55 protein-coding genes and 1 other RNA gene (1 of these 56 running past the window's edge) are annotated in these 57,671 nt (G+C 45.8%); 32 read left to right on the forward strand and 24 right to left on the reverse strand.

Going from position 1 to position 57,671, the window contains the following annotated elements; translation table 11 throughout:
* Positions 1-168 precede the first annotated feature (168 nt).
* Complete coding sequence (locus AACQ42_RS01800) at positions 169-753, reverse strand: outer membrane beta-barrel protein (protein ID WP_176429701.1); 585 nt, start codon at positions 751-753, stop codon at positions 169-171.
* 134 nt (positions 754-887) lie between these two features.
* Between AACQ42_RS01800 and cydH the strand changes: the two genes are divergently transcribed.
* Complete coding sequence (gene cydH / locus AACQ42_RS01805; protein ID WP_094123948.1) at positions 888-977, forward strand: cytochrome bd-I oxidase subunit CydH; 90 nt, start codon at positions 888-890, stop codon at positions 975-977.
* Between the two features lie 18 nt (positions 978-995).
* Positions 996-2,195, forward strand: coding sequence for a patatin-like phospholipase family protein (locus AACQ42_RS01810; RefSeq protein WP_094165976.1), 1,200 nt, complete (start codon positions 996-998; stop codon positions 2,193-2,195).
* An 18-nt stretch (positions 2,196-2,213) separates the two neighbouring features.
* On the opposite strand, the gene pyk is transcribed toward AACQ42_RS01810, so the two are convergent.
* The gene (gene pyk, locus AACQ42_RS01815; protein WP_017045267.1) at positions 2,214-3,662 is read right to left on the reverse strand and encodes a pyruvate kinase; all 1,449 of its coding nucleotides are present in this window, start codon (positions 3,660-3,662) and stop codon (positions 2,214-2,216) included.
* Between the two features lie 279 nt (positions 3,663-3,941).
* On the opposite strand from pyk, the gene mlc reads away from it, so the two are divergent.
* Entirely contained in the window at positions 3,942-5,159 is a 1,218-nt protein-coding gene (mlc, locus tag AACQ42_RS01820; RefSeq protein ID WP_013856420.1) for a sugar metabolism global transcriptional regulator Mlc, read from the forward strand.
* A 90-nt stretch (positions 5,160-5,249) separates the two neighbouring features.
* Complete coding sequence (locus AACQ42_RS01825; RefSeq protein WP_013856421.1) at positions 5,250-6,194, forward strand: chemotaxis protein CheV; 945 nt, start codon at positions 5,250-5,252, stop codon at positions 6,192-6,194.
* A gap of 130 nt (positions 6,195-6,324) precedes the next feature.
* Here the strand turns inward: AACQ42_RS01825 and AACQ42_RS01830 are convergent, their stop codons facing one another.
* A complete protein-coding gene (locus AACQ42_RS01830) occupies positions 6,325-7,068 on the reverse strand; it encodes a YciK family oxidoreductase (protein ID WP_094165977.1) in 744 nt (247 codons plus the stop codon).
* A 90-nt stretch (positions 7,069-7,158) separates the two neighbouring features.
* Between AACQ42_RS01830 and sohB the strand changes: the two genes are divergently transcribed.
* Positions 7,159-8,220, forward strand: coding sequence for a protease SohB (gene sohB, locus AACQ42_RS01835; RefSeq protein WP_026028392.1), 1,062 nt, complete (start codon positions 7,159-7,161; stop codon positions 8,218-8,220).
* 64 nt (positions 8,221-8,284) lie between these two features.
* On the opposite strand, the gene rrtA is transcribed toward sohB, so the two are convergent.
* Positions 8,285-8,878, reverse strand: a complete 594-nt coding sequence (gene rrtA / locus AACQ42_RS01840; RefSeq protein WP_094151276.1) for a rhombosortase — start codon at positions 8,876-8,878, stop codon at positions 8,285-8,287.
* 3 nt (positions 8,879-8,881) lie between these two features.
* On the opposite strand from rrtA, the gene AACQ42_RS01845 reads away from it, so the two are divergent.
* Complete coding sequence (locus AACQ42_RS01845) at positions 8,882-9,490, forward strand: tRNA-uridine aminocarboxypropyltransferase (RefSeq protein WP_064625702.1); 609 nt, start codon at positions 8,882-8,884, stop codon at positions 9,488-9,490.
* Positions 9,491-9,539: 49 nt separating this feature from the next.
* Here AACQ42_RS01845 and AACQ42_RS01850 read toward each other — a convergent pair whose 3' ends face one another.
* The 3 genes from AACQ42_RS01850 to AACQ42_RS01860 form a co-directional block, all read right to left on the reverse strand.
* Positions 9,540-10,865: an anti-phage deoxyguanosine triphosphatase gene (locus AACQ42_RS01850; protein ID WP_029388086.1), complete on the reverse strand. Its 1,326-nt coding sequence runs from the start codon at positions 10,863-10,865 to the stop codon at positions 9,540-9,542.
* A 58-nt stretch (positions 10,866-10,923) separates the two neighbouring features.
* Positions 10,924-11,508 (reverse strand): 5'-deoxynucleotidase, encoded by a 585-nt coding sequence (gene yfbR / locus AACQ42_RS01855; protein WP_026028390.1) that lies wholly within the window; start codon positions 11,506-11,508, stop codon positions 10,924-10,926.
* Between the two features lie 121 nt (positions 11,509-11,629).
* Positions 11,630-12,844: a pyridoxal phosphate-dependent aminotransferase gene (locus AACQ42_RS01860; protein ID WP_013856428.1), complete on the reverse strand. Its 1,215-nt coding sequence runs from the start codon at positions 12,842-12,844 to the stop codon at positions 11,630-11,632.
* A gap of 217 nt (positions 12,845-13,061) precedes the next feature.
* Here AACQ42_RS01860 and AACQ42_RS01865 point away from each other — a divergent pair, with 217 nt between their 5' ends.
* The 6 genes from AACQ42_RS01865 to menE all read left to right on the forward strand — a co-directional run bounded on the left by AACQ42_RS01865 (position 13,062) and on the right by menE (position 20,363).
* Positions 13,062-14,369, forward strand: coding sequence for an isochorismate synthase (locus AACQ42_RS01865; RefSeq protein WP_094165978.1), 1,308 nt, complete (start codon positions 13,062-13,064; stop codon positions 14,367-14,369).
* The gene (gene menD / locus AACQ42_RS01870) at positions 14,366-16,081 is read left to right on the forward strand and encodes a 2-succinyl-5-enolpyruvyl-6-hydroxy-3-cyclohexene-1-carboxylic-acid synthase (protein WP_094165979.1); all 1,716 of its coding nucleotides are present in this window, start codon (positions 14,366-14,368) and stop codon (positions 16,079-16,081) included. The genes AACQ42_RS01865 and menD overlap by 4 nt, the downstream gene beginning before the upstream one ends.
* Positions 16,071-16,859: a 2-succinyl-6-hydroxy-2,4-cyclohexadiene-1-carboxylate synthase gene (gene menH / locus AACQ42_RS01875; protein WP_094165980.1), complete on the forward strand. Its 789-nt coding sequence runs from the start codon at positions 16,071-16,073 to the stop codon at positions 16,857-16,859. Before menD ends, menH begins: the two co-directional genes overlap by 11 nt.
* 45 nt (positions 16,860-16,904) lie before the next feature.
* On the forward strand, positions 16,905-17,771 hold the full coding sequence (gene menB / locus AACQ42_RS01880; RefSeq protein ID WP_026027256.1) for a 1,4-dihydroxy-2-naphthoyl-CoA synthase: 867 nt from the start codon (positions 16,905-16,907) through the stop codon (positions 17,769-17,771).
* Positions 17,772-17,865: 94 nt separating this feature from the next.
* Complete coding sequence (gene menC / locus AACQ42_RS01885; protein WP_094151948.1) at positions 17,866-18,864, forward strand: o-succinylbenzoate synthase; 999 nt, start codon at positions 17,866-17,868, stop codon at positions 18,862-18,864.
* The gene (gene menE / locus AACQ42_RS01890) at positions 18,855-20,363 is read left to right on the forward strand and encodes an o-succinylbenzoate--CoA ligase (RefSeq protein WP_094165981.1); all 1,509 of its coding nucleotides are present in this window, start codon (positions 18,855-18,857) and stop codon (positions 20,361-20,363) included. Before menC ends, menE begins: the two co-directional genes overlap by 10 nt.
* Here menE and AACQ42_RS01895 read toward each other — a convergent pair.
* The 4 genes from AACQ42_RS01895 to AACQ42_RS01910 form a co-directional block, all read right to left on the reverse strand.
* The gene (locus tag AACQ42_RS01895) at positions 20,310-21,020 is read right to left on the reverse strand and encodes an SDR family NAD(P)-dependent oxidoreductase (RefSeq protein ID WP_094128939.1); all 711 of its coding nucleotides are present in this window, start codon (positions 21,018-21,020) and stop codon (positions 20,310-20,312) included. The two genes, menE and AACQ42_RS01895, sit on opposite strands and share 54 nt — an antisense overlap.
* 5 nt (positions 21,021-21,025) lie before the next feature.
* Positions 21,026-21,424 (reverse strand): thiol-disulfide oxidoreductase DCC family protein, encoded by a 399-nt coding sequence (locus tag AACQ42_RS01900; RefSeq protein ID WP_013856435.1) that lies wholly within the window; start codon positions 21,422-21,424, stop codon positions 21,026-21,028.
* Positions 21,425-21,522: 98 nt separating this feature from the next.
* Positions 21,523-23,394 carry an MFS transporter gene (locus tag AACQ42_RS01905; RefSeq protein WP_094165982.1) on the reverse strand — a complete coding sequence of 624 codons (1,872 nt, stop codon included), beginning with the start codon at positions 23,392-23,394 and terminating at the stop codon, positions 21,523-21,525.
* 12 nt (positions 23,395-23,406) lie between these two features.
* Entirely contained in the window at positions 23,407-24,000 is a 594-nt protein-coding gene (locus tag AACQ42_RS01910; RefSeq protein WP_094165983.1) for a TetR/AcrR family transcriptional regulator, read from the reverse strand.
* Positions 24,001-24,178: 178 nt separating this feature from the next.
* Here AACQ42_RS01910 and AACQ42_RS01915 point away from each other — a divergent pair, with 178 nt between their 5' ends.
* Entirely contained in the window at positions 24,179-25,048 is an 870-nt protein-coding gene (locus AACQ42_RS01915; RefSeq protein ID WP_094165984.1) for a Tim44 domain-containing protein, read from the forward strand.
* Between the two features lie 57 nt (positions 25,049-25,105).
* Here the strand turns inward: AACQ42_RS01915 and AACQ42_RS01920 are convergent, their stop codons facing one another.
* Entirely contained in the window at positions 25,106-26,173 is a 1,068-nt protein-coding gene (locus tag AACQ42_RS01920; protein ID WP_094165985.1) for a PLP-dependent cysteine synthase family protein, read from the reverse strand.
* Between the two features lie 119 nt (positions 26,174-26,292).
* On the opposite strand from AACQ42_RS01920, the gene AACQ42_RS01925 reads away from it, so the two are divergent.
* Positions 26,293-26,754, forward strand: coding sequence for an Lrp/AsnC family transcriptional regulator (locus AACQ42_RS01925; protein ID WP_010319994.1), 462 nt, complete (start codon positions 26,293-26,295; stop codon positions 26,752-26,754).
* 19 nt (positions 26,755-26,773) lie between these two features.
* On the opposite strand, the gene tesB is transcribed toward AACQ42_RS01925, so the two are convergent.
* Entirely contained in the window at positions 26,774-27,634 is an 861-nt protein-coding gene (gene tesB, locus AACQ42_RS01930; protein WP_013856442.1) for an acyl-CoA thioesterase II, read from the reverse strand.
* Positions 27,635-27,780: 146 nt separating this feature from the next.
* On the opposite strand from tesB, the gene AACQ42_RS01935 reads away from it, so the two are divergent.
* A complete protein-coding gene (locus tag AACQ42_RS01935) occupies positions 27,781-28,212 on the forward strand; it encodes a YbaY family lipoprotein (protein WP_094165986.1) in 432 nt (143 codons plus the stop codon).
* Positions 28,213-28,323: 111 nt separating this feature from the next.
* Here AACQ42_RS01935 and AACQ42_RS01940 read toward each other — a convergent pair whose 3' ends face one another.
* The gene (locus tag AACQ42_RS01940) at positions 28,324-28,626 is read right to left on the reverse strand and encodes an MGMT family protein (protein ID WP_013856444.1); all 303 of its coding nucleotides are present in this window, start codon (positions 28,624-28,626) and stop codon (positions 28,324-28,326) included.
* 69 nt (positions 28,627-28,695) lie between these two features.
* On the opposite strand from AACQ42_RS01940, the gene AACQ42_RS01945 reads away from it, so the two are divergent.
* From AACQ42_RS01945 to AACQ42_RS01960, 4 genes are all read left to right on the forward strand, one after another.
* Positions 28,696-29,439: a hypothetical protein gene (locus AACQ42_RS01945; protein ID WP_094165987.1), complete on the forward strand. Its 744-nt coding sequence runs from the start codon at positions 28,696-28,698 to the stop codon at positions 29,437-29,439.
* 83 nt (positions 29,440-29,522) lie between these two features.
* A complete protein-coding gene (locus AACQ42_RS01950) occupies positions 29,523-31,589 on the forward strand; it encodes a GGDEF domain-containing protein (RefSeq protein ID WP_094165988.1) in 2,067 nt (688 codons plus the stop codon).
* A 173-nt stretch (positions 31,590-31,762) separates the two neighbouring features.
* An RNA gene (gene ffs, locus AACQ42_RS01955) (signal recognition particle sRNA small type) lies at positions 31,763-31,859 on the forward strand.
* A 177-nt stretch (positions 31,860-32,036) separates the two neighbouring features.
* Positions 32,037-32,936, forward strand: a complete 900-nt coding sequence (locus AACQ42_RS01960) for a LysR family transcriptional regulator (RefSeq protein WP_094165989.1) — start codon at positions 32,037-32,039, stop codon at positions 32,934-32,936.
* Between the two features lie 127 nt (positions 32,937-33,063).
* Here AACQ42_RS01960 and AACQ42_RS01965 read toward each other — a convergent pair whose 3' ends face one another.
* Positions 33,064-33,549, reverse strand: a complete 486-nt coding sequence (locus AACQ42_RS01965; protein WP_094165990.1) for a VOC family protein — start codon at positions 33,547-33,549, stop codon at positions 33,064-33,066.
* Positions 33,550-33,926: 377 nt separating this feature from the next.
* On the opposite strand from AACQ42_RS01965, the gene AACQ42_RS01970 reads away from it, so the two are divergent.
* From AACQ42_RS01970 to AACQ42_RS02000, 7 genes are read left to right on the forward strand one after another with little or no spacing between them, the layout of a single operon-like run.
* The gene (locus AACQ42_RS01970) at positions 33,927-34,535 is read left to right on the forward strand and encodes a thermostable hemolysin (protein WP_094165991.1); all 609 of its coding nucleotides are present in this window, start codon (positions 33,927-33,929) and stop codon (positions 34,533-34,535) included.
* 10 nt (positions 34,536-34,545) lie between these two features.
* Complete coding sequence (locus tag AACQ42_RS01975; RefSeq protein ID WP_094165992.1) at positions 34,546-36,045, forward strand: AMP-binding protein; 1,500 nt, start codon at positions 34,546-34,548, stop codon at positions 36,043-36,045.
* 1 nt (position 36,046) lies between these two features.
* Complete coding sequence (locus AACQ42_RS01980; protein WP_013856451.1) at positions 36,047-36,781, forward strand: TenA family transcriptional regulator; 735 nt, start codon at positions 36,047-36,049, stop codon at positions 36,779-36,781.
* On the forward strand, positions 36,771-37,568 hold the full coding sequence (locus AACQ42_RS01985; RefSeq protein ID WP_094123787.1) for an SDR family oxidoreductase: 798 nt from the start codon (positions 36,771-36,773) through the stop codon (positions 37,566-37,568). The genes AACQ42_RS01980 and AACQ42_RS01985 overlap by 11 nt, the downstream gene beginning before the upstream one ends.
* 27 nt (positions 37,569-37,595) lie before the next feature.
* Positions 37,596-38,225 (forward strand): tetratricopeptide repeat protein, encoded by a 630-nt coding sequence (locus AACQ42_RS01990; RefSeq protein WP_170907008.1) that lies wholly within the window; start codon positions 37,596-37,598, stop codon positions 38,223-38,225.
* Between the two features lie 3 nt (positions 38,226-38,228).
* Positions 38,229-38,885, forward strand: a complete 657-nt coding sequence (locus AACQ42_RS01995) for a response regulator (protein WP_013856454.1) — start codon at positions 38,229-38,231, stop codon at positions 38,883-38,885.
* Positions 38,875-40,287, forward strand: coding sequence for a sensor histidine kinase (locus AACQ42_RS02000; protein WP_094165994.1), 1,413 nt, complete (start codon positions 38,875-38,877; stop codon positions 40,285-40,287). The genes AACQ42_RS01995 and AACQ42_RS02000 overlap by 11 nt, the downstream gene beginning before the upstream one ends.
* Before the next feature lie 29 nt (positions 40,288-40,316).
* On the opposite strand, the gene AACQ42_RS02005 is transcribed toward AACQ42_RS02000, so the two are convergent.
* Positions 40,317-41,954, reverse strand: a complete 1,638-nt coding sequence (locus tag AACQ42_RS02005) for a phosphoethanolamine transferase (protein ID WP_094165995.1) — start codon at positions 41,952-41,954, stop codon at positions 40,317-40,319.
* Positions 41,955-42,112: 158 nt separating this feature from the next.
* Entirely contained in the window at positions 42,113-42,556 is a 444-nt protein-coding gene (locus AACQ42_RS02010) for an Lrp/AsnC family transcriptional regulator (RefSeq protein ID WP_019280913.1), read from the reverse strand.
* 105 nt (positions 42,557-42,661) lie between these two features.
* Here AACQ42_RS02010 and AACQ42_RS02015 point away from each other — a divergent pair, with 105 nt between their 5' ends.
* Positions 42,662-43,246, forward strand: coding sequence for a LysE family translocator (locus AACQ42_RS02015; protein ID WP_013856459.1), 585 nt, complete (start codon positions 42,662-42,664; stop codon positions 43,244-43,246).
* Positions 43,247-43,352: 106 nt separating this feature from the next.
* On the opposite strand, the gene AACQ42_RS02020 is transcribed toward AACQ42_RS02015, so the two are convergent.
* From AACQ42_RS02020 to AACQ42_RS02030, 3 genes are all read right to left on the reverse strand, one after another.
* Positions 43,353-45,011 carry a putative transporter gene (locus AACQ42_RS02020; protein WP_026027818.1) on the reverse strand — a complete coding sequence of 553 codons (1,659 nt, stop codon included), beginning with the start codon at positions 45,009-45,011 and terminating at the stop codon, positions 43,353-43,355.
* Positions 45,012-45,297: 286 nt separating this feature from the next.
* The gene (locus tag AACQ42_RS02025; protein WP_013856461.1) at positions 45,298-45,999 is read right to left on the reverse strand and encodes a response regulator transcription factor; all 702 of its coding nucleotides are present in this window, start codon (positions 45,997-45,999) and stop codon (positions 45,298-45,300) included.
* A complete protein-coding gene (locus AACQ42_RS02030; protein ID WP_094165996.1) occupies positions 45,996-47,591 on the reverse strand; it encodes a sensor histidine kinase in 1,596 nt (531 codons plus the stop codon). The genes AACQ42_RS02025 and AACQ42_RS02030 overlap by 4 nt, the downstream gene beginning before the upstream one ends.
* A 176-nt stretch (positions 47,592-47,767) precedes the next feature.
* Here AACQ42_RS02030 and AACQ42_RS02035 point away from each other — a divergent pair, with 176 nt between their 5' ends.
* Complete coding sequence (locus AACQ42_RS02035) at positions 47,768-48,334, forward strand: phosphoribosyl-AMP cyclohydrolase (RefSeq protein ID WP_094147482.1); 567 nt, start codon at positions 47,768-47,770, stop codon at positions 48,332-48,334.
* Positions 48,335-48,403: 69 nt separating this feature from the next.
* On the opposite strand, the gene AACQ42_RS02040 is transcribed toward AACQ42_RS02035, so the two are convergent.
* The gene (locus AACQ42_RS02040; protein ID WP_010319103.1) at positions 48,404-48,892 is read right to left on the reverse strand and encodes a hypothetical protein; all 489 of its coding nucleotides are present in this window, start codon (positions 48,890-48,892) and stop codon (positions 48,404-48,406) included.
* Between the two features lie 321 nt (positions 48,893-49,213).
* On the opposite strand from AACQ42_RS02040, the gene AACQ42_RS02045 reads away from it, so the two are divergent.
* On the forward strand, positions 49,214-50,221 hold the full coding sequence (locus AACQ42_RS02045; protein ID WP_064625630.1) for a substrate-binding domain-containing protein: 1,008 nt from the start codon (positions 49,214-49,216) through the stop codon (positions 50,219-50,221).
* 70 nt (positions 50,222-50,291) lie between these two features.
* On the opposite strand, the gene edd is transcribed toward AACQ42_RS02045, so the two are convergent.
* Together edd and AACQ42_RS02055 are read right to left on the reverse strand one after the other, a co-directional pair.
* On the reverse strand, positions 50,292-52,103 hold the full coding sequence (gene edd / locus AACQ42_RS02050) for a phosphogluconate dehydratase (RefSeq protein WP_094165997.1): 1,812 nt from the start codon (positions 52,101-52,103) through the stop codon (positions 50,292-50,294).
* A complete protein-coding gene (locus tag AACQ42_RS02055; RefSeq protein ID WP_013856467.1) occupies positions 52,100-52,633 on the reverse strand; it encodes a gluconokinase in 534 nt (177 codons plus the stop codon). Before AACQ42_RS02055 ends, edd begins: the two co-directional genes overlap by 4 nt.
* 160 nt (positions 52,634-52,793) lie before the next feature.
* On the opposite strand from AACQ42_RS02055, the gene AACQ42_RS02060 reads away from it, so the two are divergent.
* The 3 genes from AACQ42_RS02060 (at position 52,794) to AACQ42_RS02070 (ending at position 55,828) form a co-directional block, all read left to right on the forward strand.
* On the forward strand, positions 52,794-54,170 hold the full coding sequence (locus AACQ42_RS02060; protein WP_094165998.1) for a GntP family permease: 1,377 nt from the start codon (positions 52,794-52,796) through the stop codon (positions 54,168-54,170).
* A gap of 26 nt (positions 54,171-54,196) precedes the next feature.
* Positions 54,197-54,805 carry a bifunctional 4-hydroxy-2-oxoglutarate aldolase/2-dehydro-3-deoxy-phosphogluconate aldolase gene (locus AACQ42_RS02065; protein ID WP_017047051.1) on the forward strand — a complete coding sequence of 203 codons (609 nt, stop codon included), beginning with the start codon at positions 54,197-54,199 and terminating at the stop codon, positions 54,803-54,805.
* Positions 54,806-54,964: 159 nt separating this feature from the next.
* Positions 54,965-55,828: a DMT family transporter gene (locus AACQ42_RS02070; RefSeq protein WP_017045125.1), complete on the forward strand. Its 864-nt coding sequence runs from the start codon at positions 54,965-54,967 to the stop codon at positions 55,826-55,828.
* 320 nt (positions 55,829-56,148) lie between these two features.
* Here AACQ42_RS02070 and AACQ42_RS02075 read toward each other — a convergent pair whose 3' ends face one another.
* Positions 56,149-57,671, reverse strand: partial view of a DHA2 family efflux MFS transporter permease subunit gene (locus AACQ42_RS02075; RefSeq protein WP_094165999.1) — the 3' portion only. 10 nt of this gene lie beyond the right edge of the window; the window shows 1,523 of its 1,533 coding nt (coding positions 11-1,533); its start codon lies off the right edge, out of view; the stop codon is at positions 56,149-56,151.

Below are 57,671 nucleotides of genomic sequence, written 5' to 3' on the forward strand. Positions count from 1 at the left end.
TTGTTAATTAATTGGTATTTAGGTGGAATGAACGTCATTTTTTAATAAGAATGGAATTTATAACTTCGTTGTCTAAAAAATATAAATGATAAAACTATTTTTTGTCGAAGAGTGTATGACTGAAAAACATACACTCACTAGTGAATCACACCACAATTTTATCTTGGTTTAAAAACGAACTGTTAGGCCGATATTAGCCGAAAATTGATTGATCCAATCAGATTTAAAACGAATCGCGCACGTTTCTGAAGAGGGCAGTGTGCAGGTTGCTGAAGTTTCGTTGTCAACAGAGGTACCTAACCAACGCACTTGGCTATTCAGCGCAATGTTATCGGTAAAGGCATACTCAAAACCCCCAAACAAGCTTGAAGAAAAACCATATTTATCTTTAGCCCAGTCAACATCCGTATAAGAACCACCGATACCTAGGCCTATATAAGCGGTCAATTGTTGGCTTGTCGGATAATAAATGCTGCTTTGAAAGTGGAGATAATGGATGTTGGCATCCGCGTTAATGGTTTCAACAGCGGTGTTTTGAGTGGCATAAAACAGACCAATTCGGCCTTTTTCGTAATCAGTTTCTATAGCGAGGCCATAACCAGAGGAAGCTTTTAAATCGTATTCATTGCTGGTTTGATCCTCGACTTCCCCCCCAATGATATACCCAAAAAAGGGAGAAATGATGACTTGCGCTTGTGCATAGGGAGCAGATAAAGCTCCGATGATAAGAATGATTTTATTATATTGATGCATAATTATTAACCTAAGCCACTTTTTAACGATTAGGTTATTGTGATGGTAACTCCATAATTGTGCACGAAAAACCAACGATTCTTGAAGATACTTCACACTGATGTTATTACTTTGTTATCTGATAGGAGGTGGCTATGGAACTTGATCTAAAATACGCATTAGTGATTACTGCAACGGTCTTTACTATTCTCGTCGGTTTTGGTTTGATCGCTATCAGCCATTAATCAACGAGGGTTCTGCTGATGAACACTAGTGGAACTATCTCTGATAAAGAGACGAGAGCGGATTTAGATCGGCTCTCGAAGTACATTGGAGGAAAAAATGCATTGGTTGCCCAAGGTGGTGGCCAAAGAGGTATTTTTACCGCAGGTGTGTTAGATGCGTTGCTTCTTTCCAATTTTGACCCCTTTGATGAATTCTATGGCACCTCTGCAGGTGCATTGAATTTGTGCGCTTACCTATGCCGTCAGCATGGGTTAGGCAAGGCTTTTATTTTAGAACTCACCACGGATGCTAATTTTTTTAATCTATTTAGCTACGTTCGGCGTAAGCAGTTCATGAACTTGGATTGGGCTTTAGATCGCATATCGGAATTTCCTTATCGGTTGGATGTCGATATGGGAGCCCAAGTCCTTGCGAAAAGAAAAGCTTATGCTGCTGTTACCTCAGCACACTCACTCCACGACCATTATTTCCCGATATTAGAAAGTAACTGGCGAGAGGTGTTGATTGCCACCTGTGCGATTCCCCGCTTATATCCGCATGAAGTCAAGCTGGGTGATGACCTATATATTGATGGTGGAGTATCGGCATCAATTCCAGTTCAGGAGGCATGGCGTAGAGGTGCCCGTTTTGTCGCGGTAATCCGCACTGAATGCCCTGATGTCGACGCGGTAGAGAGTGGGTTACCGATGAAGCCGTTGCCTTCTGCTAAGCCTTACAACGAGGCTCATTGGTTACATGAACCTTTGCAAAATATTCAAGGTCAGTGGCGACAAAAATTGTCTTACTGGAAGCAAGAGTGGAGTGGTCTTCTCCATCAACAAATAGAACGTTCTAAGCTACAAAAACGTGAGCAAATGAATTTGGAGCTACTCAATGGTGGACGCTGGTTATTTGGCGCTGATGATATTTATCGCTTGAGTCATTTAATTGGTGACAAGTTTGATTCGGGGTTAGCGGATATGTTAATGGTGCATTACCAAACTTATTCTCTTACTCAAGAATTTTTGCGTGCGCCGCCGGATGATGTTTACATCCTACAGATTGTGCCCAGCGAACCATTGAGGTCAAGATCTCTCTTAAGCAGTCAAGAAGATCTGCTTTATGATTATGAGCTGGGACTGACGGCGGGTTATCGCTTTATCGATCAATTTAACCAAGCGCAGTCGGCATATCAGTCCCGTATTGCATCATCGGATTATTTTCCCCGCGACCATTAAGTCAACGGGGATCACGGGTTATTCAAGGACCGGCAGGATACGCATGCAGTTGGTTGACCCTTCGACATCCATAATGTCACCTTGAGTGATGATCACTAAGTCACCGAACTCTAACAATTTTTTCTCCTTAAGCGTATTGAGAGCTGCAACGGCCACATCAAAACCAGTGTCTGCTTTGGTATCAAAATAGACGGGTGTGACTCCCCGATATAGAGCGCAGCGGTTTAAACTTCGTTCATTGGGTGACATAGCAAAGATAGGCAGTACAGAATTTAAGCGTGAGGTCATAAGCGCTGTTCTTCCTGATTCGGTCAGAGTCACCATGGCTTTGATTCCTTCCATGTGATTGGCCGCATAGATAGTGGACATCGCGATGGTCTCTTCAGCAGTCACAAACGAAGTATCGATTCGATAATTTTGTTGGCTAGCTTCGATCATTTTTTCCGCGCCGACACACACTTCGGCCATCGAACGAACCGTTTCTACTGGGTATTTACCAGCAGCAGTTTCACCTGAAAGCATCACCGCATCGGTTCCGTCAAGCACCGCATTGGCAACATCCATTACCTCCGCGCGGGTTGGCATTGGGTTCTCTATCATTGACTCCATCATTTGTGTTGCGGTGATCACTACTCTATTGAGTGCCTTAGCGCGGCGGATCAGTTTTTTCTGCACACCAACCAGCTCAGGATCACCAATTTCTACCCCCAAGTCACCACGAGCGACCATGATCACATCGGAGGCCATAATGATGTCATCAATATTGTGATCACTGGCCACGGTTTCTGCCCGTTCCACTTTCGCCACGAGCTTGGCCTCAAGGCCTGCATCACGAGCGAGGCGGCGAGCGTATTTCATATCTTCGCCATTGCGAGGAAATGAAATGGCTAGATATTCAACCTGTATTTCGGCGGCGAGTAGTATGTCTCGTTTGTCTTTTTCGGTCAGCGCTTCCGCCGATAAACCGCCACCCTTTTTGTTGATGCCTTTGTTATTTGAAAGTGGACCACCGACGGTGACTATGGTGTGTATTTTAGCACCATCGACTGCTGTAACGAGTAGTTGTACTCGTCCGTCGTCCAATAGCAGCAAGTCATCCTGTTGCACATCTTGTGGTAGTTTTTTGTAGTCAATGCCAACCGAGTCTTGGTCACCTTGCCCTGGGGGGAGCTCTGCATCAAGAACAAATCGGTCACCTTCATTTAAGTAGACTTTTCCTTCTTTAAATGTGGAGACTCTAATTTTTGGTCCTTGTAAATCACCAAGTAAAGCGACATGGCGACCCAACTTAGCCGCGATAGCTCTTACTCGTTGCGCTCGCAGTTTATGGTCCTCGGAGCTACCATGTGAAAAATTCATGCGCACAACATTTGCGCCAGCTTTGATAATCGCCTCTAATATCTCGCCTTTGTCTGTTGATGGGCCTAAAGTAGTCACGATTTTTGTTCTTCTTAACACAGCGGTCATTGTGTTCTCCTGATGGGGCGGGAATCTAGATTGAGTATATGCAAGATCTGGCGAAAGAAAGGGGATAAGAGTGAAATTTATCGACAGGTGTCAGATGATTTTTGTCACAAAAAAAGAGGAGTTTCATATTTTTTGAATGTAAACAAATGGCCGTTTATTGGCTAAATACACGAAGATCTAGGTATATCCGTGATGCTTGTCACGGCAATATACTAAAGCGCTTCACAATTACTTCGCAAAGTAAAAAAATTGGCATGTTATTGATTTCTGGAGCTCCCAATGTATATGGCGCAACCAGGCCATATTGATCATATCAAACAGGTCAATGCTGGTCGTGTATATAAACTCATTGACCAAAAAGGTCCCATTTCTCGCATCGATTTATCGAAGGAGAGTGAGCTTGCTCCGGCAAGTATTACCAAAATTACTCGTGAGTTAATTGAAGCTCATTTAATCCATGAAACGACAGTACAAGAAGCGATCAGCCGTGGCCGCCCAGCCGTTGGTTTACAAACCAATAATGAGGGATGGCAATTTTTATCCATGCGTTTAGGGCGTGGTTACCTAATTATTGCCCTGCATGAGTTGGGTGGTGAAGTGTTGATCGACACCAAAATTGAGATCCATGAGCTAGACCAAGATGACGTGCTCGCTAGGTTGCTTTACGAAATTGAAGAGTTTTTTCAAACCTACTCGTCGCAATTGGATCGAGTGACTAGTATCGCAATTACCTTGCCCGGTTTAGTGAATTCAGAGCAAGGGATTGTACTGCAGATGCCTCATTACAATGTGGAAAATCTGGCTCTTGGTCCTGAAATTTATAAGGCGACGGGCCTACCTGTATTTGTGGCGAATGATACCCGAGCTTGGGCACTGGCTGAAAAGTTGTTTGGCCACTCGCAAGGCAATGAAAATTCAGTTCTTATCTCTATTCACCACGGTTTAGGGGCTGGCATTATCCTTGATGGCAGGGTGCTGCAAGGTCGGCACGGGAATATCGGTGAGTTAGGTCATATCCAAATTGATCCGCATGGTAAACGTTGCCATTGTGGCAATATTGGCTGTTTGGAGACAGTCGCCAGTTCGCAAGCAATTCGTGAAGAAGTGGCGCTGCGTATTGCAAACGGTGAGGTTTCATCATTGACTGAGCACAGTGAAATCACTATTGAAGATATCTGTGAGGCCGCAGCAGAGGGTGACCCATTAGCGGTGGATGTGATAGAGAAACTAGGGCGTTATTTAGGGGCCGCAATCGCAATTGTGATCAACCTGTTTAACCCAGAAAAAATTCTTATCGGTGGTGTTATCAACCAAGCTAAGAACGTGTTATACCCTGCATTGCAAAAATGCATCGAAGAGCAGAGCTTACCTGTCTATCATCAAGATCTCGAATTAGTGGAATCACGTTTTTATAAACAGGCAACCATGCCCGGTGCGGCTTTGATTAAACAAGCTCTCTATGATGGACTTTTGCTGATGAAAGTTGTCGAAGGTTAATTTTTTCGCGGTTAGATCATTTATATTTTTTACAATTAACCCATATGGCTATACTGTTATGTGAGTTCACTATAATTTTCGGGATTTCGTATGTCAGGTGTTTTAAATACGGTTGACCAGCGCACCAATCTTGTCGGAGAGAATCGACTTGAGTTGCTTTTATTCAGCTTAAATAGCCGGCAAATTTTTGCGATCAATGTATTTAAGGTGAGGGAAGTGATCAAAGTTCCTCAGTTAACGAAATTGCCCGGTTCTCATCATAATATTACGGGTGTAGCCTCATTGAGGGGAGTGCCAGTTCCTGTCATTGATTTGCGCAGTGCGATCGGTTTTCCTCCATCTCGCTTGGATAGCCAGGAACAGAACCTCATCATCACAGAGTACAATCGAACCATTCAAGGTTTTTTGGTTGGGCAAGTTCGCAATATTATCAATACCGCATGGACTGAAATTCAGCCACCACCGCGTTTAGCTGGCCGGTCTAATTACCTTACCGCTATCACCCATGTTAAAGAGGTCAACAGTAGCCATATTGTTGAAATCATTGATGTTGAAAAAGTGTTAGCTGAGATTATTGATTATGATGTTTCTATCTCAGAAGGCATTCTTGATCATGATTTGGTTGCGGAGATGGTCGGGCGAAAAATTCTGATTGTGGATGATTCTTCAACGGCTCGTAACCAAATAAAAGGGACGCTCTCACAGCTTGGTTTGGAAATTGTCGAATGCAGAGATGGCTTAGAAGCATTGAATCTTCTGAAGTCGTGGAGCGATGAAGGAAGAGATGTAACGAGTGAGCTTTTACTGATGATCACCGATGCTGAAATGCCAGAAATGGACGGCTATAAACTGACTTCCGAGATCCGTAATGATCCGAGAATGAAATCACTATTTATTACGTTAAACACGTCACTCAGTGGCAGCTTTAATGAAGCCATGGTACAAAAAGTGGGTTGTGATCGTTTTATCTCTAAATTCCAACCCGATTTATTAGTACAAGTGGCACAAGACCGATTGCGTGATGTGCTTTCGTAAGATTTTTAGCCATCATTACAATAAAGTCGTCTCTAATGTAATGTGCCGACATGAAATAGTAACGTTCACCTCAAACGACAATGCCTTGCTGATGAGGCAAGGCATTGAAATATTAAAAAAAGCTAAGCCATTACTTTTTCGGTTGTGCATCAATACATTGACCATTCACGGCTTGGCTTTCCGGCGCCATTAAATAGAGATAAAGCGGCATGATATCTTTAGGCGTTTTCAACAACTCCACATCTTCAGCGGGATAAGCTTTGGCGCGCATGCCTGTGCGCGTGCCACCGGGATTAATTGCATTCACTCGAATTGATGTGTTGCTTAGCTCATCAGCTAGCACTTGCATCATCCCTTCTGTGGCGAATTTTGACATAGCATAAGTGCCCCAAAAAGCACGACCATCATGGCCTACGGTTGAAGACGTAAATACAATCCGCGCATCTGGAGATTTGTGCAGCAATGGCAGCGCCGCTTGGCTGAGTAAGAATTGCGCTTTGACGTTGACCTGCATGATATCGTCATAAGAATCTTCACCGATCTGATCAAACGGGCTGATCACACCCAAAAGCCCCGCGTTATGTAGCACGCCATCTAAGCGACCAAACTGCTCTGCAATGGTATCGATCATATCGAGGTAATGTTGCTTGGTGGCTCCTTTCATGTCCAGCGGAACAATCGCAGGTGTTGCGTAGCCAGCGTTTTCTATCTCATCATAAGTTTGTTCTAACTTTTTCACCGTGCGGCCGAGCAAAATGACGGTTGCGCCGTGGGCTGCATAGCTGATAGCGGCTTGTTTTCCGATACCGTCGCCAGCACCTGTAACTAAAATGACTCTATCTTTGAGGGCATCTGCAGAAACTGAATAATCCACCTTGTGCTTCCTTATTGTTATGATTTGCTTTAAGTCTTCGTGACAAGGTGGTTACAATACACCAAATCAAAACCTATGAGGATTAGGACGTTGGAATTTTTATTGGACTACGGCCTATTTTTGGCCAAGATTGCGACAATCGTCGTCGCTCTTGTTGTGCTATTGGTCATTGTGAAATCAGTGGGCGGAAAAAACAGCGCGCAGAAAGGCGAGCTGGAAGTGGTGAATTTAACCGAGCGTCATAAAGAAATGGTCGAGCAGATGGAACACCATCTGCACGATGATGCTTTCTTGAAGGCTCGCGATAAAGCAGAAAAGAAAAGCGAAAAAGAGAAAAACAAAGTACGTGACAAAGCGATCAAAAAAGCGGCCAAAGAGGGAGCGTTAGATACCAAACGTGAACCGCATCTCTTTGTCTTGGATTTCAACGGCAGTATTGATGCCAAAGAAGTGAGTTCGCTACGCGAGGAAGTGACCGCCATTCTCGCCGTTGCTCGCCAAGGTGATGAAGTGTTGCTGCGTTTAGAGACTGGCGGTGGCATGGTGCATGGTTATGGTTTGGCTTCTTCGCAGCTCGATCGCATTAAAGCAGCTGGGTTACCCCTAACCATCGCAGTTGATAAAGTGGCCGCCAGCGGTGGTTATATGATGGCGTGTATTGCTGATAAAATTGTGGCCGCTCCTTTTGCGATTGTTGGATCCATTGGCGTTATTGCACAGTTGCCTAATTTCAATAAACTGCTTAAAAAACATGACATTGAATTTGAACAATTGACCGCAGGTGAATACAAACGCACGCTGACTATGTTTGGTGAAAACAGTGATAAAGCGCGCGATAAGTTCAAGCAAGAACTCGAAGAGACCCACGAACTGTTTAAAGATTTTATCCGCGAGCATCGTCCAGCGCTTGACCTTGAGAAAGTGGCCACTGGTGAACACTGGTTTGGGACTCAAGCTCAAGAGCTCGGTTTAGTCGATGAGATCAAAACTTCTGACGACTTAGTGGTTGCTGCGTGTAAAGATAAAACGGTACTGGCAATCCATTATGTGCAGAAGAAAAAACTGACTGATAAATTGGCTGGTGTTGCGGGCGAAGCGGCTGATAGCGTGCTTCTGAAATTGATCAGTCGCGGTCAACGGCCAATCGTTTAGGTTAGGCGCGTCTTTCTCGAAGCAGGCAGATTATTTTTCGGAGAGTATTAAGCGGAGAAGTGCGTTACTTCTCCGTTTTTTTTGATCTCAGCCATTCACCGATGGCGAGTATCAACCCGGCCAACATGCCTGCTAAATGCGCTTCGATAGCCACGCGTGCATTAATAAGCTCACTGGTGTTACTTGAAGCGCCGAAAATTTGCTCCCAGACAACTTTGACAATAACACCAACCACCAACAGCCAACTGCTGCGACGCCCTTGCAGTGCTTCTTGTAGAGCCAAATAGGCAAACATTCCATGGAGCGCGCCTGAAAGGCCGACATAGACTTGCATACGGCTCAAAAAAAGGCTGACGCCTACCATCAGGCCGGTTGCCAGAAGGCTGATTAACCATTTTTTACTGCTCGGCTGAAACACAAAATGGATAATCCACAACCCTGCGAGGTTCATACCAAGGTGTGTAAAGTTGGTGTGTGTGAAATTTCCTGTTAGGATCCGCCACCATTGGCCCGCTTCAATGGCAGGCCGATTCCACGCACTGAGGGCGGCCAGTGGCGGCCATTGCAACCCCAAGCAGACCAAGCTGATAGCAAGTAGTGCAAAATAACGATTTTTTTGATGGTTTATGTTTAGTAAGCAAAGGCGAAAGTAATTCACGTTATGTCTCGATACTGTTCTCAATGTGGTAAAGCGCGAAAAGCCTGCATCTGTTCTTTGATCGTACCGCTTTCCTCGTCGGTCGAGCTTATCATTCTTCAACATCCGACAGAAGAACATCGCCCAATGGGTACAGCCCGAATTCTCGATTTATCTTTAGCCAATTGCAGGCGCTTTGTTGCCGAAGATTTTAGCCAGCACACTCAGCTGAATGAGTGCTTAGCTGAGCCGGATGTGCTCAACTATGTACTTTACCCGCATGAGACTGCGCAGCCCGTGTCGGCTATGAACATCAACGCTGATACCAGAAAAGTACGAGTTATTTTACTCGATGGTACTTGGAAGAAAGCGTATAAAATGTGGCAACTCTCGAGCAATTTACATTCGCTAGCGTGTTTGCACTTGCCGACCGATCTCAAAGGCAATTATCGCATTCGTAAAGCACCGAGTGAAAACAGCTTATCGACCGTTGAAGCTGGTTTTCATATCTTGTCATTGCTTGAGCCTCGGCAAAATTTTCAACCGCTCCTTGATGCTTTTGATGCGATGGTTGCCTTTCAAATTAGCCAAATGCCAGCTGGGGTTTTTAAGCAAAACTATATCAGTGAGTAACCGCTATATCAGTGAGTAACGGTGGCAGAAGCTACCACTCAACCAGCCATTAATAGTGATTATGAGCTGAGAACAGTTGTTGATGGAGCCTTTGCGCATAGCCATCGGTCATAGCCGAAATATAGTCACAGATGACGCGCATACCATCGTCTTCATTAGTTTGGGCTTGCCATTTACCGCGCGTTGTTTCTGGCAGTAAGCGTTCAGGATCGGCGCTCAGTGCTTCAAATAGATCCATGATGATCTGCTGGCCTTTGTATTCAAAACGCTGCACTTGCGGAATTTGAATCACATATTGGTTCACAAATGATTTCAGTACTTCCAGCGCGGCGGCCATATTGGGTTCTAAATAGGCGTTGAAGGCGAGTAATTCATTCTCAAAATGCGCATCAACGGCTTGAATATGAATGCTAGTCAGTAGCGCATTAACAATCCCGCCAATCGCATCTTTACGACGATAATGTTTGCCTGCAAACAGCATTTCACTGATGGAAGCGATGTGTTCTTCAAACCACGCATCGCCGCATTCGGCCAGTTTCGAGGCTGCGGCCTCTTGCCACTGTTGGCGAGTCACCATGCCAAGCACGATGGCATCTTCTAAATCGTGCACGCCGTAGGCAATGTCATCGGCCAGCTCCATGATTGAGCAATCGAGTGATTTAAAGCGAGTCTTGTGATGTTGATAAGGCGTTGCGGGCTGACCACGCATTTGACTGAGCAGGGCTTTATCTTGCGCAGAGAGCGGCTCCGTTACCCAACAAAAAATCGCGTGATCGCAATCGTATATTCCCTTAGCGGGCGACCACTCTTTAGCTTTCAACTGACGCTGGTGAGCGACTGCATTGGGTTGCTGTACGGCGCGAGTTTGGCTCAGCAGTGCAGGATATTTTAATAAGCCCAGCACAGTGCGGCGCGACAGGTTCATACCATGGTGTTCGGTGTAGGGCTCTAAGCTGGTCACAATTCGAAAGGTTTGCGCGTTGCCTTCAAAGCCGCCGTGATCGCGCATCATATAATTGAGCGCCACTTCGCCGCCATGACCATAAGGAGGATGGCCGATATCATGCGCTAGGCATAAGGAATCGATCAAACTATCCGAAGGCAGCAAATCACGAAACTCTGGTTGCTTGAGTTTAATTTGCGCCACTATACCAGTGCCGAGTTGCGCGGCTTCTAAGGAGTGAGTGAGGCGAGTGCGATGGAAATCATTCAAGCTAGTGCCATGTACTTGAGTTTTGGCTTGCAAGCGACGAAATGCTGCCGAGTGAAGAATACGTGCCCGATCGCGTTGGAAAGGGCTGCGGTGATCATCGCGGCGGATTTTATGCTCATCATCTTGGCGTTCAAGCCATTTGGGGTCAATGGATATATCCATGCCATCTCCTGCAGTACATTTATGTTTTTCAAACACTTAACAAGTAACTTAGCGTGAGTTAGCTGATCTCGTCCAGCGTTAATTCGAAACTAGGGGCAAAGGTATTGAGAAAATACTCCATCTCAGGTGTATGGCGATCTCGTAAGGTGACGTCTAAACGTTTTTTGGCCAGCGCATATTCATGGTTGCCCGCGCTGAGTTCTTCTAAGCATTTGAGATAGGCGCAGAGTGAATCTGCCTGTTTGACTATCGCCACATCTTCAGGGTGCGCGGCGTCTGAAACGAGATATGGAGCAAAATCCTCACGCAGCTCTTCAGGCAACATCGAGAGCAGTTTTTGTTCGGCAGCGGCTTCTATTTTTTTGTATTCTTTAGCAATATCGGGGTTGTAGTATTTAACTGGTGTCGGAAGATCACCCGTCAACACTTCACTGGTATCGTGATACATACCTAAAATCGCAATCCGTTCAGGGTTGACCTTGCCGCCAAATTTTTTGTTTTTGATTACGGCTAAAGCGTGAGCGACAAATGCCACTTGTAGGCTGTGTTCAGAGATATTTTCACTGGAGATGGATCGCATTAAAGGCCAGCGTTGAATTAACTTCATTCGGGCTAAGTGAGCAAAAAAGTGACTCTCTTTCATTGCAATAAACATCCTTGCTGTTTTGGGGACCAAGAGAAAAATTGGCGATTAAAAGAAAACGGGCGCACTTTTAGTATCGAAAAGTGCGCCCGTTTAGCATATGGAAGTTTACGTCAGAATGCTACTGACTGTAGGTCGATAAGAAACGTTCGAAGCGGCCAATGGCAATTTCCAAATCTTCAATATGCGGTAAGGTGACAATGCGGAAGTGGTCCGGTTTTGGCCAGTTAAAGCCCGTTCCTTGAACCAATAGCACTTTCTCTTGTTTTAAGAAGTCGAGTACCATTTTTTGGTCATCTTTAATGCTGTACATTTTCGTGTCGATTTTCGGGAACAGGTACATGGCTCCTTTAGGTTTGACACATGAGACGCCGGGGATCTGGTTGATCAATTCCCACGCGCGGTCGCGCTGTTCGAGCAGTCGGCCACCGGGTAAAATCAGCTCATTGATACTTTGATAGCCACCTAATGCGGTTTGAATCGCATGCTGCATGGGCACGTTGGCACACAAACGCATTGAGGCAAGCATTTCCAAACCAGCCACATAACCTTTGGCAATGTGTTTTGGCCCGGTAAGGAACATCCAACCACCACGGAACCCGCATACACGGTACGCTTTTGACAGGCCGTTAAAAGTGACCATTAAAACGTCATCAGCCAGTGTTGAAATGGGCGTATGGGTTGCACCATCGTATAAGATTTTGTCGTAGATTTCGTCGGCGAAAATGATCAATTTATGCTTGCGGGCAATCTCAACAATTTCCAGCAGGAAATCACGGCTATAGACAGCACCTGTTGGGTTGTTGGGGTTGATCAACACAATACCGCGTGTTTTGGGCGTGATTTTACTGTTGATGTCGTTGAGATCAGGATACCAATCGGCTTCTTCATCACACAAGTAATGCACAGCAGTGCCACCGGAGAGGGCGACCGAAGCGGTCCATAATGGATAATCAGGAGCAGGGACAAGCATTTCATCGCCATTATTAAGCAACGCTTGCATCGCCATCACGATAAGCTCTGAAGCACCATTACCGATGTAAACATCTTCTACATCTAGGCTACGCAGCCCTTTTTTCTGGTAGTGCTGCACCACGGCTTTGCGCGCGGAATAGATCCCCTTTGAGTCGCAATAGCCTTGTGAAGTAGGCAGATTACGGATCACATCAACTAGGATTTCATCTGGGGCGTCAAAGCCAAATGGGGCGGGGTTACCAATGTTTAACTTCAGTATTTTATGCCCCTCTTCCTCCATGCGTTTAGCATGTTTGAGTACAGGACCCCTAATGTCATAGCAGACATTGTCGAGTTTTGACGACATCCCGATATTTTGCATTGTATAATTCCTGAAAAATAAATAATTTCTTTATTAAACTACACTAAATTGATGTTTGATAGAATAAAAATCTGCCACTGTACGCTTTTAGGATACAGATGAAGATGCCCGTTATCACAGGAATCTGCAAAAGATAACTCGTAACCTTGATTTCGTTTCCCTCTCTAAATAGAGTAGCCGTCAGTAGAGCCCGTGTCTCAATGTTTTCGAGGTCGATTTGTCGCATTTTCATCAAGCTATTGCTCGGTTAATCGAGCAAATAAACGACGCGAAGGATGATGACGTTCGTTTTGTACAAATACTGCAAGAAGCTCCCCCTTTCGCGCCAATTGATTGGCTTGAAGCGCAACCCATTTTCCCTAAATTTTATTGGCAGTCACGTGATACGCGCGAAGAAGTAGTGGCATTAGGTCAGCTGTATACTTTTTCTGAGGCTGAACCTGCCTACGCTATTCTTGGTCAGGAGCAGCGAGTTTGGGGTGGACGTTCTTTTGATGGGCATACGGACAAAAATCGCCGTTGTCTATCCTCATTTTTCTTTTTACCGCAAATTGAGCTGATTTGCTGTGATGGTCAATGGTCATTGGCGGCGAATATTACCGCTGAACGCCAACGAACCTTGGTCGCACTGCATAAACTGCAACTTGAAGTTAGTCCGTTACGTGGCATGATGTCACATATAAAACAGGTCACCCATCAACCTAATGAGGTGAAGTGGCAGCAGTTGGTCAATCAAGTGCTTGAGGGAATTGGTCATCAAGCGTTTAAGAAAGTGGTACTCGCGCGGCAAACGACACTCAGTTTAGATAAGCCGTTAAGCGCGGCGCAGTTGCTTAAGGCAAGTGCGGCGCACAATCATCACAGTTTTCATTTTTTATTAGCATTTGATCAAAAACACAGCTTTATGGGGTCGACACCTGAGCGTTTGTACGCTCGCCAAGGGCAGACTTTGTATACCGAAGCACTAGCTGGAACTATAGGTCGAGGAGAAAATGCGAGCCAAGACATGGAGTTATCTCATTGGCTTACTCAAGACAGTAAAAATCTTAATGAAAATCAATATGTAGTGGATGACATTATTGAACGGTTAACGCCTCATTCTGAAAGGGTTGATGTGGAACAGGACGTCCGTTTAGTGCGTTTGCGCAAAGTGCAACATTTAAAACGGGGTATCCATGCGCAGCTGAAAAAGGGCGTGAATGGTGTACAACTGCTGAGCGCTTTACAACCGACCGCTGCCGTGGCAGGCCTGCCGCGTAAAGCAGCAATGGATTTTATTCAGGCCAATGAGCCTTTTGCCCGTGGTTGGTATGCCGGTTCAGTCGGTTATATTAGCCATCAACAAGCAGAGTTTTGTGTGGCGATTCGCAGCGCCTTGCTGGTGGAGAATCAAGTTCAACTGTTTGCCGGAGCGGGCATTGTTCCTGGCTCAGTGGCTGAGCATGAATGGCAAGAACTGGACAAAAAAATGTCAACCTTACTGAGCTTGATCAGCGATCATTTACCGTTAGGAGTAGCGTCATGAAACATGGCCAAGCGGTGCTAAACCGAATTTGGAGCCAAACGCTACTTGAGGAACTTACTCGACTTGGGGTGCAAGAGATTTGTATTGCACCGGGTTCACGCTCGACACCGTTGACCTTAGAGGCGGCCGCCAATCACAAGCTTTCAATCCATACTCACTTTGATGAGCGTGGGCTGGGCTTTCTTGCTTTAGGTCTTGCCAAGGCGAGCCAAAAACCAGTTGCGGTGATTGTCACCTCTGGCACAGCGGCGGCTAATTTACTGCCTGCGATTGCTGAGTCACACCTCACGGGTGAAAAGCTCGTCGTACTCACTGCTGACCGGCCCGTTGAGCTAGTGGGGTGCGGTGCGAACCAAGCAATCAATCAAGTAGGTATTTACTCATCACATGTCACGCAGGCGGTGAATTTACCCAGTCCATCGACAGCTGTTCCATTGACTTGGCTATTAACCACTGTGGATGACGCGATGGCTAACCAATCTCACGTGGGGGGCGCAATACAGATTAACTGCCCCTTTCCCGAACCACTTTATGCCGAACATGATGTAGATCTCTACGCGGACTATTTAGCTGTTATTGAACCGTGGCGTCGGCGTGAGCAAACATTCAGCTCTCGCCAGTACCAAACCGAAACAAAACCCTTAGATGATGGTGCATGGCTGAATAAAAAAGGGCTGGTGATTCTTGGTTCGTTGACATTAGCTGAAGCGAAGAAGGCAAAGCATTTTGCCAACAAACTTGGCTGGCCAGTCTTGTGCGATCCACAGTCAGGCGTGAGCAGCGAATGGGCGCATTTTGATTTGTGGTTACAAAATGCGCGAGCACGTGAGCAACTGAGTGAAAGTGAGGTGGTGATCCAATTCGGTTCACGGCTGGTCTCGAAACGGCTTACTCAATGGTTAGCTAGCCATGCTCACGCGGGTAACGTGCAGTACATTTACGTTTCACCTCAAATGGCACGTAATAATCAAAACCATCTCATGCAACAGCAGTTTGTCACCGATATTACGTTGTGGATTGATCAGCATATTGGCAAATTGACCGCCTTAGGTGCGGCGCAAGCGGGTTGGGCGGATCGCTTGAAAAGTGTGGCGCAAGAGATTGCCCAACTAGCCAAACTGCATTTGAACGGTGACTCTTCTATTACAGAGATTGGTTTAGCGCTCGATATGGCAGAGCGTAGTGAAGGGGCTGATCTGTTTATCAGCAACAGTTTGTTCGTCCGTTTAGCCGATATGTTTGCTCAAATTGAGGGACGTTCGGTTTACTCCAATCGAGGCGCTTCGGGCATTGATGGCTTAGTGGCAACCGCCGCAGGAGTACAGCGAGCCAATCATAATCCAATGTTGGTATTTATTGGTGACACGTCATTGCTGTATGATCTGAATTCTCTAGCTCTGCTTAGCCAAGTCAGCACGCCTCTGGTGCTGGTGGTGGTGAATAATGATGGTGGCGCTATTTTTGATCTATTACCCGTTCCCAAAACGCACAAAACCGCCTTGTACCAAATGCCCCATGGCTACCAATTTGAACACGCCGCACGGCAGTTTCGTTTAGGTTATGCTTGTCCGCAAACCTTATCTGCTTATCAAAGCTTGGTCCGTGAACATTTACAGCAGGGTACTGGCACCTTATTGGTTGAAGTGACCACGCCGTCTGGGCAAGCCGGTGAGCAAATCACACAATTTACCCAGCAAGTCTATGCTTTGTAGTCGTTTTTATTGCAGCACCACCACAGGTTCGACGTCGGTCGAGCCTGTGGTGGTTTTTCTACATGGTTTACTAGGCAGTGGGCGAGATTGGTCGAAAACGGCGCTTTTCCTTTCGCCATACTCGCAATTATGGATTGATCTTCCCGGTCATGGCGGTAGTCAGTCTCTCTTATGTGATGATTTTGATGAGTGCTGCGCTCACATTTCTGCAACCGTGCTTAAGCAGCTTGGCGAAAAAACACCTATCGTATTGGTGGGCTATTCACTTGGTGGAAGGCTGGCAATGTATGGCGTGGCGATGCAGCGTTTTTCGGCGTTGAATATTCAAGGTTTGATCGTTGAGGGTGGCCACTTCGGCTTGCAGAGTTCTTTTGAACGTGAACAACGATTGAAAAATGATCACCATTGGGCACATCGTTTCCAAACTGAGCAGATTGAGCGAGTTTTGGTCGATTGGTATCGTCAACCCGTTTTTTCTTCATTAAATCATGAGCAAAGACAAACTTTAGTCACTCAACGCAGTGCTAATCTTGGGGTGGCAGTGGCTCACATGCTACTTTCGACTTCATTGGCAAAGCAGCCTTATCTGCTCGCACAACTTGAGCAAGTCGCATTGCCAATGGTCTATGTTTGTGGGGAGAAGGACAGTAAGTTTGTTCAGCTGGCACAACAAAGCGGTTTCGAATATCGCCAAGTGCGGGCTGCGGGGCATAATGTCCATTATGAGCAGCCCGAAGTATTTGCTCATCTTATTCAAGAGTTTATCAGCCAATGCTAACGCGTTGGTTCAAAAACTATAATTAATAGAACAATGGAAAGCACCATGGCTAAAACAGTCGGTATTACTGAACAAGAATTGTATGCACCAGTCATCTGGAGTGACTGCAGCGCCGAATATGAAGATATTCACTATCACAAATCGCAAGATGGCATTGCCAAAATTACGATTGCCCGCCCTCAGGTGCGTAATGCCTTTCGCCCACAAACGGTTAAAGAGATGATCAGTGCGCTGGCCGATGCGCGTTATGATGAGCAAGTTGGCGTGATCATTCTAACTGGTCTTGGTGAAGCGGCATTTTGCTCTGGTGGCGATCAAAAAATTCGTGGCGACTACGGCGGCTATCGTGATGAGTCCGGTACGCATCATCTCAATGTGCTCGATTTCCAACGCCAAATTCGTACCTGTCCGAAACCTGTAATTGCGGCGGTTGCTGGTTGGGCTGTCGGTGGTGGCCATGTGCTGCATATGATGTGCGATTTAACTATAGCGGCAGAAAATGCCCAGTTTGGTCAAACAGGGCCCAAGGTGGGTTCATTCGATGGTGGATGGGGTGCGTCTTACATGGCTCGTATCGTTGGGCAGAAAAAAGCGCGTGAAATTTGGTTCCTTTGCCGTTTTTATGATGCTCAAGAAGCGTTGGACATGGGGCTGGTCAACACGGTTGTGCCAGTAGCTGATTTAGAAAAAGAGACGGTTCGCTGGTGTCGTGAAGTATTGCAGCATAGCCCTATGGCGCTGCGCTGTTTGAAAGCAGCGCTCAACGCAGATTGTGACGGCCAAGCAGGTTTGCAAGAACTGGCGGGTAACGCAACCATGATGTTCTATATGACAGAAGAGGGGCAAGAAGGGCGCAATGCCTTCAATGAAAAACGCCGCCCTGATTTCAATAAATTCCCTCGTAATCCTTAAGCGTAAAATCGGCTCAAATCATCCAATTTTCCGTGATGATTTGGGCTAGTGGTCTCAATGAACAAAGTCGAATATCGAACAAAAGGTTGAAATTATGCGCAGAGCAACACTGTATCGCTACTGTTTACCGATGGATAGCGGCGTTATTCTCCGCAATCAGAAGCTGGTAGAACGTGAAGGTCTGATTATTGAATTACAAGATGATCACGGTTCAGCGTTGGGTGAAGTTGCCCCATTACCCGGTTTCAGTTTAGAGTCACTTGAGCAAGCACAGCAGCAGTTAATCGCGCAGCTTCAGCTTTGGGTTAGTGGTGAGCTTATTACCTATGATGATCTTTTTCCTTCTGTTGCCTTTGGTTTGTCGATGGCGGAGTTAGAGCTGAATGGTGGGTTGCCTCAAGCCGGACACTATCACGCAGCACCTTTGTGCTCGGGAGACCCTGATGAACTGATCCCGCTTCTGAACGCGCTACCGGGCGATCATAGAGTTGCGAAGATTAAAGTTGGGCTGTACGAAGCGATTCGCGATGGGATGATCGTAAATCTGTTTTTAGAATCCATGCCTGATTTGCAATTGCGTCTTGATGCTAACCAAGCTTGGACACCCTCTAAAGCTGAAAAATTTGCCCAATATGTCTCTCCTTCGCTGCGTCAACGCATTGCGTTTTTGGAAGAGCCGTGTCCATCTCCCAGTGACAGCTTGGCTTTTGCTATCAATACGGGCATTGCGATTGCGTGGGATGAAACCTTACAGCAAGCCGTTCGCCGTGCAGATTTTCAGCTAGAAGATCTGACGGGAGCGAAAGCCATTGTGATTAAACCGACCTTGATTGGGTCGGTACAGCGCTGTATCGCTTTGATTGAAAAAGCTAAAACATTAGGCATTCAAGCCGTTATTAGCTCTAGCATCGAATCGAGCTTAGGGCTTTGCCAATTAGCTCGTTTTGCGCAGTGGCAACTGCCTAATGAAATTCCGGGGCTAGATACGATTAGTTTGTTTAAAGCACAACTCGAAAGCGCATGGCCCAGCAGCGCATTGCCGATACAAACGCTCGCGCAGCAAACGGTGGTTTGGCAATCTCAATGCGAGTAGGCGTTTCCTTTTGCCAAAAGCCGTGGCAACAACATGCTTTGTATACGCCGCACGCGATCGCATTGCGTACGGCGAATCAAACCTACACTTGGCAGCAGTTAACGAACCGTATTGACGCTTATGCTTTTGCAATGCAGCAACAAGGTTTGCAGAACCAAGATGTGCTTACGTTAGTGGGTAAGAACAGCCTTGAGTTAGTGTTAATCTACCTTGCGTCGTTAAAACTTGGCGTGATCTGCGCCATCACCATGCCACAACCTGTGATGCTGCTGAAACAGAAACTCAGTACCTTATACGGAGAGAATCAACCACATTGGTTATGGTTAGGTGAAGGAGCTAAGCTTGAGGAGAGTGAGCTAGCTTCATTGCTCGCTGACGCTAACATCCGGCTTTTTACTCATGAACATATTACTAACGAACATGTTTCGCCGCCTACGAACGCTATGGTAAACAAGGCTGAGACACAGTTTGCCTCAATCATCTTTACTTCTGGCTCTACTGGGGTTCCTAAAGCCGTTATTCATACTTTTCAGCAGCATTGGTCGTCAGCCAGTGGTTTACTTGAGGTATTTTCATTTCGTTGCCATGATACGTGGCTGCTGAGTTTACCGATGTATCATGTGTCTGGGTTAGCCATTATTTATCGCTGGCTAGTCGCTGGTGCTTGCTTAAAAGTCGGCAGCGGCGATCTCACCCAAGATATAATTCATGTCACGCATGCTTCATTGGTTGCTACTCAACTGAAGCGTTTATTAGACAGTAAAACACCACTCGCATTAACGCACGTGCTGCTTGGCGGAGGCCATATCCCAAACTATCTCGCCCAGCAGGCGGCAAAGCATGGCATTGAAACTTGGGTGGGTTATGGCATGACGGAAGCGGCTTCCACTGTCACAGCAAAACGTGTTAACGCAAGCCAGAGTGTTGGCCACGTGCTACCTAAACGGCAAGTGAAACTACAAGGCCAGCGCATTTTCATTGGCGGTGAAACCATATCCAGTGGCTATTACCAACAAGGCTTAATCACGCTTCTTATCGATGAACAAGGATGGTTCGACAGCCAAGATCTTGGCCATTGGCAGAATGATGAGCTGTGCATTATTGGCCGCGTTGATAACCAATTTATCTCTGGAGGCGAAAACATTCATTGTGAAGAGATTGAAGCGGTATTATCTCACCACCCCGACATTGCTTTAGCGATGGTGATCCCTGTGCATGATGATGAGTTTGGCGCGCGCAGCGTGGCTGTGCTGCAATGCCAAGCGATGCCTGAAAAAGCGGCGTTAGAGCAGTGGCTCAATGGCAAGCTTGAAAGATTCAAATATCCTCTCGATTATTTTTTAATACCAAATCACTTGAGCGAAACGGGTATTAAAATATCGCGCAAGACCTTAAAAACATGGCTCACCGAACATCAGCTGCGTTATCGACCACTCAATGAGCGATCACCATTTGATGGTCTGGTGCTGCCAATCCACAAAACAGACGGGCTTATCTAACATTTCCTTTTGCTGTAGTTGATAAAGTTGCTTAGCCACAAACTCCGGTTCAAAGAGCTTATCGCTAGCCACATTATGCTGAAATGGTTTAGAAAGCGGGGTGTCGGTGGTTCCCGGATGAAACAGAATAGTTTGTGTGTTGGGATGAGTGCGAGCTAGCTCTATCGCAAAACTTTTCGTCGCCATATTTAGCGCCGCTTTACTCATCCGATAGCTGTACCAGCCGCCACTGTGGTTATCCTCTAAGCTACCTATCCGCGCGCTAAAAACCGTAATTTTTGCAAAAGATTGACGATCAATAAGTGATGGTAAATATTGAAACCAACGCACTTGGCTCAAAACGTTACATTGTAAAAGCCATTGAAAGTAAGACTCGTCAAACCTTGAGATACGCTTTTCCGGTGTATAGGTGCCGTTGTGTAGTTGCCCATTAAAAAACACAATTTGATCGAACTTATGCCCGATGTCGGCCAATGTTTTGGCAATCAAGGCCGTTGATTCGATACTGTAGTCGGTTGGAAAATGTTCGCTTGAGGATTGGGCGAGATATTTTTGTCTTGAGACGGTAACGATTTCTGGCGCTAAAGTCTGCGCTTTGAGCTCCCTTATAAAAGCTTGGGCGATGATGCTTGAGGCGCCAATAATGAGGTATTTCATTGTTATCACTCTCTGTTTTTACAAACGCCATTACGGCATTGAGCATGACTAAACCAGCGAGATATCGACATGCGATGTTTTGCAAAAAGGAGATAAATTTGGTCGCTAATCCATTTTAGGATGGGCAAGCGCGTGATGAATAACCAGCGATGTTTGTTGACTAAACGCCAAGCTAGAACGGTCACATCCAGCCCATAAAGCAGATTGCCTTGTTGATCTAAGCCATGCAGTATCGATAACGCCTTGCTTTTGTCGATAGAAGGAAAGCTACGCATAGCATCGCCGTCATTGATGTCGATAAGCTGAACCCGACCATGGTGATCGAAGGTTTTTAATGAACGCATTTCATTGCAGCATAAAGGACACTGCGCATCGAAAAAAATCACTAAAGATGGGGTACTCATATGTATGTCATCAGCCTAACAGCCCGTTAATAACATATTTGTACGTTCACTCTTCAGTATAAGATCAAGCTAGTGTTTGGTTTGCACTCAATCCCAATCTAACGCCAATCCCCCCTGAGTTCTGCGACTTTTTGTTGCATCACTTGTGTTGTTGCCTCTTTGGGGGGGACGGGCTCGCCAGCTTCAATTTCTATATGTGACCAAAAACGAGTCGGTAGCCCACAGCAGGCGCGCCCTTTGGCACGGCTAAAATAGCTTCCCCACAACCCCTTCAATGCCATGGGGATGACAGGCACAGAGCTGCGTTTTAAAATAATATCCATCCCGCGCATGAAATCGCTGATTTCGCCATCCGCGGTTAACCGTCCCTCTGGGAAAATGCAGACGATATGCCCCTCTGCCAATGCTTGTTCTACATCGTTAAAGGCTTGGCGGATAGAACCGCGACGCGTTGCGGAAATAGGTATCACGCCTGCACGTTTCAAAAAGCGACGAAGTGGCGGCAAATTGGCGTAATCCTCTTCCATCACAAAACGAATTAAGCGAGGACAAACCGCGCTCAGCAACAGTGCATCCATATAGCTAACATGATTGCACACCAGCAGTGCTCCGCCCTTTTCAGGTAAGTGATGAAGATTTTTGTGGCTGACTCGATACATGGTATGCGTGAGCATCCACATTAGAAATCGCACCAAAAAGACCGGGACTTGGTAGCATAAATAGAGTGCAACAAAGCCATTAAGCAAAGCTAATATAATGAAGAACTGAGGGATCGTAAGCTCAAGAAAGCTCAAACAGACAATCCCTAATAGTGCGCTCGCCACCATAAACAGTGAGTTGTAGATATTCAAAGCGGCAATGACTTGTGCGCGTTGAGTGACTTTAGCACGCTGCTGCATTAGCGCATATAAAGGCACAATGAAGATGCCACCGCAGACGCCAATCAACAATAGGAAAAGAAACATCGGCCATAGTGATTGGTAGCTGATAAATTGATAAAAATCAGTAAATTGAGGTAATTTTTCTGGCACGGAGGTTGCCATTAAATAGCCAAATAATGTAATGCCAAAACTGCCGATAGGCACGATGCCGATCTCTATTCTATGATGCGATAATTTGTCACAGGTCAATGAGCCAGTGGCAATGCCAACAGAAAACAGTGCTAGCAAAAAAGAAACGGCGCTCTCTGTGCCATATAAATAGTGATGCGTGAAATTTGGAAATTGAGTTAAGTAGGCAGCACCTAAAAACCAGAACCAACTGATCGCCATTACGCATTGGAAAATAGTACGGTCTTGTTTGGCAATCGCAATGGTCTGCTTGGTTTGCTTAATCGGCTGCCAGCGAAAAACGAGATCGGGTGCGCAAGCAGGGGCTTGAGGAATATGACGGCTGGCTAAATAGCCTAACAACGCAAATACTACCACTGCGCCAGCGGCCACGTATTTAGTGTAGGGCATCGAGGCAATGAGCCCAGCCCCCAATGTGCCTAATAAAATCGCTAAAAATGTGCCTGTTTCCACTAACGCATTACCCGGAACCAATTCATTTGGCTTGAGTTGTTGCGGCAATAAAGCGTATTTGACTGGGCCAAAAAAGGCCGATTGTGTCCCCATCAAAAACAGTAATAACAGTAAAATGGCGTAACTCTCGGTCATAAAACCGATCGCGCCAAGACACATGATGCCAATTTCAGCCAATTTCACTTTACGAATGAAAGCGGATTTTTCGTACTTGTCAGCAAGCACACCAGCAGAGGCAGAAAAAAGGAAAAAAGGAAGAATGAATAGCCCTGCGGCAAGGTTAATAAATAAATTACTGGAAACCGGTAACACGTTCGCTCCAGCAAACGCGACCAATAGCAGCAAGACATTTTTAAAGATGTTATCGTTAAATGCGCCAAAAAACTGGGTGATGAAATACGGAAGAAATCGTTGCTGAGTCAGCAATGAAGATTGAGATTGACTCATTGATGGTCCTTATCACGCCCAGTGATTAAGATAGTTTGAAAGTAGGTTTTCAATCAGCTCTTTCCCATCGATGGGTTCGGCGGCGAAAAATTTATCATCTACGCTTAATAAGGTAATACCATGTACGCCAGACCACAGGACTCGGCTTGCTTGCAGCACTTCTTGTTGCGAATGTTGTGGGCCAAGGATGGTCAATAAACCTTCAAGCATGGCGGTCATGTTGTCGATGCGCTCTGCTTGCCACTGGGGAAGTAGTTCGCCATTCATATTATGTTCAAAAATAAGTTGCCAGCGATTGGGGTGCAACTGAGCAAAATCGTGGTAGCAATAGGCCAATTTATACAACGCTTCTTTTGGATCGCTACACTTACCCACCACTTTTTTCGCTTGCGAAGAGAGTTCATCCAAGGTTTGAGCTACCACATGCAACAATAAAAGATTGTAACTGCCGAAGACATTGACCAAAGTGCTAGGTACGTAGCCAATCATGGTTGCGATTTTACGCAGGCTGAGCTCGTGATAAGTGTGATTTTGAAGAAAATGCTTCGCGGTCTTGAGTGTCAATGCAATCAGTTCTTCTCGGGTGTGATCGTTTCGTCTGGCCATGGTTACGTATCAATTATGAACAACGTTCGATATTCTAGTGGGGTGGTGTATAAGCGTCAACTTATGGACGGTTAATTTGCAATATTCTGATACATGTCTGCGAGAAGCAACGGTTTTCTTGTCTATCCGAAGTGGTTATGATGAGTAAGCCTCAATAATTATAACCCTAAGGAAAAACATGAAACGTTTTTTTTCCCTTGTAGCACTGCTGATGGTTGCTGTTGCGATCACACCGATAGCAGAAGCAAAGAAATTTGGCGGTGGTAAATCGTTTGGTAAAAGCTATAAAACGGCTCCAGCACCCAAACAGCAGACTCAAAAAAATGACACCATTAAGCAAGATCAAGCAGGTAAAGCTGGTTCGACCAAAAAAGGTCTGATGGGCGGATTACTGGGTGGTTTACTCGCTGGTGGTCTACTGGCGGCTTTCTTTGGCGGCGCGTTTGAGGGTATCCAATTTATGGATATTCTGATCTTCGGCCTGATTGCTTTTGTGCTCTTTAAACTGATGCGCGGTATGCTTGGTGCGAAGCAGGGTAGCATGAATCGGCAGCAGCCTGCGTTTGGTGGTGTGAATAACCGGACGGAGTTTGAGCAGCCAAACGTGCACAATTTTGAACAACAGCCTCAAGCTGCGGGTGGTTTTGGAGCGAATGCACACAGTGATATTCCACATAACTATCCAGCCGGTTTTGACAAGGCAGCTTTCATTAATGGTGCGCGTGAGCACTACCGTATTTTGCAAGGTGCTTGGAACCATAACCAACTTGAAACTGTTGAAGAATATGTATCGGCGAGCTTGTTTGAAGATTTAAAACAAGAGCGCGCAAAGCTAAACGGTGAACAGCACACAGATGTGATGTACGTAGACGCTGAAGTCGTTCGCGCCGATTACGATGCAAGTAAAGCGCAGTTGAGTTTGCAGTTTACTGGCCGCTACCGCGATTCCGTGGAAGGCATTGAAGAAGATATTAATGATGTGTGGCATTTAGAGCGTGATTTAACCGTACCTAATGCACCTTGGTTGATTGTCGGCATTCAAGGCTAAGACTTTTCACGATGGATCCAAAACGCCCAAGTTTGTCTTGGGCGTTTTGCTAGGTCACTAAGCTAATTTAGCCGTTGTTTCAAAGGCTTCTAATTTTGAAAGATAAGGTGTTAAATCACCAATATTGCTTTTCACCCAATCGGCACAGTAATAGGTATCTAAATAACGTTCGCCGCTGTCGCATAACAGCGTCACGATGGAGCCTGTTTCACCTCGTTGTTTCATCTCACTGGCAATTTGCAAAACCCCATAAAGATTGGTTCCGGTAGAAGGGCCTGCTTTGCGGCCGAGTAGTTTTTCCAACCAATAGATCGTAGCGACACTGGCGGCATCCGCAACGGTACGCATTTCATCGACTACGCCGGGAATAAAACTTGGTTCAACTCGTGGACGACCAATTCCTTCAATTTTGCTACCACACTGCAAGGTTAAGCTTGGGTCTCGGCTTTTGAAATAATCATGAAATACCGAGTTTTCAGGGTCGACGACGCACAGTTTGGTATTGTGTTTTTGGTAGCGAATAAAGCGGCCTATAGTTGCTGAGGTTCCGCCTGTGCCCGGGCTCATTACAATCCATGTCGGAACGGAGTGATCTTCCATTTGCATTTGGTTAAAAATACTGTCGGCAATATTGCTATTACCACGCCAGTCGGTCGCACGTTCAGCATAAGTGAACTGGTCCATATAATGACCATTCAGTTCTTTGGCTAAGCGGTGTGATTCGGCATAAATTTGATCAGAGCGATCGACTAAATGCGCTTGGCCGCCATAAAGCTCAATCTGCTCAATTTTTTTTCGTGCAGTACATTTGGGCATTACAGCAATAAAAGGCAAGCCTAGTAAACGGGCAAAATAAGCTTCTGATACCGCAGTACTGCCCGATGAAGATTCAATGATAGTCGTTTCAGGGCCAACCCAGCCGTTACAGATGGCATACAGAAAAAGAGAACGGGCTAGGCGGTGTTTGAGTGAACCCGTAGGATGCGTACTTTCATCTTTGAGATAAATATCGACCCCAGCGACACAAGGCAAATCGAGCTTGATCAGATGAGTATCGGCCGAACGTTGGTAGTCCGCTTCTATTTTTCTAATTGCGTTGTTAATCCATTGATGATCGGTGCACATGGTTCTCTCTCCATCGTTATTGTGAGGGTAATTTACCCTTAATTGGAGAGAAAAGCTTTGCTATGTTGCCTGTCATTTTGTAGTTTTGGAGAAAATTATTCTCTTATTCTGGGGGAGCTATGGAGCTTGATAGAATTGATCGCATGATCCTCTCATTACTGCAACAAGACAGCACTTTGTCGCTAAATGATTTGGCTGAAGCGGTGAACTTAACCACCACACCTTGCTGGAAGCGGTTGAAAAAGCTTGAAGAATCTGGCGTGATTGCGCAGCGAGTTGCCCTGCTTGACCCAGAAAAATTAGATTTGAGTTTTACCGCGTTTGTGTTGATTAAGACCAGCGATCACTCTCACGAATGGTATAGCCATTTTGTCGTGACTGTGTCTGAGTACCCTGAGGTGATGGAGTTCTATCGTATGGCGGGTGAGTACGATTACATGATGAAAGTGTTGGTCAAAGACATGAAGTGTTTTGACCAGTTTTATAAAAAACTGGTCAATGGCGTGAAAGGGATTAATAACGTGACTTCAACCTTTGCAATGGAGTCATTGAAGTACACTACCCAATTGCCTCTGGCATAGCCTGCTCGTCCGAGTCTTTTTATTTGGTGAAGCGCATCACACCTTCTTGCACTGCTGTTGCGACTAAATCTCCTTGGCGGTTGTAAATCTCGCCACGCACTAAACCACGGGTATTGCTGGCCGTAGGGCTTTCTATTGCGTAGAGCAACCATTCATCCATTTTGAATGGGCGGTGGAACCAAATCGAATGATCAATCGTCGCGACTTGAAAGTTAGGTGTCATCAAAGAGACTTTATGAGGATGCAACGCTGTAACTAAAAACCCCCAATCAGACGCGTAACCGAGCAAATATTGATGGATGAGTTGGTTGTTTGGCAACTCACCATTAGCGCGTATCCACAGGTACTGTTTTGGCTCCGCTTTTTGTGGTTTGAGCGGGTTAATTACGGTCACTGGACGCATCTCAATCGCTTTTTCGCCACAAAAAACCTTTTTTATTTTTTCAGGTAATAAGTGTGCAATCTGGGCTGCCAGTTCAGATTCAGAGGCAAAATTTTCAGGACCAGGGATGTCAGGCATGGTGTTTTGATGTTCAAAACCGGGCGCTTCACCGTGATAAGAAGCAGTGAGATAGAAAATCGGCCGACCATTCTGAATGGCTTTGACTCGTCTGGTACTGAAACTGCGTCCGTCCCTTAAATTCTCAACATCATAAATGATTGGTTTTTCAGGATCCCCGGGGTAAAGAAAATAGCTATGAAATGAGTGAACAGTGCGGTCGGAATCAACCGTATAGCGAGCCGCCGAGAGTGCTTGGCCAATCACTTGCCCACCATACACTTGTGGCAGACCTAAGTTCTCGCTCTCACCTCGGTATAAACCTTCTTCTAGCTTTTCCAGTTGCAGCAAATCCAATAGTTCATTTAATGGTTTACTCATAGACCCTCACCGAGATTCTTAATGTAATTATTATCATTGTTGACTAAGTCAATATCTTGTTAATACCAAATGGACGACCATGACAGCAGATAAAACCGAACCTATAATCATCACCTATCTAACACCATAACTGAGGTTTTATCCTTATGAAAAAGGCACTGTTGCTGATTATGTCGTCTGTTTTGGGTCTAATGCTTGTGGGTTGCCAGTCAGCGCAAAAACCAACCTCTTCCGAGAGCAATATTCAATCTATCATGGGTACGGTTTCGTACCGTGAGCGTATTGCACTGCCGGATAAGGCGCTTGTCACTATCACTTTGCAAGATGTTTCATTGGCTGATGCACCCGCTAAAGTGATCGCAAAACACCGCTTTGAAACTAACGGAATGCAAGTGCCGCTTCAGTTTGACTTGGCATTCGACAACCGAAAAATTGATGCTCGCCACCGTTACAGCGTCAGTGCTCGCATCGAAGTAGATGGAAAACTGCGCTTCATTACGGATACCAATTACACCGTGATTACTGATGAGAATAACACTAAACGGGTTGATTTGCGTTTGGTTGGTGTTAAACAGTAAAAACAGAAGCAATAAAATAGACGCAATACTATAAAAACAGTAAAACAAGAAATAGTAAAACAGCCCTTTCCCGAGCTAGATAAGCGGGAAAGGCGCTTGACCGAAAGGGGCTTAGGGGCGCCACTGGTATAATCGAAGTTTTATTTTGCCATGCTCGTTCACTTCGACGCCTTCGGCGATCAATTTTTGTCGTTGACGTAATAAATCCTCTCCTTTTAGCGAAATCTCTCCTTTGCTGTTGATCACACGAAACCAAGGTAATCGGCTGTTTTGAGGTAGGTTACCTAATGCTTTTCCAACATGACGTGCGTAGCCGGGGTATCCTGCTAAACGAGCAATTTCCCCATAGGTTGTCACTTTTCCTGCGGGAATTTGATGTATAACTGCAAAAATCTGCGCTAAAAATTGGTTCATGCTGACAATTCGTCCATACTAGCAGTGTCCTAGTTCGATAGTTACCAAGGAACGGTATAAGGAGAGGGCATGCTATTTTCTACCTTTCAATTTCTAATCACAACCGTGTTGGCTGTGGTTTGTGCAAGAGCCATAGGTTTAAGCGAAGGGGACATCCCCGTGCTGGCCATCGTGATCCCTGCGCTGTGGATTTTACCGCAAGGGGGCGTCGCGGGTGTGTTGTTATTGGCTGCAATGACCGCTTATGGTTTCACTTTATCTTATCAGCCAATCGCTCTTTCTGTCAGTGTTTGGGTGTTGCTGCCTTTGTTGACGGTGGCCTTTTCTAAACGCAGTAGCATGGGTGTTATCTTATTGAGCACGTTGATCGTACTGACGTTGCAAGTCGGTATCATCGTTACTCAATCTGCTGGGAAATTAGGCGGTACAGGCTGGCTTACTGTTATTCAGACTCTTTCTGTTATCGTTGTTTGGTGGTCGGTTGCGCACTGGAAGCCATCCAATAAGCACCGTTGGTGGGCGTTAGGGTTACTGCTACCGCTATGGATGGCCGATTTCTCGTATGCGGTGTTAGTTGCGTTAAGCATTACTGGCATTATGGCGTCGATGGAAAGTTTAACCCAATCCAAACCAGTCGCAGTGAATTGGAATGGTTTGTTATGCTGGACACTTCCAACGGTAGGCTTTGCAAGCTTAGTCGTCTCGCCCACAAGTGACGTACCAAACCCAGTATTCGTGGTTTGGATCTGTTTACTGGCTACCGCTTGGATGACTGATTATCTACTCAAGAGCACCGAAGAGAATACCGAATGACCAGAACACAGCTGAATGTAGATTAGAGCATGTTGTGGGTGAAGTTGTGACTTCATTCTTATGCATATATAGAGCATTAGTATATGATGCTCACCTCTCAGTACAATAATATAAACGTCATGGTTCGTGCATTTCGGCTAATAGGTCTTTTATGGCTAGCAACGGCGGCACACAGCGTCATCAGTGCTCCCATAATCAACGCTAAAACATATCGAGTAGCGACAGAAGCGGACGATGTTGTCACGCGTATTTTGTTTGATGCCATTGCTTACCAATTTCGCCTTGAGATTGACTATGTTAATTACCCCAGCTTTGATGCGATCTTGACCGCTATCGAACAAGGGGAGAGCGATTTTGCAGCCAATGTGACTTACACCGAACAGCGTGCTCAACGCTTTGATTTCTCTAGTCCTACCAATATTGAATACACCTATGCATTTAGCCACAGCAACGTACAGTTAACCGATCTGGCGAGGGTCGGGGTTCCCAAAGGAACGATTTATGGTGAGCTGATTGCCGCTTATTTTCCTCATATCATACAGATTGAGTATGATGGTGCTCGGCGTGCCAAAGAACTTTTAAGCATGGCTGAAGTCGATGTTGTCGTAGACGCGATTAATCAATTAAAGCCGATGTTGATGGCAGGGCTCGATGCGCAATTGCTTAATGACCAACTGCCTATTCAGCCAGTTGCCATTGTTACGCCAAAAGGGCACAACACTTTATTACTCAACAAAATTCAAGAATATGTACACTCAGCGTCGGTACAAAAACTGCTTAGAGAATCAGTACAAAAATACCAATTTGATATCCGCAAGCAGGCGTTGCGTCAATCAGTCATTGATAGCGGCTTAAACGTGCAGCGACCGTTAAAAGTAAAATTGGAGAACATCAGCCAATTTGCTCAGTATCAGCACGATGGTAAAGTGAAAGGAATAAACGCGGACATTGTTTTTAAAGCATGTGACATTCTGTTACTCAAATGCGAACTGGCCAGCCAGCCAGACGAAACGTGGGAGAGTATGTATGCCGATTTGGTCAATAAACGCATTGATATCCTAGTACCAGTTACCGTCTCTCAACAACGAAAATCCGACGTTTATTTCAGTGACACGTATTACCAGCCTGAAGCCGTCTTGATCAAACGTGAAAATTACAAAGACAATGTTTACAGCAATGTGTCGGAATTAATTGTTGAGCGCATCGGCGTGATTAAAGAAGATTTCTTTGAAGAGCTGTTAGGAAAAATGCTGCCCAATAAAGTGCTACATGTTTATAAAACTCAAAATGAATTGGTCAAAGCCTTGCTCGGTAAGGAGGTCGATTACATCGTTCTAAACCGTGCTAACTTTAACCAAATATTGCGCGAAGCGGATAACTTATTGCCGTTGGAGGAAGATCTATTTATCGGCAGTTTTTACTCGTCTGAGATTGCAATGGGCTTTCCCAAAAATAGCATGGGCGCTTCGCTGGCTCCTTTATTTACTCGTGCTATTAAGATGATTGATACGCAGAAAATCATCAACACCTATGATTATCAACCGAATTGGCGAGCAACGTTAGCGGCCGAGAAAACTTTTTCACGCCACACTCAATGGCTGTTTACGTTGGTATTTGGCTTCTTGTTAGTGGTCGCTTTCTATCTACACTCACAATCTGTTACCGATAATTTAACCAAGCTGCGTAATCGCCGAGCTTTATATCGCCGTTATTCGAGAGGCTTAAACAGCGATCTAACCTTGATTTATTTAGATGTGAATAACTTTAAGCCGATAAACGATAACTATGGTCATGAAGTGGGGGATGAAGTGTTGAAAGCACTTGCTAGCCGTATCGACTCTATTTGGCGTGGTCGTAGTTACCGAATCGGGGGTGATGAGTTTATCCTGATTGGGCAATATAGTGATGAGGAGCTTGAGCCTGTGTTAATGCAGTTAGAGTCCTTTACCTACAGCGATTCTGCTCGAAATTTAAACATAAAAGTCAATGTGGCGATTGGTGTGTCGAATTACAGAGATCATTTCATGAGCCTGGAAGAAGTATTGCACCAAACTGATATTGCCATGTACCAAAGTAAGCACCACGGTAGCGGCCAACGAGATAATACAAAGCCTCTTCTCAAGATAATCAGAAGTTCAAACAAGAGCTAAAATAGTCCACCTATTTTATTGAGTAGAAGAGAAAATAGAAGATTTGCTCAAATGGTGTTCACTTAAAACAAAAAGCTTCCATCCATTGGGATTTCGGCTTGCAATCATTACTATGATGCTTGATAATCGCCGCACTCTTTGGCTAGCAAGCCAAGAAAACAAATCAATGGAGGCTCTGGTCCTCCCGCAACACTAACTTGTGAACTCGGTCAGGCCCGGAAGGGAGCAGCCGCAGCAGGCGACGTGTGTGCCGGGATGTGGCTGGGGCCTCCACCCTTTTTGTCGCTGACAAACTTTATCCGTACACTCCCGATTTCTTCGTTTCAAAAGCTAATGCAATAATGTTTTATCATATTGCAATCTGAAACATACATTTTGTCCAAAGACATGCTGATTCATTTATAATCAATTATTATTGAAAGTTGATTTATTAATAACTATTGGTTTATGACTATGCTCAATCCTATTTGGTTAAACACTTTTAAAACATTAGTCGATATTGGGCACTTTACTAAAACGGCTGAGTTACTCCATATGACGCAACCCGGGGTAAGCCAGCACATAAATAAACTAGAAGCTGCCTGCGGTTATCCTTTGATAAAGAGATTTAACAAGAAATTTGAGTTAACAATCTATGGGCGTAAAGTTTACGATTATGCTGTCAAACACTTTGAAGAAGAGTTTGAGTTATTACAGAATCTGGCACACGACGAACCTTTCCGTGGTCGCTGTACTATAGGCTGTTCGGGGACTTTCGCGTGGCTGATTTATTCACAATTACTTTCTTTGCAAGTGAGCTATCCAGGCTTATCCATTGAGTTAGAAGCAACGCCAAACCATCGTATATTTGAGCAGATATTGCAGGGGAAACTGGATATAGGTCTAGTGACAAAAGAACCTAACCCTAAATATTTCGCGAGCCGTATTGTTGGTGCGGAGTGTCTTGCTCTTGTATTGCCACTGTCCGCAGACGAAAGCTTGCCTATAAATGACTTGTTAATAGAATTGGGAGTCGTTCGTCATCCAGATTTCGCTCACTACTTCCAAACATATGTCAATCAAGCGAATAATGATTTGCTTCGTCTAGTCGATTTGGAGGATGTTTCGACGCAAAGCTATATTAACCAAGTGCACCAAATATTAGTTCCTATAGCTAAAGGGATTGGTTTTACAGTGGTTCCTCGATGGTGCGTTAACTTGTTCTCGGATAAAGAGCAGCTAAAAATATTCAACATTACCGAAGATATACAAGAACCTGTTTACTTGGTTAGCAAACTTAACTCACCTCTTGCTAGGCGTTATGAGCAAGTCATTGACGTTATTGATCACTCTTTTAAGGCTGTTTGACTTGATTGAGCTCCACATAAGCAGATGATATTGGCATTAAAGCTTCATAGCTGACCTTGCAATAGAAACCAAAAAGGGCTGGTTGTGCTACCTGCCCTTGAAATTTTATTAATGCATCAACGATCGACTATTCGTAATCAGAGGCATAAGTTTCTTCGTATGAGTGCGAGTAAAGCTCAAATAGGTTGCCAAATGGGTCTTCTAGATAAACCATTTTAGCGAGCTTGTTATCATCTTCTGGATGGTAACGCATGATATCCATACGCGCTTTACCGCCATATTGTTCAATGCGCTTAATCGCGCCTTCAAAGTCGTCGGTTTGTAGACAGAAGTGGAAGATACCAAGGCGAGAGAAGTCTACTTCGTGGCGCTCTTCGCGCTTTTTCATTTCAAACAGTTCAACGCCAATACCATCAGTTGTTACTAGATGTGCAATATTGAAACCTTTGAAACCCTCACCAAAAACAGCAATACACATGCGGCCAATCGCTGACTCTCGCTCTTCAATAACTTGTGTATTATTCATAACGATTTTTAAACCCAAAGCTTGAGTGTAGAACTCAACAGCTTTATCCATATCGCCAACCATAATACCGACGTGATTCATTTTCATAATTCGCTCCTAATACCTTTGATTTTTTGGCTTCGTTTCGATAGATCGGAGTATATGGAGATTGATGGATTAAATAAAATTATCAGTAATTATAAAAATGATAAATTATAATTATAAGCGAAACGTAAGATGTCACCGTGTTAGAACCAATACAAATGGCGATAGTAGAAAATGATAATTTTCCGTATTTAAGCCAATCCGTGACAGGCTAATTTAGAAAAATCGTTCCGTTCAGATTTGGCCACACATTTGCTAGTGAGCTAAGTGGTATCGGATATTCAACGGCTCCTCATCCATTGAGTTGAAGAAAAAATCTCTTATTAAGGGATTCTTAAGTTACGTCCGTTATTTTTGTTTACAGAGTAAGCAAAAAGGAAATGCCGATGAAAACCATACGCTCAGCATCTGATCTGCAATTGGCCGTAATTGATCCTTCTCATCCTCGCTGGTTGGAAGCCATACACCTTGTGCGCGAGCGTTATCAGCAAGCGTTTGATGCACGCCTTATTACTTTTATGCCGGCTTATTTAGCTTTGCTTGATAATGACGAAATGAAATCCGTATGCGGTTTTCGCGTAGCGCAGCAAGAGCCTCTATTTCTCGAACAATACCTCGACCAACCTGCCGATGAAATTTTATCGCAGCGTTTTGATTGCCGAGTATCCCGAAGTGCTTTGATTGAATTTGGCCAACTGGCCTCTTTCGGTCGTGGTTTATCGGCGCTGCACTTTACTTTGATCGCTCAACAGCTGGTTGATTTAGGGTATGAATGGTGCGTTTTTACAGCAACGGATCCACTGCATGCTTTGATGCGTCGATTTGGTTTACAACCGATATTGATCGCGAAAGCGTCAGCATCTTGCATTCCTAACGCCAACCAAATTTGGGGCAGTTATTACCAACACAGCCCTCGAATTTTAGCGGGAAATTTGGCGCAGGGGCTGGCGTTGCTCAACCGATTTCATTTAAACCAAAAACAAGCGTGAGGCCTTTGCTATGAACCGAATTTTATCGGCGCTTCATCAACATGCGCAGCAAAAGCCAGATAGCATTGCCTTCATTGGGCACAATGCCAAACAAGAAAAGATAGCGCTGAGCTATCAACAGCTCTTAGAAAAAGTGGAAGCCACAGCACGCACATTGTGCCAGTGGCAGGTTCAGCGTATTGCATTAAAAGCTGAAAATAGTTTGGATTGGGTGATCATCGACCTTGCGGCCATGCACGCAAAAATAGTGCTCGTTCCTGTACCTACTTTCTTTAGTAAGGCCCAGGTTGAACACCTACTGTATGAATCGGGTGTTGATGTTTGCTTAGGTGGTTGGCCAACGCTAGGTGAACCTTTCTCAACGCTCAGTCATCTACCTGCTTTTGTCTATTTGGCGAATCCATCAGCACAGGTGTTGCCTTTGACGCAAAAAATCACCTTTACGTCTGGGTCCACCGGAACGCCGAAAGGGGTGTGTTTGAGTGACGAAAACATGCAAGCGGTCACGCTGGCGATCGCAGAGAAAATGTCCGCGCAAGTTGAGCATCACCTCGTGATGCTGCCTCTCTCAACCTTGTTAGAAAACATCACGGGTGTGTATGTTCCTTTGGTTCTGGGTGTGACATCGACAGTTGTCTGTGGCAGCAAAGTAGGTTTGACCGGTTCTAGCCAGTTCTGTGGTGCAACGTTCGCACTCGCACTGCAACAGTTTCAGCCGTCAAGCTTGGTGCTAACGCCTGCGTTATTGCTGGCATTAATTGAAGTCGTCAAGCAGAGCCCAGCTCTTGCGCTGCCTTTACGCTGGGTTGCCGTGGGCGGGGCGCGAGTGGCTCCCCAATTAATTGACGCAGCTCGCCAGCTCGGCATTCCCGCTTTTGAAGGGTATGGTTTGTCTGAAAGTACTTCGGTCGTGAGTATGAATACACCCCAACAAAATAAGCCGGGGTCGTGTGGACAGGTGCTGTCTCATCTTCAGGTTTCGCTGGCACAAGATGGCGAATTGTTAGTTAAAGGCAACACGGCTTTGGGGTATTTAGGTGAGCCGTTTAGCCACGAGTGGTTGTCAACTGGCGATATGGCCACAATCGATGATGAGGGTTTTTTAACCATCATCGGGCGTAAAAAGAACCTCATCATCACCAGTTTTGGGCGTAACGTGGCCCCTGAATGGATTGAATCTCAAGCATTAGCTTTGATTGCGCACCATCGATTTGTGGTGGTGGGCGACGGGCAGGCAGGCCTCACGGCCGTCAGTGACAGTCCTTTACCTGATCTCGTTACGCGCGTGCAACAGCTCAATAGCGTGTTGCCCGATTACGCACACATCACGCAGCTTTGGTTGGTGAGCGATACTCATTGCTGGCAAAAGTGGCTGACCGCTAATGGTCGCCCAAAACGCTTAGCTATTGAAAACGCACTGCAAGAGGCTCGCTTGGCGCGCCACACCACTAATCCACAGACGGTTTTTATCTCTATTCCTTCCTTCTATTCAATGGCTGAGGAGCTTTAAAATGAGCAAATTTTTCCATATTTTAAAAACACAAACTGAGCCAGCACAGCAGCAGATGTTGCAAGCTCCGGTATTTGATGCCTGCGCAAGAGGAGAGATCAGCCTAGAGATGTATATTCGTTTTCTCACTCAAGCTTATCACCATGTTAAACATACGGTGCCACTGCTGATGGCATGTGGCAGCCGCTTAGGCGATGAATATGAGTGGGTACGAACGGCGATTGCCGAGTACATCGATGAAGAAAAAGGCCACCAAGAGTGGATCTTGAACGATATTAAAGCGTGCGGTGGTGATGTGGACGCAGTGCGTCATAATGAGGGTGCAGGGCGGGTCAGCGCTTCCATCGAACTCATGGTGGCGTATCTCTATCACCAGATTGATCGCGCCAACCCGTTGAGTTTATTTGGCATGGTGTGGGTACTTGAAGGAACCAGTGTGGGTGTCGGTGGGAATATCGCACGGTTAGTCAAACAGCGTTTGGAGCTTCCTGATGCGGCGATGACCTATCTCACTTCGCACAGCGAACTTGACCAAGGGCACATCCGTTTTTTTGAATCGTTAATGAACAACATTCAGTGTGTATCCGATCAAGAGGCCATCATCCGCTCTGCAAACATGGTGTTTGATCTGTATGGGCAGATGCTGCGAGAACTACCGCTTCCTTGCGAGTCAATGGTACATGCAGGTTCGCAAGATTTAGCTTCGCAAGGTGTAAGGTCGCAATATGGATCTTAATCATCAACATGTTTTACTCACCGGCGCTTCCGGTGGTATCGGGCAACGCATCGCATTGCTGCTTGCTAAGCAAGGAGCCAGTCTAGTTCTGGTGGCTCGTGATGGTCAAAAACTCGAGCAACTTCGGCAAACGCTACCCATGCCTGAGAAGCATCTGATTTTGAGTGCAGATTTAAGCACAGAGTCAGGAATAGAGCAGATCAACACCTTCATTCAGCGCTTTTTTATGGGCCAGAAACGAATCAGTGTGGTGATCAATAATGCGGGCATCAACCAGTTTCGCTTATTAGCCAGACGAACCGCAGTTTCAGTGCAACAGGAGCTGCATTTGAATTTACTTGCTCCAATGCAACTGACTCAATCGGCGATACATTGGTTGAATAAACCGGGGATTATTTTAAATATTGGCTCAAGTTTAGGGGCTATTGGTTACCCGGGTTATGCCACGTACTGCGCGACCAAAGCAGGGTTGCACCGTTTTAGTGAAGCGATGCAGCGTGAGCTTGAGGGGACGGGTATCAAGGTACTTTACCTAGCGCCGCGAGCGACCAATACCGAGCTAAATAATGACACGGTGAACCAGTTCAACCAAGCCGTAGGCAACCACTGTGATGAGCCAGAGGTTGTTGCCCAACATGTGCTTAGTATGCTCGAAAGCGAATCAACAACTCGCTGGATTGGCTGGCCTGAAAAAGTGTTGGTGCGATTAAATCAACTATGGCCTGCAGTGATTTCGTCGGCAATTAAAAAGCAGCAAGCGACCATTCTTGCCTTTTTGAACCGTTAAAGCGTGATAATTCAAGGAGAACAACATATGAAAACTGTGTTTAAATGGGCCAGTGCATTGGTCATCTTTGCGGTAAGCACGACACCCGCTTTTGCGATCACTCCTTTAGCTCAGGTTCAATCTGATTGGGCCAAATGCCAATACAAAATGAAGTCGAGCGATGATCAAGAACGTTGTTTTGAGCGTGTCATTATGCGTAACACCTTAGAGATGCAATCAAGCAACAGCCCAGAACTCAAAGTGTGGCTTGCCATCAATAAATCCTCATTAGCGGGCGTAAAAGGTGGGTTGGGTGCGCTATCTTTAGTGAAAGAGGCGAAATTATTGTACGAAGAGGTTATCGATCAAGCGCCTAATACTTTAGATGGCTCGGCTTTTACAAGTTTAGGCACCTTATATTACAAAGTGCCCGGCTGGCCAGTGGCTTTTGGCGACGACGTTAAAGCGGAAGAGTTGCTGCAAAGAGCACTGCTGATTAACCCGACAGGAATTGATGCCAACTATTTTTACGGTGATTTTCTTGCCGAGCAAGGCAGAACCGATGAAGCAAGAAAGTACCTGTTACAAGCACAACAAGCACCAGCAAGGCCACAAAGAGCGCTTGCCGATGCTGGGCGTCAGCAAGAAATTGCTCTTTTGTTGGAGAATTTAAAATAACGTATGCGTTTATTATTAGTCGAAGATGACAAACAACTGGGCGAGTCAATGCAGGTGGCGTTGACTCGCCAAGGTTATACGGTGGATTGGTTAGAAAAAGGTGGCGGCGTGGCGTGTGCGCTCAAAACTGAACAGTTTTCGGCGGTGATCTTGGATTTAACCTTACCGGATATGGATGGTCTTGAGGTGTTGCGCGGCATTAGAAACGCCGGTTATTCGCTGCCTGTAATGATCCTAACGGCGCGTGATGATATTAGCGATCGCGTCAAAGGGTTAGATGGTGGAGCCGATGAATACATAGGTAAACCCTTTGCGCTAGAAGAGCTACTGGCACGTCTACGGCTTATCATTCGTCGCAGCTCGGGCAGCGCCGAGGCTCTGATTTCGATTGGTGATCTGAGCCTCTCTCTTTCCAAGCAGGAGATTGAATATCGTCAGCAACCCCTCAAACTGACGCGTAATGAATATAAAATTCTCGCCAGTTTGATCACTCAAGCAGGGCGAGTGATGAGCAAAGAGCTATTGCAACAAGCGCTTCATGGCTGGGACGAAGGCAGCAGTGACAACGCTATCGAAGTTCACATTCATAACTTGCGTAAAAAAATGCCAGAAAATGTCATCAAAAATATCCGTGGTGTGGGGTATATGATTGAAAAATAAAAAAGTCTTTTCGATTAAACGTCGTTTAACACAGTCGGCTGTATGGTTAAGCGGTGGCTTACTGCTCATTTCTCTTTATTTCAGTTTTTCTACTGCTCAACATGAAGTTGAGGAGGTGTACGATGCGCGCTTAGGTCAATCGGCAAAATTACTGTTGATGGCGACTTCTGTCTCTATAAAAGAAGGAGACAATGCCGATCTTCATCAACAGTTTGATCAGTGGATGCAAAGCATTGAACGTCTTTCGCAAGCCAACAAGGAGATGGCAACGCAGTATGGTCACCCTTATGAGCGGTACATTCTGTTTCAGTTTTATCGAGATGGTCAGTTGATGTATAGCTCTGATAGTCAGCAACCCGCTTTTAGCAGCAATGCCAGCAATAATGGATTTGGCAACGTCACCATTGATGGCCAAACATGGCGTTATTTTCAATTGGCGCAACCTCATCCTGATCACGGTTCGGAATACATTCTGGTTGCGGAAAAACAGAGTATTCGTGATGAAATGGTCAATGAAATTGCACTGTCGACCGCGTTGCCGCAATTGATCCTGATCCCATGCGTTATCTTGGTGCTGGTGATGCTTATTGGCCGAAGTTTCAAACCACTGCAAGAACTAAAATCAGCAATCGCCATTCGCAGTGTCCATAAGTTGGATCGCATTTACGTTACAGAACAAACCACCGAACTCTCACCATTAGTAGAGACACTCAACCAACTGTTGGCTCAATTAGAATTGGCTTGGCAGCGAGAGAAGCGCTTTACGCGTATGGCTGCTCATGAACTTAAAACGCCACTGACGGTATTGAGATTAAATGCCGAAAACGCGATGCTCAGCCAGAATGAGCAGCAACTGAAATATGATCTGGACATGATTCTTAAGGGTATTGAGCGTACTGACCGCCTTATTCATCAGTTGTTGATGTTAGCCAAAGTCGAAAGCACTATGGAGTTGTCATCACAAACGGTCGATCTCTCAGTCTCTATTAAGCAAGTTATCGCAGATCTTGCGCCGTTAGCGTTAAAGCACGACCAACAATTGAGCTTTGAAGGGCAGAGTTTGTCGGTTCAAGGCGACGAGCTATTACTCGGCGTGTTGTTTAAAAACTTAATCGATAATGCGATGCGCTATTCTGGCGTACACAGTCACATTGATATTACGTTGCATGGCGATGATCAGTTTATTCAAGTGAATGTGACTGATAGCGGCCCCAACATCACGAACGAAGCCCGAGAAAAAATATTTGATAACTTTTATCGAGCTAACAGTGAAAAAGGCGATGGGGCAGGGCTTGGAATGTCGATTTGCCGTGATATCGCCGCGCTGCATAATGCCACCGTCGAGTTGCTGCCGAGGCACAACGACAGCAACATCTTCAGGGTTTGTTTTCATATAAGTTAACGGGTTTCTTCTGTTTTTATCCATACTCTTTAGCGGCATGGCGCAAAAATATCTTGCGTTTTCTCGTATGCATTGGTTGATACATCCATAATGCCAAGTAAAGAGTGAAAGAGATTACTGTGAGCATAGGGCTGAGTGGCTGTTTGACGTAAACAGGTTTTATTCACGCCTTTCGTACGGGCGAATCCGTCAGATAACCAGACTAAAAGCGGTACTTGAGTTTGATCATCGGGTGCTAGGCTGTACGGCATGCCATGTAAGAACAGTCCATTTTCTCCCAGCGATTCCCCATGGTCGGAGACATAAATCAATGCGGTGTTGTATTGCGCTTGCAGTGATTTTAGCTTTTCAATCAGCTGCGCCAAAACAAAATCTGTATAACGAATAGTGTTGTCGTAAGTATTCACTATCTGCTCAACGCTGCAATTTTCAATATCCGCTCTTGGGCAATCAGGTTGATATTTAGCCATGTCTTTAGGATAGCGCTTAAAGTAGGTTGGTCCGTGACTTCCAATGATGTGCATGAAAATCATTCGGTTACCAGTTTGGTTGGCAATTTCTTGATCTAAATTGTCTAGCATTGTGATGTCATAACAAGTGCTGCCGTCACATCGGCCTTCTCGCGCAGTTTTATCCAGCTCTTTCTGCGGAATATTTTTCGCGACGCCTTTATCGCCTCCATCATTCTCTTTCCATAAGAGGTCGACGCCTGCGCGCTGCAAGATATCGAGGACGTTGTCTTGGTTATCCGCTTTGGTACGATCAAAATTATGACGATCCATATTGGAAAATAAACAAGGTACAGAGACCGCTGTCGCAGTACCACAAGAGGCGACATCACTGAAAAATATAGGCTGATAAGGCGCGGTATAAGCATTGGTATCACGTGTGTAGCCGTAGTATTGGTAATTTTGTGCGCGAGCCGTTTCTCCTAGCACAAATAAGACTAAGGTTGGTTTTTCTGCATCACGGCTATGGGTAGTTTTCGGTTGCTGCTGCGCATCAGTGCCGATAATTTGATACACCACGGGCTCGGTAAAATAACGATCTTTCACAAGACCGTAAGCGCTATAGACAAAGTGAGTGGGGATGATCATTTTCTTGAGGTAACTATTGTTGCGCCCAACCGACGAATAGTTCTGATAATACAGCGCCGCAATAATGATGATGCCGAGTAAAGAGAGCAATATTGATAGCGCTTTATAGCCTAAAAAGCGGGAAATGGATTTTTCTACTTTAAGTGGCGAAAGCAGTAATAGAACGGCAGGGAGGATGCCCAACGCTGAGATCCAGACAATGGAATAGAGACTGACATAAGAGCCTGCCTCACTGCTATTGGTTTCAACGACATTGATCAACATGTCTCGGTCGACAATCGTGCCGTAATTGTAACTCGCATAACTCACCACAGCAGAAAGGATGAGTAAGACCGCAAAAAAAGGTCTTAGAAAATAAGGCCACGAAAACAATTGGAAAATAACGTTCAGCGCCAAAAAGAAAAAAATCGGTATTGAGAACGCAAACCCCCAATTGAACTGCTCAGCAGCCGAAAAAATCTGTGCCAATTTGGCATAAATAGGGATGTTGAGTACCAAGCTGAAATAGAGAGCAAGCAACAAGGTAATACTTGCGTATGAGAAGCGAGGATTTTTCATTGTGGGTTCCATAACATACCGTGTGATGAGAAGACGTTATGGAACTTATAAAGATCTTTTCTTAATAAAGGCTTAAGAAATTCAATCGTTAGAATGAGATGAGTTTTTGGTAGTTACTTATCTTAGTACCTTGCGCACCTTGTCGAATGCTAAAAGTGATGGCGTAAATACTATTGCCGTTCGTCTTTAGGAGAGTCCATCACCACCATGGTGGTGATCGATTTCACCGTTAAGCACTCACCAAGCACATCGGCGTGAAAACGTTTATAGGCGCTGAGATCTTTGCTTTCGACACGCAGCAAATATTCGTTCATCCCGGTAATGTTGTGGCATTCGACCACCTCCTTGGCGTAGCGCACATGTTCTTCGAAACTGAGCTGCGCTTTTTTAGTATGGCTGTTTAAGCCAATTGCCACATAAGCGACAAACCCGACATCAAGTTGGGTTTTATTTAAGACCGCTCGATAGCCTTTAATGATCTGCTTACGCTCGAGATCCTGCACACGGCGCAACGTGGCGGAGGGCGATAAGCCGATGCGTTCGGCTAGCTCGACATTCGAGACTCGGCCATCAAGTTGTAGCTCTTGCAATATTCTCTCGTCAAATCTGTCCATGGCTTATTTTTATTGCTCAATATTAGTGGTATTGACCAATATAAGCACAATATTGCCAGCCGATACCATTATTATTTGTTCATCATTATTAAATAGAGAAAGAAGATGGATTACACACAATGGTGGCCACTGGTGGCTTTTGCTTTTGTTTCGACCTTTTCACCGGGTCCAAACAACATCATGCTGATGACATCCGGTGCAAATGTGGGCTTTATGCGCACTATTCCGCACATGCTTGGTGTAACGTTTGGTTTTAGCATTATGGTGCTATTGGTTGGTGTTGGGTTAACGGGTTTATTCCATCGTTATCCTATGTTGCAACAAGGCTTGCAAATTGCCTGCACCATTTATTTGGTCTATTTGGCGATAAAAATTGCGCTGAGTAATCCTTCGCAGGGAGAGAAGCAGTATCAACCGATGTCATTTGTTTCGGCTGTACTGTTTCAATGGGTCAACCCCAAAGGTTGGTCGATGGCGCTGACTGCGGTGAGTGTATTTAACCAAAGTGCGAGCTGGGCGCAGTTAATGCTGATTTCATTGGTGTTTGCTTTGGTGAACATTCCGTCGGTCAGTGTTTGGACTGCGGCGGGTAAACAGTTGAGCCACTGGATGAATCACCCAAGTTATGTCCGCTGGTTTAACGGCGCGATGGGTGCGTTGCTGCTACTGTCCGTTGTTCCTATGTTGTAGAGATTTGGTGAGACGTTGCTGTGTGGGAGCATTATCAACGCAGCAAAATAAAGTGGGTACTGAGCGACCCACTTTGTTTCTCTAGTTGCTTGGTGTTAACCGTTCGCTATATTGCCCATAAAATTAACGCCAATATTTGCGGTGAGAGTATGCGCAGGCACATCACTAACGGATAGACAGTGGCGTATGCCAACGCAGAAGCGCCACTGCTCTCGTGCAGCGCATTCGCAAAAGCAAGAGCAGGTGGATCGGTCATCGAGCCTGCTAGCATGCCACAGATGGTGAGATAGTTAATATGGCCTAAAACACGAGCCAGTATTCCGACGGTGATCAATGGAATACCCGTGATTAACATGCCGTAGCCCATCCAACTGACGCCATCGCCTTGCACTAAGGTTTCAACAAAATTACCCCCAGATTTTAACCCGACTACGGCTAAAAACAGCACAATACCAATTTCTCGTAGAGCAAGGTTCGCGCTGGGCGGCATAAACCAATACATTTTGCCAATGCTGCCGATACGCGCCAAAACAAGTGCGACAATCAGCGGTCCTCCAGCTAAGCCGAGCTTAATGGCGGCGGGGAATCCCGGTAGATAAAACGGAATAGATCCGAGTAATACCCCAAGTCCAATCCCAACGAAGACTGGTAGCATCTGCACATGCTGTAATTTTTGGTGCGCGTTGCCGACCATGCCACTGACCGCTTCAATCGCTTCTTGACGCCCGACTAAATTGAGAATGTCGCCAAACTGCAAGGTAGATTGGCTGGTTGGGATAAGCTCAACCCCGGCACGGTTTAAACGCGAAACGACGACGTCGTATTTCTCTTTTAAATCCAGATCGCGCAGCTTTTTACCAAGCACAATCTCGTTGGTGACGACTAAGCGCTGTACTCGCAGCTCCGTGCCGCGTGTCGAAAGTGATGCATCGACCTCTTCGCCAATCACCAAGCGTGCTTTTTCTAACGCTTTTTTATCGCCGACCAGATGAAGCAAATCATTCACTTCAACTCGTGAATCGGGTTTGGGCACGGAAAGATGTTCACCACGTTTGAGGCGCGAGCACACAATATCGCCATCACTGAGCGCGGGAATGTCTTTTAAGAGCAGGCCATTTAAGTTGGGGTTTTTAATCGCAACGTTAATGGTGTGTAAGCTCTCTTTTTTGTGGCCGTTGTGGATCTCAAACTCTTCGGCTTCGGCGTCAACACTGACACGAAAGGCAATTCTGAGCAGCCACATGGTAAGCAAAATACCGCATATGCCAAAGGGGTAAGCAATCGCATAACCCATACCCGTCAGGTCAAGCATGTTCTCTTGGCCACCTAACTCAGTCAGGATTTGTTGCCCCGCGCCTAATGATGGCGTATTGGTGACTGCACCGGAGAATACACCAAGAATAACGGGTAAAGGCACATCAAACAGATAGTAAAGCGCGACCGTCACCACGCAGCCCAGCAACACAATCAGTGCGGCAAAGGCGTTGAGTTTTAGTCCTGAGCTTCGAAGTGAAGAGAAAAAACCGGGTCCGACTTGTATACCAATGGTGTACACAAATAGGATAAGGCCGAACTCTTGAATAAAATGCAACGTATTGTAGTCAAGAACCACACCCCACATGCCTGTAAAGTGGCCGACGAGAATGCCGCCAAACAGCACCCCGCCGATCCCTAAACCAACACCGTAGACGCGCCAATTCCCTATCCACAAACCCAGCACAGCTACCAGCGAGAGAATGCTGATAGAAAGTGCAATGTCACTCATGATGAGTCTCCTGAACAATTAAAAAACGGCTGGTGGGCAAGCTTAATGAACGGCAGGGGTAGGCGTAAGAACTCGGTTAGTGGTTATGTCTACAGCTGGAGGGTTCAAATACGGCATTGAGAAGTCACCTAGTGAAATGAACTCTCGATGTCGTTTTGTGGTTGCCCTGAACTTATGACCAGTAATACTGTAATGAACTACAAATGTTAACTATAGGTATGCAAATTTGTGCACCGGAACGAATATTAAATTTCTCAGATAACTAATTGTTAGATAAGAGTTAAATTTATCCATTTCCTGTGCGTTGCTCACCACTATTTTTATCGAGAAAATAGCCCATACCGCGTTTAGTTTTAATCAGTGCTGATGAGAAAGGGTCATCAATTTTTTTGCGTAGACGACGCATATACACATCGACAACGTTGGTTAGGGGATCTTGATGGAGACCCCAAACATTAGCAAGAATCCGTTCTCGGCTAAAAATATGACCGGGTTTATGCATCAATAGCTCTAATATGGAGAGTTCTTTGGCGGTTAACTCAATGGCTTGCCCTGCCCGTGTTACGGCCATGGTTGATAAGCAGAGCGTTAAGTCTGCAATGTGTAGAGTGGGCATTGGCGCAGAGTCAGAATGTCGACGTTGCAGCGCATCTAGGCGAGCCAGTAACTCTTCAAAATGAAAAGGTTTTGCCAGATAATCATCCGCACCAATGCGTAGGCCCCGAACCCGTTCTTCAACTTCGCCCAGTGCAGAAAGCATCAAAATGCGCACATCAATACCGGCTTCACGTATTTGCTGACAAAGAGTTAATCCATCGGTGTGCGGAAGCATTCGATCTAAAATTAAAATATCGGGCTCGCCGCTTATGAGTGTTTCAAGTGCGTATTGCCCATCATTTAGTCGCTGAATGTGGTGACCTTCTGCTTTGAGCCCTCGCTCAATAAAGTTGGCAATTCTGGCATCATCTTCAATTAAAAGAATTCTCATGATTCTTCCTCTTCCAGTTCAAAGGTAAGTGTAACGGTTGTGCCTTGAGCCAGTTGGCTTTGGAATGCGATGGCTCCGTGTTGCTGCTGCACAATGTTATAAGCCAGCGTTAAACCAATCCCTAAGCCATCAGGGCGATAGCGTTTGCCGTTTTCGGACCGAAAATAGCGTTGGAAAATCTGTGCGAGGTCCTCTTGGTCAATGCCAATACCGTGATCTTGTAATTGAAGATGAAATTGCTTGGGTTCAACTAGCAGAGTGAGCGTAATAGGATGGTGATGTGGATCATAGCGCAATGCATTATCGACGATAATTCGCACGGTCATCAGTAGCTTATCTAAATCAGTATGAAAGATCCGAGCTTGCCAGTTTGCCTGTTGTGGGTGAAGACATTCAAGTTGCACTTGATGCGCGTGAGTTAAAAGGGTGGCTTGTCTCGTCACTGACTGCCATAGGTTCTCTAAGGTGATAGGGCTAAGAGTCGGTTGGAACAGCTTTTCATCTTGACGGATAAGCAGCAATAAATCGTCGATCCGGTAGGAAAGGTGGGTTGCCGATTCATTGATACGCTGTAGCGTTTGTCGATACTCTTCATCACTATTTTGACGACTGCGAAGGGTAATTTGCGCTTCTCCTAAAATGGCCGTTGCGGGAGTACGCAATTCATGGCTGACGTTCGCAAAAAACTCTTTCTGCTGGCGTTTAGCTTGCTCCAATGTTTCGAGTGCATTGGCGAGTTCTTGGGTGCGTGCAGTAACTTCTCGCTCAATGAGTTGACGCGAAGCGATCTCTTTTTGCTGCGCATTTTCAAGGCTTTGTGCCATGTGATTAAAATGCTGCGCTAGGGTTCTGAGCTCACTTGGTCCGCTGACCGATACTCGATGGTTAAGATGGCCTTGTTCTAAAGCTGAAGTGCTTTTTACCAGTTCCGCTAACGGTTTGGATAAGGTGCGTAGTAACCAGCCTCCGAGTAGCAAGCCAAAGACTACCCCCAGTGATGATAAGGTTACAATGACATTTTCTACATCAGATAATGATTTCATCGCTGCGGCTTCATAGCGTGCAGTACGTTGTTTCTGTAGAGAAATAGCTTGATTCAGCAGCTGGCGTAGGTCGGTATTATCCACTTTATCAAAGGTGTCACTGAGTAAAAGCCAGCGATCATTATTGTCTGTGATTTTTGCGATTTCCCAGGATCGAAGCGCTGTTTTTAATCGTCCAAAGTTAGTTTCAAAGAGAGAAATGACTTTTATTTGCTGAGTGATTTCGGCAAAGTCTTGGTTGGTGATACCGTGTTGTTGTGCTTGCTCGGTTAGCAAATAGAGCTCGCTGAGCAAATCTTCAATCTTTGAAAAGCGCATGTCTCGTTTGAGCGTGCTGCCATCTTTCGTCAATAAATACTCGGCAAGCCAAATTTTCAACTGCTGTTTTTCCGTGCTCAACTGCATAAAGCTTTGCAAGATTTGATTGGAGATCTGTCCGCGCTGAATGTGCTCATTAGCGACGTTATTTGACCATAAAGCGGTGCCAGCTTGGGCTAAGATTAGGGTGAGCAACAGAGCCAGTACGAGAGATAATTGATAACGAAACATAATGATCGCCGCATAAATTCAATAGGTGAGCAGAGTAAGCGATCCGTTGGTATTGGGTAAAGAATATTCATCTGAAGTTAATCTAAGCGCATGGTTTAGGTTCATCGAGAGGTCGTAAATTACTCCCATCAACCACATTACTCCCATCAACTAGATAATTAGATAAGGCCTTCATCATGCAACGTACACATAAAAGAATTTCTATTTCAGCATTATTACTCTGCGGGTTGTTACCGCTATCCGCTCAAGCTTCTAACGTATTAGTTAATAACAACATTAACCACCAAGAGGTGCTTGATGCCCAGCAAGCTTGGGGAGAAGCGTTAATCAAGATCAGCCAGACTTATGAACAAAAAGGTCATGCTGAAGCGAAGAAATTGGCACAGCAAGTGTTAGACCAAGCGTATGGCTATCAACAAGGTGCGGTGCTTTTCAAACCTACGCTTGCCAGTGGGGAGCAAACCTTTCGTACAGAAGCGGACGGAGCGCTATCTTATTTTGTCGGCAGTGATAAGCAATACCCACAAGATTCTGGCTTTGCACTAAAAGGTTGGAAGGAGTATAGCTTTGATAACGCAGCAGTCTACATCAACGGCGATGTGGCCTTAACCATGGGGCATGTTAAGCTCATCGACAATAAAGGAAAGCAAACCGTGGTGGATAAAAGCTGGGCATTTAAGAAAGATGAACAGGGCCAACTGCGAATTGTTCTGCACCATTCATCACTGCCTTTTCAACCTTAATTGAGGGGAAAGCTTTTAGATGTGGGTGATGGTAATACACCCACATCGTAGACCTTTCTGTTGTGCCAGTTAAACGCCAGCACGCTTGAGCAGGCCAGCCATCAGTGGCGAGCTTGAACGAACCTGTTTTGATTTGTTCTGTAATGTTTTAGCTAGCGTCGGGTTATTGATGCTTTTGGCAATGTAGGCCATTGAATGATAGAAATCTCCTGCGGATTTCATTTTATTGGCGTCATTTAATGGTGCTAACAACTGCACCATGGTTGTGCCACTCATTGCTTGTTGGGTGGCGTACTCTTGTACTGCATCGAGTAGAAGATCGAGATCGACCATCGCTTCGGCACTTTCCACACCATGTTTTTTCATCTCTTTGCGGTTACGTTTACGCATTTGCTTAATGACAAAGGCCGGTTTGTTGAGCTTTTTAAAAGCAAAGTAACCAAGAACGACTGCAAGCACGACACCGCCCGCCACATAACCCCAAATAGAACCGGAAGATTCAACAACAGGCTTTAGGGTTTCAACGGTATATTCAACGGTAGTGGGTGTATCAGACATTATTATTTCCTTAGAATGCAGCTTCAAAATCAGAAGCTATTAATTAATCTGGCAGGGGGAAAAGCGCCTTGCGATGAATCAAAGATTCATGAAAAGGAGAGCTTCTGCCTCACATTACTCTCTTTTTGGGGTGAGGAGGCAAGAAAGCAAGTCCATTTTAGGGATTATTAATGAGTTTGTTGATAATTGTGCGAGTTGGTCACACAAATTACGCCATTGCCTCTGTGTGTATGAGCTTAGCGAGGTGATATAAAGATTGAAATGCACAGTCGTCATGAGGTTTAATGTTACGGTAACATTCAGTTGGAAAACAGAATAAAAATGAGCAGTATGCAACGTAAAACTAGGCCTACCCTGCAAGATATCGCAGACCGCGTGGGGGTGACGAAAATGACCGTTTCCCGTTTTCTACGCGACCCCAATTCGGTCGCATTGGCAACCCAAGAAAAAATTGCCGCAGTGATTGAAGAATTAGGTTATATACAAAATCGCGCCCCGGCGATGTTGTCGAAATCGTCAAGTAAGGCGATTGGTATTCTTCTGCCTTCCTTGTCAAATCAAGTGTTTGCCAATTTAGTTCAAGGGATTGAGTCGGTAACCAAAGCAAGAGGTTACGATACACTTATTGCCCACTTTGGTTATAACGTGCAAGAAGAGGAGGAGAAAATTGCCTCGTTGCTGTCGTATCAAGTCGATGGTCTTATTTTGACCGAAACGCACCACTCCGAACGTACCATTCAAATGCTAAAAGCGGCGGGTGTGCCAGTGGTTGAAACGATGGAGCTGCCAGACAAGCCGATCAATATGGCGGTGGGGTTGGATCACGAACAGGCCTCGTATCATGTGGTGACGCAGATGATTGATAGTGGGAAACAGCATATTGCCTATCTCGGTGCGCGTCTTGATACTCGAACGCAGTTACGGATGAATGGCTATGATCGTGCAATGCAAGATGCAGGCTTAACCGCAGTTCATATCCTAACTCAAGAGCATTCAAGCTTTACTCTCGGCGGTGATTTACTCGAACAAGCCCTAGAAGAGAGGCCAGAGATCAACGGTATCTTCTGTACTAATGATGACATTGCAATTGGTGCCATGATGAAGTGTGCACATCGAGGGCTGAAGATTCCTCAAGATATTGCAATTGTGGGGTATAACGCGCTCGATATAGGTCAAGCGATTTCGCCAAAGCTAACCAGCGTCGAAACGCCTCGGTTTGAGATTGGTAAGAAAAGCGCTGAGCTATTATTATCTGCACTGGCTGGTGAAGTGATTGAGCCGAAAGTGTTCGACTTAGGCTTTAGTGTCACCGATGGCGAGAGCTTGTAGTCAGCTTGTTATTCAGCCATTGAAGTGGTTGGGTTTTTCACTTCAATGGCTACATCAAGCTCATGTTGTATCAATTAGGGTAGAGGAACGAAGCCCCTTGATTGGCGGCAGAGACATTATCTCGGCACACTTTAAACAGATCGCGCCCCCAAGTTTGCTGTGTGAGCTCAGTATCACAAGTGGCGATATCGCGGCCTTCGGTTGGCGTTAAGTTCTCTAATCGGCCTGTCACCGCATCGACGCGGATCCTATCTCCCTCTTCAATAAGCGCAATTGCGCCGCCTCTTAATGCTTCCGGTGAGACGTGAATAGCCGCAGGAATTTTGCCAGAAGCGCCGGACAAACGACCATCGGTCACTAACGCAACCTGATAGCCCGCTTTTTGTAAGTTGCCCAAAATCGGCATTAACTTATGCAGCTCAGGCATGCCATTGGCTGCTGGCCCATTGAAGCGGACTACAACCACGCAATCTTGATTGAGCTCGTCGCGTTGATACGCCTGCTCAACCTGATGTTGGCAAGCGAACACTTTGGCGGGCGCTTCAACAATGCGATGTTGCTCAGCCACGGCAGAGACTTTGATCACCGCTTGCCCAAGGTTACCCGATAACACTTTAATGCCACCAGAGCGCTGAAATACCTTATCAGGTAGGGCGATTACCGAGGGGTTTTTAGTTTGAGTACATGCTTGCCATTCTAGAGTATGGCCCACTAATTGCGGTGATTTTAGCTGATCTGCAAATTCACCAAACACAGGTTTTACGTCGCTGTGAAGTAGCTGCGCTTGATGCAGACGCGTCATCAACATGGGTACGCCGCCTGCGAGCTCAAATTCATTGATATCTGCCGAACCATTGGGATAAACATTTACCACCAGAGGAACGACGTCAGACAGATCACTGATATCTTGCCAAGTCAGCACAATACCCGCCGCGCGAGCGACAGCCAGTAAATGAATGGTATGGTTTGAACTGCCACCAGAGGCGAGCAAAGCCACTAGGCCATTGACTACGCTTTTTTCGGTTACCACCTCATAAAGTGGACGGAAATGCGCCGTACCATCGCTCATGGCGGCAAGGCGGATCGCGGCATGTTGCGTCAATGCAAGGCGCAATGGAGAAAAGGGAGCGACAAACGCTGACCCTGCCAGCATTAAACCCATCGCCTCAAACACTAATTGGTTGGTATTGGCGGTGCCGTAGAAAGTGCAAGTGCCCGGGGAGTGATACGAAGCGCACTCCATATTCAGCAGCGCGCTATCATCAACCAAACCTGCCGCGTGTTTTTGGCGAACATCGACTTTCTCATCATTAGTAATGCCAGTGGACATTGGCCCTGCGGGAATAAAAGCCGTTGGTAGGTGCGCAAACGCCAGCGCGCCCATCAGTTGTCCGGGCGCAATTTTATCGCAAATACCGAGCAGTAATGTGCCATCAAACATATTGTGGCTGAGTGAAAATGCCGTGGCTTGTGCAATCAAATCGCGTGAGAACAACGACATATCCATGCCTGCTTGGCCTTGCGTTACGCCATCACACATCGCAGGAACGCCGCCAGCAACTTGAGCCGTGTGGCCAAATGGGGCGAGCACTTTTTTGATTTGCTCAGGGTAATCTTTATACACTTGGTGCGCGCTAAGCATGTCGTTGTATGCTGTGATAATGGCTAAGTTAGAACGCGTTAAATCGAGAATGTGCGCTTTTTCTTGAGAGCAAGAGGCGGCGACGGCATGAGCCAAATTACCACAAGAGAGTGACGCTTTACCCTTGCCACTGTGCTGCTGTGCCTTGGCGCGGTTGAGAAACTCATCACGAAAAGTACGGCTGCGTTGAATAATTCGTTCGGTGACGGCTGTGATGGTTGGGTTTAAGGCTGTACTCATGCTGACACCTTTTGACCATCTAAAGTGAGCTCGCGCAATGCCACTAGGGCGCGCTCTACAACCTCATCAATATCCGTATCGATATCAACGATAGCGACTTTCACTTCGTTGTCGGGGCGCTCTAACGTATTGAACTGGCTTTCCACCATGTTCGCTTTCATAAAGTGGCCTTTACGCGCTTGCATGCGCTTCATGATTAAATCAAAACTGCCATCGAGAAAGAGAAAGGTCACATTTTGGTTACCGTCACGGATTTGATCGCGGTAGGTTTTTTTCAACGCAGAGCAAACAATCACGCCGTGCTCATTTTTACTCTCTAAGCTAAAAGCCGCGTCACGGATGCGCTCTAGCCAAGGTTTGCGATCGTCATCATTTAGCGGCTCTCCGCCTGCCATTTTGAGAATGTTGGCTTTTGGATGAAGGTCGTCACCGTCGATGAATTTCGCCCCTAATTTCTGGGCCAGTTTCGCGCCTACAGTGCTTTTTCCGCAGGCGCATACGCCCATTACAATAATGCTACTACCAGTCATACGGACTCCTTGAGTGGTATTCTGAGCTGGATCTCATTTTTTAAATTCACTTGGAAATATGACTTTATCTTATCTATGTTATCGGTAACATGTTACCCGTAACTTAGAGATTTGTGAACTGAAACACAAACAAAACAATACGTGATATAAGGTGAAGAACATGGAATTGATGACTCAAAGCAGTAACCCTGCTTACCTATTAGCAATCGCGGGATGTGCGATTGCAGCACTACTGATTTTAATCATGAAGTTGAAGATACACGCCTTCGCTTCATTAACCTTAGTCAGCCTTGGCACTGCAATTGCCACCGGTGTTGCGGCGGAAAAAGTGGTCCCAACCATGATGTCTGGTTTTGGTGGAACCCTAGCCTCCGTTGCTTTGCTGGTCGGCTTAGGTGCGATGATTGGCAAAATTTTAGAAGTGACGGGCGGTGCTAAAGTGCTGGCCGATACCTTGATAGGCCGCTTTGGTGAAGAAAAAGCGCCGTTTGCACTGGGTATTGCTTCATTACTGTTTGGTTTTCCCATCTTCTTTGATGCGGGATTGATCGTGATGATGCCGATCATCTTTAGTGTAGCGAAGCGCTTTGGTGGCTCACCATTGAAATACGCGCTGCCTTCAGCTGGTGCTTTTGCCGTGATGCATGCCTTTGTGCCGCCTCATCCTGGGCCTGTTGCGGCTTCAGATCTTTTAGGTGCTGATCTTGGTCTGTTGCTGATTGTTGGTATCTTGGTCGCGATTCCTACTTGGTATTTTGGCGCTTACCTCTTTGGCCTGTATGCGGGTAAGAAATTTGATATTCCACTCTCTAAAGCGTTTTTTAATACCGAGCAAATTATTGATGAAAATAAATTGCCAAAATTTGCCACGGTATTAGCGATTTTAGTGATGCCAGTGCTGCTCATTTTTATGGATACAGGTCTTAATACCCTTGCGGTAGCAGGCGTGATTGACGGTAAAGCGCCATTGGTTGAATTCTTACGCATGTTGGGTAAAACCCCGGTGGCCCTGTTGCTGACTCTGCTAACTTGTTTACTGGTGTTTGCCAAAGATTTTGGAATGAACAAGCTGGAAAAACTGTGCAGTGACTCGTTAGCGCCTATCTGTGCGGTAATTCTTGTGACAGGTGCGGGCGGCATGTTTGGTGGTGTGTTACGCGCCAGTGGCATTGGCCAAGCATTGGCTGAAGTGTTATCCGATACAGGCATGCCTATCATAGTTGCGGCGTTTGTTATCGCAACTTGCTTACGTGTGGCGCAAGGTTCTGCCACCGTGGCATTAACCACCACCGCCGCTTTGATTGCGCCAATTGTGGCACAAACCACGGGTTTGAGTGAGTTGGATTTATGTTTTATCGTGATTGCGATTGCTGGTGGTGCAACGGTACTATCTCACTTTAATGACTCAGGCTTCTGGCTGGTTTCTCGCTTGATGGAAATGGATGAGAAAACCACACTCAAAACTTGGACTGTGATGGAAACACTGCTTGGTAGCATCGCGTTTGTGATTGTCGCTGTCCTAAGCTTCTTATTATAAAAAGCGTTTTACTATAAGGTTATGAAATGAAAACTCTTGAACAACGATTGAAAGAAATCAAAATCGTCCCTGTGATTGCGATTAATGATGCTAGCCAAGCGGTCCCTTTGGCCAAAGTATTGGTTGAAAATGGGTTGCCATGCGCGGAAGTGACCTTTAGAACAGAAGCGGCTGCAGAATCGATTCGTTTGATGCGTGCCGCCTACCCAGAGATGCTGATTGGCGCAGGGACAGTACTGACCACGGCGCAAGTAGACCAAGCCATTGAAGCGGGCGTGGACTTTGTAGTCAGCCCCGGTTTTAACCCAACCACGGTGAGATATTGCCAACAGCGTCATGTGGCAATTGTTCCGGGCGTCAATAACCCAAGTTTGGTTGAGCAAGCGATGGAAATGGGTTTGCGCACATTGAAATTCTTCCCAGCCGAGCCTTCAGGTGGCGTGGCCATGCTCAAAGCATTGACGGCCGTTTATCCGGTCAATTTCATGCCAACAGGTGGCGTTAGCCCAAGTAACGTTCAAGACTATTTATCGATTAAATCCGTAGTGGCGTGTGGCGGTACGTGGATGGTACCGACAGATCTAATGGATAAAGGTGATTGGCAGGGAATTGCGGAATTGGTGAAAGCGCTATAACCCTTTCTATTTTCTTTAAGAACAACGGCTTGCTTCGGTAAGCCGTCTTCTCCTTTTATGCGCACCTCCGACCATTAACGATAAAAGTAATCGAGAGTAACGCGCGATCAAAAATCTCGTTACAATTGTTCTCCTACTCATTTCACGATAAGCCAAGCTATGTACGCAAACCGACGCGCAGAATTAATTTTAGTTATCACGACCTTATTGGCCGCTGCGGGCTGGGTGTTTTCCAAACAAGCCATTCAAGGCCTACCGCCTTTTGGCTTTATTGGCGTGCGTTTTCTTTTAGCGTCGCTGTGCCTACTGCCATTTTGTCTTAAAGCGCTGCGCCAAGCTTCACTGCACGATTGTTTAAAATCGATGAGTGTGGGCGTGTTGCTAGGTGGCTCGATTTTTTGCTGGATACACGCGATTTCCATTAGCGATACGCTAGGAGAGGGCGCATTCATCATGAGCCTCTCTATGCTGTTTGTTCCGTTATTAGCATGGCCGCTGTTTGGCACTAAACCGGCGCGCGCATTTTGGTTGTCGCTACCCATTGCACTGATTGGGCTTTTTTTACTGTCGTGGAACGGGGAGTGGGTTGTTGCGACCAGCCAGCTGTGGTTTATGGCTGCTGCTTTTAGCTTGGCATTGCATTTTAACTTTAACAGCCGTTTTTCGGCTAATCTGCCGCCGATGTTGCTCACTACATTACAGCTGTTTGTTGGCGGCTGCCTTGGGGTATTACTCTCTTTACTGTTTGAGTCATGGCCAGATCAAATAAGTTTGATGACATGGAAGTGGCTTGCTCTGAGCGTATTACTCGCCACCAGTTTGCGGTATTTGATGCAAACTGTAGGTCAAAAGCACGCCAACCCCACCAATGCGGCCATATTAATGCTGCTTGAACCAATCTGGACACTGGTTCTGAGCGTGCTGATTTATGATGAATCGATGCCAGCGAATAAGATTTTCGGCTGCGGCTTGCTGCTCTGTTCGCTTCTTTTCTATCGAATGGGCCATTTTCGTCATCGCTAAAATCATCGCTAATCTTTCAAAACGGTTTTGCTGCATAGTTTCTAGAGCTAAGGTGGGTTGGGCTGTAGTCATTGAATGCCTCTTTATCACAATGTGGTGCTATTGTGCATCGTCTAAAGGTTGACAAATATGCTTTTTGGCAGCTTATCAGCAGGGTTGTTGATAAAGGTTTGCGCTTTGTTTTCAATGAAGTGAACGTATTTTAGATTATCGCTTAAAGCAGATGAGTATTTTTGCTTTATCTACAGAGAAAGAGAAAATCTTTTATGACGTAAAAAAGCCCGATAAGAAGCAGTGTACTTATCGGGCTGAGGTACCAATTAGTGTACCGAAGAGGTGTCAACCGCGTATTTGGGTTTGGGAGCCAGCCAAATAAAGCAAGCCGCGAGTATAAAAATGGTCGCAATCGTCATAAAGAGCTGGTTAGTTGCCACCATTACACTTTGCTTTTGTACGATCCAATCAATCGCATTACGCACTTGATCTAAGCTCATTCCACTAGATTGCATGGTTTGGGTCGCCACACCATGTTGGTCGGTGAGCCCCGACAATTCAGAGTGGACATAGCGGGCATTTCGTTCCCACGCGGTATTGATCATCGAAGTGGCAAATGCACCGGACAATGTCCGAATGAAGTTCATTAAGCCTGCCGCCGATTCCATCTCACTCTCTTTGACACTCCCTAAGGCAATGGCCGTGAGCGGTACAAAGAACAACGGCATACCAATCCCTTGGAAGAAAATGGGCCAACTGACTTGGCTAAACGTCATATCTAAGTTGGCGTAACTTCGGATGAAAGTCCATAAACCCAACCACAACACACCACAAAAGACAAACGGACGAGGATCATATTTGCTCGATAAGTTGGCGATCAATGGCGCAAGAAAGACCGCTAATATCCCCATCACGGCTGTTGCGTAGCCCGATATTGTGGCTGTGTAACCCATGTAAATTTGTAACCACAAAGGCGTGATAACAGAGATGGAAAAGAACGCGCCAAAGGCTAATGAAAGTGTGACCATACTGGTGCTGTAGCCTCGATGGCGGAACACCTTCAGCGCGACAATTGGGTTACGTTCGGTCAACTCCCAAATGAGGAAAGAGACGAAGCTAATTGCGGCCACAACCGCTAAAGCCACGATGCGTGTTGATTCAAACCAATCATGGTCCTTACCTTCATCGAGCATAATTTGCAGCGCACCGACCCAAATAACCAAGAGGATTATGCCAATAACATCAACGGGTGTTTTACTGGTTTTAGTTTCAAATTTACGCAAAATGCGCCAGCAAACGATCCCAGCAATAATGGCAAATGGCACTTTGCAAAAAAAGATGTAAGGCCAACTAAGTTGGTCACACAACACTCCTCCCAATATTGGGCCCATGATCGGAGCCACTAAGGTTGTCATACTCCAAATACCAATGGCCACATGACCTTTGTTTTTCGGGAAGATACGCATCATCAGTGTTTGCGACAGAGGCATCAATGGCCCGCCAGCTAAACCGAGAAAGACCCGAAACATCACTAAGGTCGACATGTTGGTGGCAAATCCGCACAACAGTGAAAAAATGCCAAACAAGATAAAGCAGGTAACAAACACTCTGATTGCGCCAAAACGAGAGGCTAACCAACCCGTTAAAGGCACTGAAATCGCTTCTGCTACCGCATAAGAGGTAATGACATACGTTCCTTGGCTGGTGGAAGTGCCAAGGCTACCCGCAATACTTGAAACCGAAACGTTCGCAATAGTGGTGTCTAAGATGGCTAAAAAATTAGCCATCGCAAGGCACAAGGTTCCAAAAAAGAGGGCACTACCAGTCAGTGGCTTGATGCCTTCGGATG

It is taken from the genome of Vibrio sp. V12_P9A6T4, from assembly GCF_963874835.1.
GTDB lineage: Bacteria > Pseudomonadota > Gammaproteobacteria > Enterobacterales > Vibrionaceae > Vibrio > Vibrio anguillarum.

Bases quoted from the DNA above. Each gene is read 5' to 3' on its own strand.
- AACQ42_RS01980 (WP_013856451.1), top strand. From the start codon at position 36,047: ATGAGCAAATTTTTCCATATTTTAAAAACACAAACTGAGCCAGCACAG.
- AACQ42_RS01940 (WP_013856444.1), bottom strand. From the start codon at position 28,626: ATGAACCAATTTTTAGCGCAGATTTTTGCAGTTATACATCAAATTCCC.
- AACQ42_RS02010 (WP_019280913.1), bottom strand. From the start codon at position 42,556: ATGGACAGATTTGACGAGAGAATATTGCAAGAGCTACAACTTGATGGC.
- mlc (WP_013856420.1), top strand. From the start codon at position 3,942: ATGTATATGGCGCAACCAGGCCATATTGATCATATCAAACAGGTCAAT.
- AACQ42_RS01935 (WP_094165986.1), top strand. From the start codon at position 27,781: ATGAAAAAGGCACTGTTGCTGATTATGTCGTCTGTTTTGGGTCTAATG.
- menH (WP_094165980.1), top strand. From the start codon at position 16,071: ATGCTTTGTAGTCGTTTTTATTGCAGCACCACCACAGGTTCGACGTCG.
- menD (WP_094165979.1), top strand. From the start codon at position 14,366: ATGAAACATGGCCAAGCGGTGCTAAACCGAATTTGGAGCCAAACGCTA.
- AACQ42_RS01860 (WP_013856428.1), bottom strand. From the start codon at position 12,844: ATGCAAAATATCGGGATGTCGTCAAAACTCGACAATGTCTGCTATGAC.
- AACQ42_RS01895 (WP_094128939.1), bottom strand. From the start codon at position 21,020: ATGAAATACCTCATTATTGGCGCCTCAAGCATCATCGCCCAAGCTTTT.
- AACQ42_RS01990 (WP_170907008.1), top strand. From the start codon at position 37,596: ATGAAAACTGTGTTTAAATGGGCCAGTGCATTGGTCATCTTTGCGGTA.
- tesB (WP_013856442.1), bottom strand. From the start codon at position 27,634: ATGAGTAAACCATTAAATGAACTATTGGATTTGCTGCAACTGGAAAAG.
- AACQ42_RS01985 (WP_094123787.1), top strand. From the start codon at position 36,771: ATGGATCTTAATCATCAACATGTTTTACTCACCGGCGCTTCCGGTGGT.
- AACQ42_RS01920 (WP_094165985.1), bottom strand. From the start codon at position 26,173: ATGTGCACCGATCATCAATGGATTAACAACGCAATTAGAAAAATAGAA.
- AACQ42_RS01800 (WP_176429701.1), bottom strand. From the start codon at position 753: ATGCATCAATATAATAAAATCATTCTTATCATCGGAGCTTTATCTGCT.
- AACQ42_RS01975 (WP_094165992.1), top strand. From the start codon at position 34,546: ATGAACCGAATTTTATCGGCGCTTCATCAACATGCGCAGCAAAAGCCA.
- pyk (WP_017045267.1), bottom strand. From the start codon at position 3,662: ATGACCGCTGTGTTAAGAAGAACAAAAATCGTGACTACTTTAGGCCCA.
- AACQ42_RS01925 (WP_010319994.1), top strand. From the start codon at position 26,293: ATGGAGCTTGATAGAATTGATCGCATGATCCTCTCATTACTGCAACAA.
- AACQ42_RS02065 (WP_017047051.1), top strand. From the start codon at position 54,197: ATGAAAACTCTTGAACAACGATTGAAAGAAATCAAAATCGTCCCTGTG.
- AACQ42_RS01825 (WP_013856421.1), top strand. From the start codon at position 5,250: ATGTCAGGTGTTTTAAATACGGTTGACCAGCGCACCAATCTTGTCGGA.
- AACQ42_RS01995 (WP_013856454.1), top strand. From the start codon at position 38,229: ATGCGTTTATTATTAGTCGAAGATGACAAACAACTGGGCGAGTCAATG.
- AACQ42_RS01905 (WP_094165982.1), bottom strand. From the start codon at position 23,394: ATGAGTCAATCTCAATCTTCATTGCTGACTCAGCAACGATTTCTTCCG.
- AACQ42_RS02040 (WP_010319103.1), bottom strand. From the start codon at position 48,892: ATGTCTGATACACCCACTACCGTTGAATATACCGTTGAAACCCTAAAG.
- menB (WP_026027256.1), top strand. From the start codon at position 16,905: ATGGCTAAAACAGTCGGTATTACTGAACAAGAATTGTATGCACCAGTC.
- menE (WP_094165981.1), top strand. From the start codon at position 18,855: ATGCGAGTAGGCGTTTCCTTTTGCCAAAAGCCGTGGCAACAACATGCT.
- AACQ42_RS01850 (WP_029388086.1), bottom strand. From the start codon at position 10,865: ATGGATATATCCATTGACCCCAAATGGCTTGAACGCCAAGATGATGAG.
- AACQ42_RS01910 (WP_094165983.1), bottom strand. From the start codon at position 24,000: ATGGCCAGACGAAACGATCACACCCGAGAAGAACTGATTGCATTGACA.
- AACQ42_RS01810 (WP_094165976.1), top strand. From the start codon at position 996: ATGAACACTAGTGGAACTATCTCTGATAAAGAGACGAGAGCGGATTTA.
- AACQ42_RS01900 (WP_013856435.1), bottom strand. From the start codon at position 21,424: ATGAGTACCCCATCTTTAGTGATTTTTTTCGATGCGCAGTGTCCTTTA.
- AACQ42_RS01945 (WP_094165987.1), top strand. From the start codon at position 28,696: ATGCTATTTTCTACCTTTCAATTTCTAATCACAACCGTGTTGGCTGTG.
- AACQ42_RS02055 (WP_013856467.1), bottom strand. From the start codon at position 52,633: ATGACTGGTAGTAGCATTATTGTAATGGGCGTATGCGCCTGCGGAAAA.
- AACQ42_RS01915 (WP_094165984.1), top strand. From the start codon at position 24,179: ATGAAACGTTTTTTTTCCCTTGTAGCACTGCTGATGGTTGCTGTTGCG.
- AACQ42_RS02025 (WP_013856461.1), bottom strand. From the start codon at position 45,999: ATGAGAATTCTTTTAATTGAAGATGATGCCAGAATTGCCAACTTTATT.
- yfbR (WP_026028390.1), bottom strand. From the start codon at position 11,508: ATGAAAGAGAGTCACTTTTTTGCTCACTTAGCCCGAATGAAGTTAATT.
- AACQ42_RS02045 (WP_064625630.1), top strand. From the start codon at position 49,214: ATGAGCAGTATGCAACGTAAAACTAGGCCTACCCTGCAAGATATCGCA.
- AACQ42_RS02030 (WP_094165996.1), bottom strand. From the start codon at position 47,591: ATGTTTCGTTATCAATTATCTCTCGTACTGGCTCTGTTGCTCACCCTA.
- AACQ42_RS01970 (WP_094165991.1), top strand. From the start codon at position 33,927: ATGCCGATGAAAACCATACGCTCAGCATCTGATCTGCAATTGGCCGTA.
- AACQ42_RS01965 (WP_094165990.1), bottom strand. From the start codon at position 33,549: ATGAAAATGAATCACGTCGGTATTATGGTTGGCGATATGGATAAAGCT.
- AACQ42_RS01845 (WP_064625702.1), top strand. From the start codon at position 8,882: ATGTCTCGATACTGTTCTCAATGTGGTAAAGCGCGAAAAGCCTGCATC.
- menC (WP_094151948.1), top strand. From the start codon at position 17,866: ATGCGCAGAGCAACACTGTATCGCTACTGTTTACCGATGGATAGCGGC.
- AACQ42_RS01950 (WP_094165988.1), top strand. From the start codon at position 29,523: ATGATGCTCACCTCTCAGTACAATAATATAAACGTCATGGTTCGTGCA.
- AACQ42_RS02005 (WP_094165995.1), bottom strand. From the start codon at position 41,954: ATGGAACCCACAATGAAAAATCCTCGCTTCTCATACGCAAGTATTACC.
- edd (WP_094165997.1), bottom strand. From the start codon at position 52,103: ATGAGTACAGCCTTAAACCCAACCATCACAGCCGTCACCGAACGAATT.
- AACQ42_RS01960 (WP_094165989.1), top strand. From the start codon at position 32,037: ATGACTATGCTCAATCCTATTTGGTTAAACACTTTTAAAACATTAGTC.
- AACQ42_RS02020 (WP_026027818.1), bottom strand. From the start codon at position 45,011: ATGAGTGACATTGCACTTTCTATCAGCATTCTCTCGCTGGTAGCTGTG.
- AACQ42_RS02070 (WP_017045125.1), top strand. From the start codon at position 54,965: ATGTACGCAAACCGACGCGCAGAATTAATTTTAGTTATCACGACCTTA.
- AACQ42_RS02015 (WP_013856459.1), top strand. From the start codon at position 42,662: ATGGATTACACACAATGGTGGCCACTGGTGGCTTTTGCTTTTGTTTCG.
- AACQ42_RS02060 (WP_094165998.1), top strand. From the start codon at position 52,794: ATGGAATTGATGACTCAAAGCAGTAACCCTGCTTACCTATTAGCAATC.
- AACQ42_RS02035 (WP_094147482.1), top strand. From the start codon at position 47,768: ATGCAACGTACACATAAAAGAATTTCTATTTCAGCATTATTACTCTGC.
- cydH (WP_094123948.1), top strand. From the start codon at position 888: ATGGAACTTGATCTAAAATACGCATTAGTGATTACTGCAACGGTCTTT.